This is a genomic window from Fructilactobacillus ixorae, assembly GCF_024029915.1.
In the GTDB taxonomy this organism is placed as follows: Bacteria; Bacillota; Bacilli; order Lactobacillales; family Lactobacillaceae; genus Fructilactobacillus; species Fructilactobacillus ixorae.
The window spans coordinates 1-48045 of record NZ_CP097479.1 but is presented as its reverse complement, the minus strand read 5'-3'; the positions used below and the strand labels follow the sequence as shown (position 1 = coordinate 48045).

Annotated in this window: 71 protein-coding genes and 1 pseudogene; 6 read left to right on the top strand and 66 right to left on the bottom strand. The window is 35.8% G+C overall.

The genetic code is table 11. The annotated features are described in order from the left end of the window. Window positions 1-16: 16 nt before the first annotated feature. The 34 genes and pseudogenes from M8332_RS07240 to M8332_RS07015 all read right to left on the bottom strand — a co-directional run bounded on the left by M8332_RS07240 (window position 17) and on the right by M8332_RS07015 (window position 17882). Window positions 17-274: a hypothetical protein gene (locus M8332_RS07240; protein WP_353937865.1), complete on the bottom strand. Its 258-nt coding sequence runs from the start codon at window positions 272-274 to the stop codon at window positions 17-19. Beyond that, a complete protein-coding gene (locus M8332_RS07175; RefSeq protein ID WP_252780881.1) occupies window positions 180-824 on the bottom strand; it encodes an HNH endonuclease signature motif containing protein in 645 nt (214 codons plus the stop codon). The genes M8332_RS07240 and M8332_RS07175 overlap by 95 nt, the downstream gene beginning before the upstream one ends. Window positions 825-921: 97 nt before the next feature. Beyond that, window positions 922-2433 (bottom strand): PBSX family phage terminase large subunit, encoded by a 1512-nt coding sequence (locus M8332_RS07170; RefSeq protein ID WP_252780880.1) that lies wholly within the window; start codon window positions 2431-2433, stop codon window positions 922-924. After that, window positions 2417-3268, bottom strand: coding sequence for a terminase small subunit (locus M8332_RS07165; protein WP_252780879.1), 852 nt, complete (start codon window positions 3266-3268; stop codon window positions 2417-2419). Before M8332_RS07165 ends, M8332_RS07170 begins: the two co-directional genes overlap by 17 nt. Window positions 3269-3310: 42 nt before the next feature. Beyond that, window positions 3311-3649 (bottom strand): annotated as a pseudogene (locus M8332_RS07160) (phage terminase large subunit); the annotation flags it as partial. Beyond that, window positions 3630-4142, bottom strand: a complete 513-nt coding sequence (locus M8332_RS07155) for a terminase small subunit (RefSeq protein ID WP_252780878.1) — start codon at window positions 4140-4142, stop codon at window positions 3630-3632. The pseudogene M8332_RS07160 and the gene M8332_RS07155, both read right to left, overlap by 20 nt. A 59-nt stretch (window positions 4143-4201) precedes the next feature. After that, on the bottom strand, window positions 4202-4750 hold the full coding sequence (locus M8332_RS07150) for a hypothetical protein (protein ID WP_252780877.1): 549 nt from the start codon (window positions 4748-4750) through the stop codon (window positions 4202-4204). A gap of 161 nt (window positions 4751-4911) precedes the next feature. Next, entirely contained in the window at window positions 4912-5523 is a 612-nt protein-coding gene (locus tag M8332_RS07145; RefSeq protein ID WP_252780876.1) for a hypothetical protein, read from the bottom strand. Window positions 5524-5576: 53 nt separating this feature from the next. Continuing rightward, on the bottom strand, window positions 5577-6410 hold the full coding sequence (locus M8332_RS07140; RefSeq protein WP_252780913.1) for a DNA adenine methylase: 834 nt from the start codon (window positions 6408-6410) through the stop codon (window positions 5577-5579). Window positions 6411-6654: 244 nt separating this feature from the next. Next, window positions 6655-7074, bottom strand: a complete 420-nt coding sequence (locus tag M8332_RS07135) for an ArpU family phage packaging/lysis transcriptional regulator (RefSeq protein WP_252780875.1) — start codon at window positions 7072-7074, stop codon at window positions 6655-6657. A gap of 152 nt (window positions 7075-7226) precedes the next feature. After that, on the bottom strand, window positions 7227-7418 hold the full coding sequence (locus M8332_RS07130) for a hypothetical protein (RefSeq protein WP_252780874.1): 192 nt from the start codon (window positions 7416-7418) through the stop codon (window positions 7227-7229). Next, the gene (locus tag M8332_RS07125; protein WP_252780873.1) at window positions 7411-7779 is read right to left on the bottom strand and encodes a hypothetical protein; all 369 of its coding nucleotides are present in this window, start codon (window positions 7777-7779) and stop codon (window positions 7411-7413) included. Before M8332_RS07125 ends, M8332_RS07130 begins: the two co-directional genes overlap by 8 nt. After that, window positions 7772-7972, bottom strand: coding sequence for a hypothetical protein (locus M8332_RS07120; protein ID WP_252780872.1), 201 nt, complete (start codon window positions 7970-7972; stop codon window positions 7772-7774). Before M8332_RS07120 ends, M8332_RS07125 begins: the two co-directional genes overlap by 8 nt. Beyond that, on the bottom strand, window positions 7965-8183 hold the full coding sequence (locus tag M8332_RS07115) for a DUF3310 domain-containing protein (protein ID WP_252780871.1): 219 nt from the start codon (window positions 8181-8183) through the stop codon (window positions 7965-7967). The genes M8332_RS07120 and M8332_RS07115 overlap by 8 nt, the downstream gene beginning before the upstream one ends. A gap of 149 nt (window positions 8184-8332) precedes the next feature. After that, window positions 8333-9121 carry an HNH endonuclease gene (locus tag M8332_RS07110; RefSeq protein WP_252780870.1) on the bottom strand — a complete coding sequence of 263 codons (789 nt, stop codon included), beginning with the start codon at window positions 9119-9121 and terminating at the stop codon, window positions 8333-8335. Continuing rightward, the gene (locus tag M8332_RS07105) at window positions 9078-9791 is read right to left on the bottom strand and encodes a putative HNHc nuclease (RefSeq protein ID WP_252780869.1); all 714 of its coding nucleotides are present in this window, start codon (window positions 9789-9791) and stop codon (window positions 9078-9080) included. Before M8332_RS07105 ends, M8332_RS07110 begins: the two co-directional genes overlap by 44 nt. Window positions 9792-9793: 2 nt before the next feature. Further along, window positions 9794-9994, bottom strand: coding sequence for a hypothetical protein (locus M8332_RS07100; RefSeq protein ID WP_252780868.1), 201 nt, complete (start codon window positions 9992-9994; stop codon window positions 9794-9796). Window positions 9995-10226: 232 nt separating this feature from the next. Continuing rightward, a complete protein-coding gene (locus M8332_RS07095; RefSeq protein ID WP_252780866.1) occupies window positions 10227-10475 on the bottom strand; it encodes a hypothetical protein in 249 nt (82 codons plus the stop codon). A 2-nt stretch (window positions 10476-10477) separates the two neighbouring features. Next, entirely contained in the window at window positions 10478-10906 is a 429-nt protein-coding gene (locus M8332_RS07090) for a DUF1064 domain-containing protein (protein WP_252780864.1), read from the bottom strand. Then, a complete protein-coding gene (locus M8332_RS07085; RefSeq protein ID WP_252780863.1) occupies window positions 10899-11300 on the bottom strand; it encodes a hypothetical protein in 402 nt (133 codons plus the stop codon). The genes M8332_RS07090 and M8332_RS07085 overlap by 8 nt, the downstream gene beginning before the upstream one ends. Then, a complete protein-coding gene (locus M8332_RS07080; protein ID WP_252780862.1) occupies window positions 11293-11763 on the bottom strand; it encodes a hypothetical protein in 471 nt (156 codons plus the stop codon). Before M8332_RS07080 ends, M8332_RS07085 begins: the two co-directional genes overlap by 8 nt. Further along, window positions 11756-12010, bottom strand: coding sequence for a hypothetical protein (locus tag M8332_RS07075; RefSeq protein ID WP_252780861.1), 255 nt, complete (start codon window positions 12008-12010; stop codon window positions 11756-11758). The genes M8332_RS07080 and M8332_RS07075 overlap by 8 nt, the downstream gene beginning before the upstream one ends. 211 nt (window positions 12011-12221) lie before the next feature. Beyond that, window positions 12222-13055, bottom strand: a complete 834-nt coding sequence (locus M8332_RS07070; protein ID WP_252780860.1) for an ATP-binding protein — start codon at window positions 13053-13055, stop codon at window positions 12222-12224. Further along, a complete protein-coding gene (locus M8332_RS07065; RefSeq protein ID WP_252780859.1) occupies window positions 13042-13794 on the bottom strand; it encodes a conserved phage C-terminal domain-containing protein in 753 nt (250 codons plus the stop codon). Before M8332_RS07065 ends, M8332_RS07070 begins: the two co-directional genes overlap by 14 nt. A 2-nt stretch (window positions 13795-13796) precedes the next feature. Continuing rightward, window positions 13797-14084, bottom strand: a complete 288-nt coding sequence (locus tag M8332_RS07060) for a helix-turn-helix domain-containing protein (RefSeq protein WP_252780858.1) — start codon at window positions 14082-14084, stop codon at window positions 13797-13799. Window positions 14085-14101: 17 nt separating this feature from the next. Then, window positions 14102-14515, bottom strand: a complete 414-nt coding sequence (gene ssb, locus M8332_RS07055; protein ID WP_252780856.1) for a single-stranded DNA-binding protein — start codon at window positions 14513-14515, stop codon at window positions 14102-14104. Continuing rightward, a complete protein-coding gene (locus M8332_RS07050) occupies window positions 14508-15269 on the bottom strand; it encodes an ERF family protein (protein WP_252780854.1) in 762 nt (253 codons plus the stop codon). Before M8332_RS07050 ends, ssb begins: the two co-directional genes overlap by 8 nt. Before the next feature lie 2 nt (window positions 15270-15271). Continuing rightward, on the bottom strand, window positions 15272-16120 hold the full coding sequence (locus tag M8332_RS07045; protein WP_252780852.1) for a DUF1351 domain-containing protein: 849 nt from the start codon (window positions 16118-16120) through the stop codon (window positions 15272-15274). A gap of 2 nt (window positions 16121-16122) precedes the next feature. Then, entirely contained in the window at window positions 16123-16401 is a 279-nt protein-coding gene (locus tag M8332_RS07040; protein ID WP_252780851.1) for a hypothetical protein, read from the bottom strand. A 2-nt stretch (window positions 16402-16403) separates the two neighbouring features. Next, window positions 16404-16580 (bottom strand): hypothetical protein, encoded by a 177-nt coding sequence (locus M8332_RS07035; protein ID WP_252780850.1) that lies wholly within the window; start codon window positions 16578-16580, stop codon window positions 16404-16406. Window positions 16581-16701: 121 nt separating this feature from the next. After that, window positions 16702-16977 carry a hypothetical protein gene (locus M8332_RS07030; protein WP_252780849.1) on the bottom strand — a complete coding sequence of 92 codons (276 nt, stop codon included), beginning with the start codon at window positions 16975-16977 and terminating at the stop codon, window positions 16702-16704. After that, on the bottom strand, window positions 16970-17239 hold the full coding sequence (locus M8332_RS07025; protein ID WP_252780848.1) for a hypothetical protein: 270 nt from the start codon (window positions 17237-17239) through the stop codon (window positions 16970-16972). Before M8332_RS07025 ends, M8332_RS07030 begins: the two co-directional genes overlap by 8 nt. Next, on the bottom strand, window positions 17232-17435 hold the full coding sequence (locus M8332_RS07020) for a hypothetical protein (RefSeq protein ID WP_252780847.1): 204 nt from the start codon (window positions 17433-17435) through the stop codon (window positions 17232-17234). Before M8332_RS07020 ends, M8332_RS07025 begins: the two co-directional genes overlap by 8 nt. Window positions 17436-17582: 147 nt before the next feature. Next, window positions 17583-17882 (bottom strand): hypothetical protein, encoded by a 300-nt coding sequence (locus M8332_RS07015; RefSeq protein WP_252780846.1) that lies wholly within the window; start codon window positions 17880-17882, stop codon window positions 17583-17585. Window positions 17883-17945: 63 nt separating this feature from the next. On the opposite strand from M8332_RS07015, the gene M8332_RS07205 reads away from it, so the two are divergent. Then, window positions 17946-18074, top strand: a complete 129-nt coding sequence (locus M8332_RS07205; protein WP_289847042.1) for a hypothetical protein — start codon at window positions 17946-17948, stop codon at window positions 18072-18074. A 26-nt stretch (window positions 18075-18100) separates the two neighbouring features. Here the strand turns inward: M8332_RS07205 and M8332_RS07010 are convergent, their stop codons facing one another. Further along, complete coding sequence (locus M8332_RS07010) at window positions 18101-18427, bottom strand: hypothetical protein (RefSeq protein WP_252780845.1); 327 nt, start codon at window positions 18425-18427, stop codon at window positions 18101-18103. Between the two features lies 1 nt (window position 18428). Further along, window positions 18429-19154 (bottom strand): phage regulatory protein/antirepressor Ant, encoded by a 726-nt coding sequence (locus M8332_RS07005; RefSeq protein ID WP_252780844.1) that lies wholly within the window; start codon window positions 19152-19154, stop codon window positions 18429-18431. Between the two features lie 52 nt (window positions 19155-19206). On the opposite strand from M8332_RS07005, the gene M8332_RS07000 reads away from it, so the two are divergent. Then, window positions 19207-19419, top strand: a complete 213-nt coding sequence (locus tag M8332_RS07000) for a hypothetical protein (protein WP_252780843.1) — start codon at window positions 19207-19209, stop codon at window positions 19417-19419. Between the two features lie 309 nt (window positions 19420-19728). On the opposite strand, the gene M8332_RS06995 is transcribed toward M8332_RS07000, so the two are convergent. Then, window positions 19729-19983, bottom strand: coding sequence for a helix-turn-helix domain-containing protein (locus tag M8332_RS06995; protein WP_252780842.1), 255 nt, complete (start codon window positions 19981-19983; stop codon window positions 19729-19731). A 136-nt stretch (window positions 19984-20119) separates the two neighbouring features. On the opposite strand from M8332_RS06995, the gene M8332_RS06990 reads away from it, so the two are divergent. From M8332_RS06990 to M8332_RS06975, 4 genes are all read left to right on the top strand, one after another. Beyond that, on the top strand, window positions 20120-20764 hold the full coding sequence (locus M8332_RS06990) for a helix-turn-helix domain-containing protein (RefSeq protein ID WP_252780841.1): 645 nt from the start codon (window positions 20120-20122) through the stop codon (window positions 20762-20764). A gap of 135 nt (window positions 20765-20899) precedes the next feature. Beyond that, window positions 20900-21475: an Ltp family lipoprotein gene (locus M8332_RS06985; protein ID WP_252780840.1), complete on the top strand. Its 576-nt coding sequence runs from the start codon at window positions 20900-20902 to the stop codon at window positions 21473-21475. Between the two features lie 497 nt (window positions 21476-21972). Beyond that, window positions 21973-22512, top strand: a complete 540-nt coding sequence (locus M8332_RS06980) for a DUF5067 domain-containing protein (protein WP_252780838.1) — start codon at window positions 21973-21975, stop codon at window positions 22510-22512. A 285-nt stretch (window positions 22513-22797) separates the two neighbouring features. Further along, window positions 22798-23949, top strand: coding sequence for a tyrosine-type recombinase/integrase (locus M8332_RS06975; protein ID WP_252780836.1), 1152 nt, complete (start codon window positions 22798-22800; stop codon window positions 23947-23949). 275 nt (window positions 23950-24224) lie between these two features. Here M8332_RS06975 and M8332_RS06970 read toward each other — a convergent pair whose 3' ends face one another. The 29 genes from M8332_RS06970 to M8332_RS06835 form a co-directional block, all read right to left on the bottom strand. Further along, window positions 24225-25775, bottom strand: coding sequence for an aldehyde dehydrogenase family protein (locus M8332_RS06970; protein ID WP_252780912.1), 1551 nt, complete (start codon window positions 25773-25775; stop codon window positions 24225-24227). Window positions 25776-26294: 519 nt separating this feature from the next. Then, window positions 26295-27062: a DUF3800 domain-containing protein gene (locus tag M8332_RS06965; protein ID WP_252780911.1), complete on the bottom strand. Its 768-nt coding sequence runs from the start codon at window positions 27060-27062 to the stop codon at window positions 26295-26297. A 223-nt stretch (window positions 27063-27285) separates the two neighbouring features. Continuing rightward, window positions 27286-28173 carry a GH25 family lysozyme gene (locus M8332_RS06960; protein ID WP_252780910.1) on the bottom strand — a complete coding sequence of 296 codons (888 nt, stop codon included), beginning with the start codon at window positions 28171-28173 and terminating at the stop codon, window positions 27286-27288. Beyond that, complete coding sequence (locus M8332_RS06955) at window positions 28173-28598, bottom strand: phage holin, LLH family (RefSeq protein ID WP_252780909.1); 426 nt, start codon at window positions 28596-28598, stop codon at window positions 28173-28175. The genes M8332_RS06960 and M8332_RS06955 overlap by 1 nt, the downstream gene beginning before the upstream one ends. 1 nt (window position 28599) lies before the next feature. After that, on the bottom strand, window positions 28600-28917 hold the full coding sequence (locus M8332_RS06950; RefSeq protein ID WP_252780908.1) for a hypothetical protein: 318 nt from the start codon (window positions 28915-28917) through the stop codon (window positions 28600-28602). After that, the gene (locus M8332_RS06945) at window positions 28918-29301 is read right to left on the bottom strand and encodes a hypothetical protein (RefSeq protein ID WP_252780907.1); all 384 of its coding nucleotides are present in this window, start codon (window positions 29299-29301) and stop codon (window positions 28918-28920) included. Window positions 29302-29349: 48 nt separating this feature from the next. Then, window positions 29350-29895 carry a pyocin knob domain-containing protein gene (locus M8332_RS06940; RefSeq protein WP_252780906.1) on the bottom strand — a complete coding sequence of 182 codons (546 nt, stop codon included), beginning with the start codon at window positions 29893-29895 and terminating at the stop codon, window positions 29350-29352. After that, entirely contained in the window at window positions 29882-30061 is a 180-nt protein-coding gene (locus tag M8332_RS06935; RefSeq protein WP_252780905.1) for an XkdX family protein, read from the bottom strand. The genes M8332_RS06940 and M8332_RS06935 overlap by 14 nt, the downstream gene beginning before the upstream one ends. A gap of 2 nt (window positions 30062-30063) precedes the next feature. Beyond that, window positions 30064-30474, bottom strand: coding sequence for a hypothetical protein (locus M8332_RS06930; protein ID WP_252780904.1), 411 nt, complete (start codon window positions 30472-30474; stop codon window positions 30064-30066). 14 nt (window positions 30475-30488) lie between these two features. Beyond that, complete coding sequence (locus tag M8332_RS06925) at window positions 30489-31001, bottom strand: hypothetical protein (protein WP_252780903.1); 513 nt, start codon at window positions 30999-31001, stop codon at window positions 30489-30491. Further along, the gene (locus tag M8332_RS06920; protein WP_252780902.1) at window positions 31001-31543 is read right to left on the bottom strand and encodes a hypothetical protein; all 543 of its coding nucleotides are present in this window, start codon (window positions 31541-31543) and stop codon (window positions 31001-31003) included. Before M8332_RS06920 ends, M8332_RS06925 begins: the two co-directional genes overlap by 1 nt. Window positions 31544-31557: 14 nt before the next feature. After that, entirely contained in the window at window positions 31558-33378 is a 1821-nt protein-coding gene (locus tag M8332_RS06915; protein WP_252780900.1) for a phage tail protein, read from the bottom strand. Beyond that, window positions 33371-34276, bottom strand: coding sequence for a family 43 glycosylhydrolase (locus M8332_RS06910; protein WP_252780899.1), 906 nt, complete (start codon window positions 34274-34276; stop codon window positions 33371-33373). Before M8332_RS06910 ends, M8332_RS06915 begins: the two co-directional genes overlap by 8 nt. 12 nt (window positions 34277-34288) lie before the next feature. Beyond that, window positions 34289-35101 carry a phage tail domain-containing protein gene (locus M8332_RS06905; protein ID WP_252780897.1) on the bottom strand — a complete coding sequence of 271 codons (813 nt, stop codon included), beginning with the start codon at window positions 35099-35101 and terminating at the stop codon, window positions 34289-34291. A 38-nt stretch (window positions 35102-35139) separates the two neighbouring features. Next, window positions 35140-39891 carry a tape measure protein gene (locus M8332_RS06900; protein ID WP_252780896.1) on the bottom strand — a complete coding sequence of 1584 codons (4752 nt, stop codon included), beginning with the start codon at window positions 39889-39891 and terminating at the stop codon, window positions 35140-35142. Between the two features lie 30 nt (window positions 39892-39921). Next, window positions 39922-40062 (bottom strand): hypothetical protein, encoded by a 141-nt coding sequence (locus M8332_RS06895; protein WP_252780894.1) that lies wholly within the window; start codon window positions 40060-40062, stop codon window positions 39922-39924. A gap of 97 nt (window positions 40063-40159) precedes the next feature. Then, complete coding sequence (locus tag M8332_RS06890; protein ID WP_252780892.1) at window positions 40160-40759, bottom strand: hypothetical protein; 600 nt, start codon at window positions 40757-40759, stop codon at window positions 40160-40162. An 83-nt stretch (window positions 40760-40842) separates the two neighbouring features. Further along, window positions 40843-41106 carry a MucBP domain-containing protein gene (locus tag M8332_RS07235; RefSeq protein ID WP_353937866.1) on the bottom strand — a complete coding sequence of 88 codons (264 nt, stop codon included), beginning with the start codon at window positions 41104-41106 and terminating at the stop codon, window positions 40843-40845. After that, window positions 41051-41617 (bottom strand): tail tube family protein, encoded by a 567-nt coding sequence (locus tag M8332_RS06885; protein ID WP_252780891.1) that lies wholly within the window; start codon window positions 41615-41617, stop codon window positions 41051-41053. The genes M8332_RS07235 and M8332_RS06885 overlap by 56 nt, the downstream gene beginning before the upstream one ends. A gap of 2 nt (window positions 41618-41619) precedes the next feature. Then, window positions 41620-42018: a phage neck terminator protein gene (locus M8332_RS06880; protein WP_252780890.1), complete on the bottom strand. Its 399-nt coding sequence runs from the start codon at window positions 42016-42018 to the stop codon at window positions 41620-41622. A 49-nt stretch (window positions 42019-42067) separates the two neighbouring features. Next, the gene (locus tag M8332_RS06875) at window positions 42068-42382 is read right to left on the bottom strand and encodes a hypothetical protein (protein ID WP_252780889.1); all 315 of its coding nucleotides are present in this window, start codon (window positions 42380-42382) and stop codon (window positions 42068-42070) included. Window positions 42383-42421: 39 nt separating this feature from the next. Next, complete coding sequence (locus M8332_RS06870; protein ID WP_252780888.1) at window positions 42422-43012, bottom strand: hypothetical protein; 591 nt, start codon at window positions 43010-43012, stop codon at window positions 42422-42424. Further along, window positions 43009-43356: a hypothetical protein gene (locus M8332_RS06865; protein WP_252780887.1), complete on the bottom strand. Its 348-nt coding sequence runs from the start codon at window positions 43354-43356 to the stop codon at window positions 43009-43011. Before M8332_RS06865 ends, M8332_RS06870 begins: the two co-directional genes overlap by 4 nt. A gap of 1 nt (window position 43357) precedes the next feature. Then, entirely contained in the window at window positions 43358-43507 is a 150-nt protein-coding gene (locus M8332_RS06860) for a HeH/LEM domain-containing protein (RefSeq protein WP_435370808.1), read from the bottom strand. Between the two features lie 46 nt (window positions 43508-43553). Beyond that, window positions 43554-44603: a major capsid protein gene (locus M8332_RS06855; RefSeq protein WP_252780886.1), complete on the bottom strand. Its 1050-nt coding sequence runs from the start codon at window positions 44601-44603 to the stop codon at window positions 43554-43556. Between the two features lie 12 nt (window positions 44604-44615). Continuing rightward, window positions 44616-44978, bottom strand: coding sequence for a hypothetical protein (locus tag M8332_RS06850; RefSeq protein ID WP_252780885.1), 363 nt, complete (start codon window positions 44976-44978; stop codon window positions 44616-44618). Continuing rightward, window positions 44978-45622 carry a DUF4355 domain-containing protein gene (locus M8332_RS06845; RefSeq protein ID WP_252780884.1) on the bottom strand — a complete coding sequence of 215 codons (645 nt, stop codon included), beginning with the start codon at window positions 45620-45622 and terminating at the stop codon, window positions 44978-44980. The genes M8332_RS06850 and M8332_RS06845 overlap by 1 nt, the downstream gene beginning before the upstream one ends. 78 nt (window positions 45623-45700) lie before the next feature. Next, window positions 45701-46636: a hypothetical protein gene (locus M8332_RS06840; RefSeq protein WP_252780883.1), complete on the bottom strand. Its 936-nt coding sequence runs from the start codon at window positions 46634-46636 to the stop codon at window positions 45701-45703. Then, window positions 46636-48045 (bottom strand): phage portal protein, encoded by a 1410-nt coding sequence (locus M8332_RS06835; RefSeq protein WP_252780882.1) that lies wholly within the window; start codon window positions 48043-48045, stop codon window positions 46636-46638. Before M8332_RS06835 ends, M8332_RS06840 begins: the two co-directional genes overlap by 1 nt.

The window sequence follows — 48045 nt, the reverse complement described above, 5'->3', positions numbered from 1 at the left end:
ATTTTGTCCTCCTCTCTCACAACTTGAAAAATTGTGGTTTGCTTAACTCTTCTTGTTGACGACCAAAGACTGCATACCTCAATGCATCTAAACAATTATGAACAATAAAACCACCATTAACCGCAAAGTTATGGTGGTTTTCAACTTCCATATTATAAGTATCTTCTGTTCCTAAATATTTAACTTTTTTTACTTTGACGCCACAATAATGCCGAGTGGCTTCTACAACAACATTTGACTTTTGAGTACTTATTAACTCTGAATTTTTTTCCACAATATAAACACTCTCTTTCTACGTCATCTAATCCATACTTTCTTCTATAAGCAGATTTACATTTGTTAGAACAATAAGCGCTTCCGTAATGACCAGTGAAGGACTTTCCACACATCTTGCATTTAAAAGTAAATGTTTTGTAAAGATCTTTTTGCATTTTCTCCCAATGTTTTCTATGCCACTGACTTCCTTCTTTACTTCTATGCCACTTTGGTGCTACTGCAATTCCAGCATTATGCCAATTGTCAATTAACTCATAATGATTTTGCATTCTATCATGTGCGTGAAGATGTTCATGGTCATGCTCCGAAAGAAGAATTAAATTACTAATATCATTATTATCTTTATTGTGGTCTTTATGATGAACATGGAATCCATTTGGAATATTGTTACCAGTTTCTAATTCATAAACATATCTATGAAGTCTAGGACGTTTACCGTCAATTAATCTTGAACTTAAATAATATCCTGTTTTTAGATCTCGATTAAAACAAATCCCGTTATATTCAACACGATTCTTGTTCAATCTAATTAGTGTATACTTATTCATGTAATCAATCCTTTCATTGATTGCCACGGTCTAGGGAGTGCCAGCTCCGCTAGGCTTTTTTGTTATAACTACATACTAATTATACCATTAAATAGACTTAAAACGTTGATATGACAGCATCCTTTGGAGTTAGTTCTCCTAACGCTTTGTATCCATTTTCAGTCAAAATCAAATGGTCATAAGTAGCTTTAATCTTCTTACCATTTTCTAATTCCAATTCATATACAGGAACATTACTTCTTGTCTTTCTGACGTTGCTAAATTTATCAATACTTGTTTTCCAATTATTAGTATCAAATGAATGTACATATCCATTCTTACCTACCAACTCATCAATTCTAAAATCGCCGTTAGTTGTTTCAACCATCGTATCTCCTGTTAAACAATGGTCATGGTCTTTGATGGTTTCATCCTGTCCGTCTTTCCAAACATACTGATAGATTTCATCTAGGAAGTTATCCTGCAACTCATCGCCTGCGGATTCTTTAGCAGACAGCACGTTCTCATCTTTGCTAACTAGTAGCTTGCGAGTTTTAAACGCTTTAGCCACTGATTCAATACCATCAATCCGTGACTTATCAGCGTACACTGCATTAATTCCCTCACGGATGAATCGCTGGACATGTTCATCACGAGCCGAGTCGCAATAGAACGTCATGTGATCATTGTAGCGACGTTGAACATCCTTAGCTACATCTACCCAGTAATCAATCTCTTGAAGCCGTCTGGTGTGTTCTTCGATGAAATACGTGGTGTCTGTTGTGCTATCGTAGCAAAGTACCACAATCGAACCAAAGTGGTTATATCCCCAGTCGACGCCAGCAAAATAAGTTAGGTTACTTGGAATGACGGATGCTGGAATCATGTTCTTATCTTTATCAAAGTCCGAATAAACCACACCATCACCAGCGACCCAGAGTCCTAAAATAGCCCGGTCATAAAACATGCCAGATGGTGTGGTTTCTTTGATAGTTTTAATGTACTTTTCGCTTAGGTTTTGAGCGTTGTCCATTAACGTAAAGTGGTTGACGACAATCTCATCACTTTGTGCGGCCTTGTCAATGTAATTACGTTTCAGCCAATGGTTTGGGCCACCCGGGTTGGTATCACAGATAACTCGGGCGCCCTCTTCCGAACAACGGTTCCGGATTTCGGTAAACACTGATTCATCTGCAAGCGTTGCTTCGTTTATGTAGGCACCAAAACTATCCATACCACGAATAGCGTCAACACCTCTTTTATTTCCCGTGTAGGCTTGCACTACCTTAACGGCCGGCAAGTTAGGGAACTTAATTTTGAATCCATTGTGCTGGTCAAATTTAAACTTAACGCCGAAAGTGTTAGCAATGGAAGTTAGCACGTTATGGTCAATTGTTGTGGAACTGTGACCGGCTAGAATATACTGCGGAATCTCAATATATTTCTTTTTTGCAATCGCAGCGGCACGTCTAATCTCAAACATGAATACAAAGTTATTAACGAAAGTCTTTCCTGAACGGATAGCACCTTCATTAATCATCAGCGTCCAATCATGATTACTAACCTCTTGCTCAATTACCTGCATTTGCTTGGGAGTAAATAACTTATTTAGTTTAACTTGAACTGCCATCGTCGTTAGCCCCTTTCACAATTGTCCCAAGCAATTTGGCAACCATATCCATTTGACCACCATCTTTATCCTTTTGACTAAGTAAGTATTTATACAAACGTTCCTTAGCTTTGTCTGCTGACTTAAGCTTAATCTTAGCTCCGTCCTTACCTTTGCTTACTTCTTCAATAACAGATGTATCGACGTCCTCCTGGTCTTTAAACTGTGCCCAGGATTGGTGGGCTATAACCGGATTATCATTTGTATCTAAGTAAGGCATATCCTTTTCATTAGTAACGAGTTCCTCGTAATGACCAAACTTCATGTAGTCACCAATGTCAGCAAAGGCTTGCTTTGCATCGTCTTTGACTAAATCAATGAGTTCAATCATCGCTTCTTCCGCTACTTGTGACTTTAACTCCTTAATTTGAGCCTTAATCTTAGTTTTTCTGAGTAGTGATGAGCCGTTAACCATCGCCGTTGATTTTTTACACTCATAAGCCTTTAAATAAGCAGTTGTCGTATTGAAGCTTTGTAAATAATAAATGCAGAAAAGTTTCTGCTTATCATTCAGCTCGTCGTTTTCGATTAATTGTTGCGTTGCAACGTGTTGCACTTTTGTTGCGTTATTCTGTTGCGTTATGCTTCTTTTGTTGCACCTCGTTGCACTACTTACTTTATCTTGTTTAAAACGCTTTTTAGTTTTTACAGTTTTTGGGTCATCAAAATCATCATCCCATTTGTAACGAGATTTCCATGACCTGACTGTTGCAGTGCTGACACCAAACTTCTCTGCAATCTGTTTATACGATCTACCAGCAAGGTATTCTAATCTTGCATCATCTCTCTTACTCATCTACATTCACCTACACCTCCTGTTTAGTTAAATTTATGTATAAAAAACAGCCCCGTTAGGTAGCTGTATCTCATAGTTAGATCTATTCACTTTGCAGTAAGGCAGTAAACCCAGGTCACCCAAACCACTCTGCACATCGGCAAAGATTGATTCTTTAACCGTGGCCCCGACCTTACGAAGCCAAAGAATTTTACGAGGACAGCTCCAGGTATGACACGCTTTTAGAATAACCTTTTGTACCACGCCGTGTGACTTTCCAGATGATGCCCCGCCATAGTAAACCTCGGTGAAGTTACTATAATCATTAAGCGAATCCAAGAACTGCTGATTAAACACCCGCTCCGGATGAGGAAACTCCAAGTTAATCGCCATCAGAATCATCACCGATCACAATGTTAATGTTGGAGCTGGTAATATCAACCGCGTCTTTAAACAGCGAGTAACGCTTACCAAGCAACTCGGCCGCCTTGTTCGCATCGCTAACACGAGTAGGCATTGGGACCACCGAAGGCTCTTCCTTTTCAATCGTAACTTTCTTAAGTTGCTTCTTGCCATCGTGCTTAACAGGGTTCCACTTCTCTTCCCGGGTCTTTAGAGTGACAACCTGATTCTCATTTTCTTCCCGGCGCATAACTCGAGTTAAATATTCCATAACTTCCTGTTGCGAAGCCACCTTTTCGCTCTGCAATTTTTCCATTCGCTTAGTTATATAATCTTTCACGTTAGGTTTTGTTAGCAGTTTACTAGCATTTACACGAATGGAATCACCCGCGGCCTTATATCCAGCCTTACGATAAGCATCGGCCGCATTCCCGCTAATAATATACTCATCAGCAAATTTACGCTGTTTAATCGTTAAATCAATAATAACCACCTCCTTTTAGGAAAGTAAAATATAATTAAATAATATTAATAGAACTTTTTCTGGCGCAACTATTTACCATTATTTAATATAAAATTGGATAAATGCTTAATGGATTTAATTAACGATTCCCTTGAATTCCATAATTCATCAATATAATCCGAATCATATTCAACAGTAAAATTATTTCCATTTTTAAAAATACTTTTTATCTTGGTTTCGTCAGATAATTTTGAAAATTCATTCAATTTATCGTCTAATGATTCTAAAAGACTATCAATTTCGCAAGAATTTTCTATTCCATACGAAGTGTTTAAAAATTCAAATCTATTTTTAACTTCATATTCTAAATTTTTTACCAATTTATAAAATGGATCATAAATAAATTTATTATTATCTTCAACAATTGTTTCTAACCTATTAGGAACTTTAAGCATAACTTTATTAACTTTAGAAGCTAACGAAAAATAATCATCAAACTTTTTAAAATTGATTTGATTTTTAATATCTTCTCTAGATTGTTTATTAATCTGCCACCAAATACCTAAAATCCCCAAAACAGCTCCCAAAATAGACGCTAAAGACTGTACTACATCGCCTAAAGTTATTTCCCAACTCATATAATTACCTCCCAATATTTTTGAAGTAATTATACGCATAAAATAATATACAAAAAAGACACCTCACAAGAGATGTCTTTTCTAATTTTTTCAACAATAACATTATTACACTATACAATTTCGCTATGTGACCGCTTTTACTCCGCTAAGTGTCCGCTTTTTCATAACCCAAACCACCAATAATCATACTTATCAAAGAAAATCTTAACTCCATCAATTCTCAGATTATCAAAATAGTCTTGATAGTGCTTACCATTTTTTTGATTATTACCATTTAGCCACCAACCAGAATTAAATAATGCTGAAAATTCAACGGTTGTTTTAGGTTCTCCACCTTGCTCAGAATTAAAGTTGTTTTGATATAATCTTCTCTTATTAACAAAGCCAAAAATTTTTTCATCAACCGAGCCAGGACCATTCTGCCATTTCTTTTCGACTATAAAAACTGTATTATTTTCAAAATTAAAAAACACTTCGTCTGGCTTCCAACGCTTATGGTTAACATTTTCTAATCCATAATGCTCCCATAAAATATTGTAAAACTGATATTGCTTAGTAATAATCCCTATTAACTTATGGTTGTCTTTTCTATATACATCAAAAACTGGAGAGTTCGACTTCATTTTAGGTTTTTCAGTTTCAGGATAAATATGTTTCTTCAGCTCATATTTATATGATAAATCACAATTAATGGCTGCTGCTAAATCTGTATCATTTTCAAACTTTAGACCTGACTTATTTGTATTTGCTCCTCCAATACCATTCTTTTTCAAATAAACACCCCCTCAATCCAATATTATACTAGATTTATTAGAGGGTATTATTATTAATAGTTGGTAATAATTACTTCCCCAACTTTTCCTCTTTTAGAGCTATTAGAGTTTAAAACTCTAGTTGCCTTAACTTCATGAAATTTAAACTTTGAATCTTTATATAAGTCATGAACTAACGGAACGTCGGAATTAGATAGCATTATCTTAACGCCCTTATTATTTAAATTAATAATCGTATCTCTTAATTCTTCTTGTTGAACAAGCCCAAAACCATCCTTGGTGTATTGAGTAAATGCTGATGTAATATTAACTGGGACGTAAGGTGGGTCAAAGTATACAAAATCATTTTCCCCCGCATTTTTTACTATTTTTTTATAATCAGCAGATATCAATTCAATATTATTAGAAATTAGATATTCCGAAATAGAATCCAATGAATTTGAAATCAGATTCAATTTCTTATGAGCGCCATATGGTACATTGTTTTGCCCGTTAGAATTAACACGCCATAAACCATTATATCCAGCCTTATTTATATATATAAACCTTGCAGCTCTTTCAACATTATTCATTTTGACAATTCTGCCATCGCGGTCCACGCTTCTAATATCTAAATAGAATTCTTTGCTGTCATTATTCTCATAGACTTTCAAAATTTTTTTCAATTCGCTTAAGTTATCTCTAATAACTTGCCAGGTATTAATAAGTTCCTCATTTAAATCACTAATAACAGCATTGTTAGGGGACAATCTCAAAAATAATGCTCCACCACCTAAAAAAGGTTCAAAATAATTTTTATATCCATTTTTAGGTAAAAAATTAACAAGTTTTGGTAATAATTGTCTTTTACCTCCAACCCATTTTATAAAAGGCGCTTTAACTCTCATAGAAAGAGCATCTTTTAAGTCTGCTTTAGACATGTTCAAAGAATTAGAAATAATATCTATATAAGATTCGTCCCACTTTTCAAATGGTCGCTTTCCAATAGATAAGAGAGTTGTATATTTTATTTTTGTTAAATTGGATAACTCTTTCATAGTCAATCCATTAAATCTAACTAACGTTTTTAATTCAGTCATTTTTACTCCCTTTGTACTTTATGTCTTAATTATATCAAATAATACATTTGAATCACACTCTAAATTCAATTAAATTAACACCATAAACTTCGATAGCCGTGGCAAATTCTAACAATGCTTTGTTTTTCAACTCAGCAAACCGAGTATTGCCAAAATTCAATCGCTGGCTAACTTGCCAGTTGCTTAGACCATCAAGATAGCAAGAACGAAGAATGAACTTAGATATGCTAGACGTTGAGTTAATGGCTCGTATAACGTCTTTAACTTCATCTTGACGTTCTAACATGCGTAACCACTTACGTTCGTTAGAGTTACCATAAGGGGCTGATGATGGCATGTCTGAAATTGTCGGACTTTGTAAATCAATTGATGATAATCCGGACTGCATTCTTATTTTAGGGAATGTAACTGTTAGGAATTTCTTGGTTCTATAAAGTGTTCGTTTCTCATCCACATCATCGAATAACTTCATTTAACACCCTCCCGCTCGTGTTATAATACAAATGGATTGAATTAATAACGAGAGAGCTCTTTACGATGATGTAAAGAGCTTTTTTTATTGCGCTAAACATAGAACTACATCAATAATCACAAGTGTGATCACGAATGCAACTAGGCCAATGCCTATGAAGTCCCTAAATTCCATTCACTTCGCTTCCTCCCACAAATGGGACAATAATTAAATCCAGTCATAGAAGCTTGTCCTTTCTCTTCGTACTGAATTCTGTTGACAAAAACAAACATTCTTGTATCAGTATCAACAAATAAAGGCATATTAGCCTGACAATAAGAGCAGGCCACTTGCTTTTTATTCATCCATTTTCTCCAATCTCTTAATTTGATCAGCGCTTAGGTTTGATGCTTCCACGAATAATTCTCCATTTTTATCTCTTAATTTCACGTCTGCATCATTTGGAAATTTATTTACGCACATTTCCATTGAAATCAGGTTTGACGGATTTTTTAAAATTTTGATTAATTGCTTAACGATTCCAGAACTAACCACATTAGGAGAAGTTTGTTTATTGTAAATAACAACTGTCCCCTTATGAACAAATGTCACAGTATCATCTTTAGTACTATTTACTTGTTTTTCAAACCGATCTAGCCACTTTCTATACTTAGCTTGATCAAGGAATTCAAGAAATAAATCTTTTTCAATTACATTACTAGCCATTGTTTAACTCCTTCCCACACATGGGACAATAATTAATTTCTATCTCCATCACTCCTGCTGTACTTGGGCACCAGAAAAAAATAATTGGATTAGGATTAAACCCAAGTCTAAAAAAATTTTTTATATCTTCTGTGTCACGAGCTTTTGAAAAAGGCTCATGACAATACTTACATTCAACCGATTCTTTAGTCATTGTTCTCCGCCTTCCTCCAATCAATTAAACGTTCCAGGTAATCCTTGGCTTTTTCTAGGTCTTGAACTGGGGTCCCCTTATCCTCAAAACGAACTACATACTTAATTACGTTACCGGCCATAAAACCAATGAACCAATTTCGTGGGAAAATATCAGAAAGATGATGGATTAGATCATACTTTCCATGTTTATAGCGATTTTGGGGTTGCATGTTTTGCTCTCCTTTTATTAATTTCTCGTAAATGATTGTTGTGATAAGATTTATTAATCCCATCAAATTGATAATTACAAACTGTGCAAAAATGCAATGACTTAACATTGCTATGGCAACGCGGGCAATACCTGACGTCTTTCATGAAATCACCTACTTACTTGATCTAATTTGACTTCTTTTAATGAATCAAAATTAAATTTAAGATAAGACCATTTCAAACCACGTGAACTTTTACTCCACCCATGCATATTATTTCTAATACCATTGTCTGCATTTTTAAGAATAGATACTTTAGTTCCATTAATTCCAATAACTGGTTTGCATCGTTTCCAAGCTATCTTTTGTCTAACCGTTCCATAATTGGCGTTATATTTTTGGGTACACCATTCTAAATTATCAGCATTATTGTTAAAAATATTTTCATCTTTATGGTTGACTACGTTGTAATTATTAGGATTAGGACAAAAAGCTTTGGCAACTAAACGATGAACAAATTCTCTATTGTTACCTTGATGAATCATCAAATACCTACCATTAGTAGAAACGTTGATAATTTTATATTTAATCTTAGCCATACTTTGAGCATCGTAGAATTGACCTTTAGTTCTAAGTCGACCTTTATTAGAAACTTCTACATTAGGAAATTCAGTCTGCTTCCATTTTTCATTCGGAAGATTATCAAATTTTTTATTTCTATCGAATAGATCAGCAACTAATCTATTAGCTTTATATTGTCTAACTTTCCCATTCATACATAAGGAAACAACTAAAGACCCGTACTTTCTTTGCAATGGTTTTAAGAAATGAGATTCTCCATTAAATCTTCCGCTAGCATCACATTGAAAAGATAGTACCTCACCGTTTTCGTTAATCCAATATTTCCCATCATAATCAGGAATTTCTTTGAAATTTTTTAAAATCTCCATGTTTGGCATATTCGTCAACTCTTTCGTTACTTTCTAACCCAAGTTTCTTAATATCATCCGCTGTAAGTTTAATTGGCAAAATCTGGTTCTGCTGGAAAAAACTAATGGAACCCATCTCATGAAATCGTTGGTGGCACGTTCTACAAAGTGGTAAAACACGTCTACCAATATGATTAATTTTGCGACGATCAAAGCCACGTCCAACTGTATCGACATGATGAATATCTGCGTGCGGTTTACCGCAAACTACACAAATACGTTTCAAAACACAGTCATGCACCAACCCATAATCATTTTGGATAATATCAATCACTTTGGTCTTAAATGGAATATCGTTTTTAATACAGAAATCAATGATGAATGTTAGGAACTCGTTAGCTAACGACTCTGAACAGTCGGCCATGCTAAACCACTCTGGCCTATCCATCGTTTGGATGAACTGATACTTCATGATTTCCTCAACTTCTCGTGGGAAATAGCCAAGATAGTCAGACATATCTCCAAACATGGCAAATATTTTCTTGCGTTGATCTGGCGTGATACGACGACCATCAGCTACAATCAATTCCACAGTTGGCTGTTTTCCATCTGAGAAGCGTTTTAACTGATTAACGTCTATTTCCCCATCTAAGTCTAAAACAACGCGAGAGCCGTTAATTTGAGCTAATTTTGCATACATAATTAATCATCCTTGTTATTAGTTCTAAACAAGAAATAGAAAAATAAAACAATAATCACTAGTGGAATCCAAACCCATGCATAACTAATCAATAGGCTTACTAAGACCAAAAATACAATCAATGATAGGCAACCGCTACAACCGTTACGAAAAGATTCAAACAGTGCAATTCCTAACAAAATCATTAAAATTCCTGCAATCATTTAACTTCTCCTTAACGTTTCCTGTACCTAATTAATCGATAAAATACATAAGTAATTGATGCAATTAGTAAAATTGGAAACCAAATATATGAGTATCCAACTAAAAAACTGAACGATATTAATAAAATTACTAGTAGAAAACACATAATTGAACCATCGTCATAAAATTCTAGGACTGACAGAACAAAAAGTAACAATATGATCCCTAGTACCATTACAAAATTACTTTTGTTCATAGATTTTTGCCTACCTTGAGTTTTACAATGAATTTTCTTGGTACAAATGCTGGACTAGTAACAATTGGATTAATTGACGCTTTGATAACCTCATATCCATCACCAATAAAATTATGAATTGCATCAGCTAGATAATCTGATGCTTCTTTAGGGCTTGCAAAACTAGTTTTATAGCTAATCACCTTTTTCAGCATAGTTGGATAATTTTCTACTTCTGTTTGTTCAAGATTATTTCTAATTACCATTTTCAAAATTCCTCTTCTTCGAACATATTGGTTTTGTAATTAAATCTAGCAACTGTTACTGGCATCCCTAGCTTGTATTCAAGTAAATTCATACGAAAACTAGCGTCTGCGGTTATTTTTCGTCCCTTTACATCAATTACCTTAACTAGATTTCTATTGCTGTCATACAAGCAAAAATCAGGTTTATAGATACGTCGTCGTTTTGTTCTTTTACCTAACTTGAATCGTGGAACTAATTCAAATGGTTCCTGCCTTTTCCAATGTTCATGCTTACCATCAATATGTCTGATAAAGTACTCCATTTCTGCTTTGCTATCGAACACCATATCTTTATAAATTGATTTCTTAGCATGATACTTATTCCAAGTTGCTCTCAACGTATTATCTCGTGTTTTAAAGTTAATAATTGGTTTTCTAGATTGTCTAATCATCGTTAATTTCCACTGCAAACTTTTTGAATATGAATAATCCCGGATCATGATTAATTTCTTTCATAGTTATTAAGGCTTCTTCCAAATTTGTAGTACATTTATATTGTCCAGTCCAAGTACGAGTTAAATACCAAGGGGTTCCGCCTTTATCTGTATACGGAAACTGAATTGCATACTTTTTACCGTCAAATTCAAATCCAACTGTATACATTCTTGCTAAAAGATAAGCTAAATAATCAGATCCACTATTCTCAATTTCGGGAGTTTTCTCATAAACATAAAGATCTGGATCTAAGATATCTTTTGTTGAGAAAGAACCCTCTCTATGAACCCACTGAAAAGCCTTACCTAATTCATCGCTTACTATTGGTACATCTACTTCTTTTTTATTCATTATCTACACCTACAAACTGAAAATCTGAGCAATCATCTACTACGTACTGATCCAGTGTATAGGCTAGCTGAATTGCCTTTATATGCTTGTCAATGTATCGTTTTTGAGAACTATCTTTGGCATTCGCGTATAAGTTTTTGATAAAGCAACTAACGTGCGGTTCGCCAGCTTTTTTATGCATTTTCAACTGGGGTTCAACCCAGGTTGGAATGATGGGCAATTCAACAAAACTAATCTGCTTATCACTGGTGTATTCCCCTGTGGTTTCATTCCAATATAGATTAGCAGTATTCAATAAGTCATCAGCTGCATCAATTCTTGAAAGTGCTTTAGATAGCAATATGCGTTGCTTGTTGTTTTCTCGCTTAGCGATTCTATCGTTTTCATGTGCTTTTTTAAGCGATAACCGAAGAGATCTAATTTCATCTTGCTGTTCTTGAATTTTCTTATTATTTTCAATCATTGCTATCTAGCTCCCTCTTGATGTATAAAGCGGTTCCTTTAGTAACACCAACCCACTCTTTATCTCCACTCATAAATCTTTCAATTTTCTCTACCCAAATTGATTCATTATTATGATCAGTGTCGGTTGTTGTTTTAATTAGTCCGGGATGCAAAACTAAAATGTTTGCTTCACCATACTTTAAAGCTAAGTTATTCATCATTTTTTGTGCTGTATTTGCGTCTTCTCGCGATTCTACATACTTCATTGCTTCACCTCATCAAACTTTCGTTGCAAATCCTTACCAAAATTCATCCCATGTTCCTTAAACGTAGTATCTAACTCAGCAAACTCTTTTTGCACTCTATTACGTTCTGTACATAGCCGACAGGTTACGATTGCTGAGTATCCAGGCCCATACTTAAATGGAATTGCTTCTAGCCCTTTGCCGTGACACACAGGGCATTCTTTATAGAATTTCAAAATAGATTATCCTTTCGTCTTTGATCGGGTGTCTTTTCAGTAAACTTAATTACATGCCCATTTAGATTTTTAAATAAGCGGGAAACGATTTTAGGGTTATAAATGCTTCCCATCTGTGAACTACTTAAGTTAGTGGTAATAATCGTACTTTTGTCTTGTCGTCGTTGCATGATGTTAAAAAGTAATCGCTGTGAAAAGTTAGTCGCTTCTTCATCCTTTTGTTTAAAAGTAGCTTCGCTACCTAAATCATCAATTACTAAAAAATCAGCATTACCACATAATCTAGTCATATTGTCTTCCGAGTACTTATTGGCTTCTCGATAGTTGAATGATGCCTTGATTCTTTGCAACATTTCAGCAATATCAACGTATAAACAGGAAACTGGTTCCTTAGCATGTTTGTTGATGTATTTAAGCATTGATAAAGATAGATGAGATTTACCACGACCGGCAACACCGCTAAGAACCGTATTGAATGGACTATCTAGCTTGCTATACTGGATGGCCAACCGTTTTGCTTTGTCTAAATTTTCAGTTGCTTCTTGGCTAACCGAGGCATCGTAATTATCAAAACTAGCGTTTAGCAAGGCTTGGTCTTCAATGATTGAATCCCTTTTTAGAACTTCAGTGGTAAAACGTTTACGCTTCGATTTCTGATAATCATTGATGATTTTAGAATCCTTTTCCTTGATACTTTTGAGCTGGCAGTACTGGCAAAATGGTTCTTTATCTCCAACTTGAATCAACTGATTACCACATCGACTACATTTATCTGGAAGTTTATGAACTTTATTAAGCAATGGAAATTCAATTGCTTTAAAAGAGCCCATCTACATCACTCCCTCTTCGTTCAACAGTTCGTTCGTTTAAATACCCTTCAAATTTAGAAGCATTAAATAAAGTTGCTGGTCTTAAATACTTCTGCATTTTAGGATCATTGCCCCACTGGCTTACTTTGTTATCAATAACAACAATGAAATCTGATAACACAAAACCATCTTTAATTCTCGCTTTGATTAATCGTAAGTTAGCGTTTGTATTTCTGTAATGCCGACTAGTTTTTTGATTTAAATAATCAATCACCTTTTGAGCCGTACGGTCGTGTTCGTCAGAACTCGACATAGTGGTTTTGTTAGTCTCTGTTGTAATCTCTGTGTAGTCTCTGGTATTGGTCTGGTCATTTTGTCCGGATGGATGTGGACAATCTGTCCGTTTGATATGGCCATTTTGTCCACATGGACTATCCACTAATTGTTCTAGTTTTTCGTAATCAATCGAATACCATTTCGTTTTGTCATAACCCTTTTTATTAAAGTTCCCAGTTATTACCAAACCTTGCTTAATTAAGCTAGTAAAAGTTCTGCGAACAGTTCTTGAACTCCACCATTTGAACTGCTTTTGCCAATCATCATAGGTATTAAAAGCCCATTTCCGCCCGTTGAATGTGTTATTAGACTTTTTTAGCCAGTAATGAAGTTGCTGTAAAACAATAGCCTCATTTAATCCGATCAATTTAGCTAGATCTGGATTTACAACTAAAGGTGATGTTGGATATAATAAATTTCCCATAATCAATTATCCATTTCATAAATATTTGTATGGTCAAAAGGATCATCATTTTTAATTGTTGAAATCAGCTTTACGTTTAATAAAGACTTTACCGATCTTTTAACCGTATTAACGCTAAGCCCAGTATTTTCTGCTAATTTTTCATAAGATATTTTTAATTGTTTATGTGTATTGAAATAAGTAAAGAAGAAAGCGAAAACTAATCTAGCAGACGCTGATAATTGGCTATTTTCCAATACATCTGTTGGAATTGCAGATATTAAAGGCAAAAACTTTTTTGGATTTGGCATTTAAATTCTTCCCTTCCTTAGAATGGTAAGTCATCATCAGATACATTTACTTGTTCTCCAGAACCAGCAAATGGATCATTATTATTTTGATATGGTTGTTGAGATTGCTGTTGTCGGGGTTCAAGTAAAGTAAATTGATTAACAACAACCTCTGTTACATAAACCTTTTGACCTTGCTTGTTTTCATAGTTCCGCGTTTGCAGTCGTCCTTCTACTCCGATCAATGAACCTTTATGCACGAAGTTAGCTAGATTTTCGGCTGATTTACGCCAAATAACACAATTAACGAAATCAGCTTCGATATCGCCGTTGTTGTTCTTGAAGTTACGATTTACTGCGAGATTAAATGAGCCAACCGCTGCTCCACTTTGTGTATAACGTAAATCAATATCTCGTGTAAGACGACCAGTTAAAACCACTGTATTAATCAACTGCATTCTCCTTTCCATCGAATGGATTGTCTTGAGTTTCACTATCTTTTAACCGTTTCTTTTCTTTCTTCAAGTAAGTTTCAGCTTGGCTATAAATTAACCTTGCCTGTGCAATCGTCATCTTCTGTGGATTGACAGAGTTAGTTGTAAGTAACATGTCTAGCATGGTGCTTTCCTCTGTATTAGTTAGCTTGGCATATTCGGCAATTACCTTTTTAATGGCATTCTTCATAACGTCAGTAGCTGGTGCATTAGGATTATCTTGTTTATTGGCATTACTTTGGCTGTTTTGCGCTGGTCTACGTCTTTGCTGTTGACGTTGTCTTTGATTGCCGTTGCTTTGCTGGTTACGACCACTTGCCAAATTGCCATCATCATCTGCATCGGCAGCGATTCCAAAAATTGCCGACAAGGTATAACGACGTAAATAAGTTAGTAGACTTCCAACGTCCTGGGGATTAGTGGATTTGGGAGGGAGTTTAAAAACTCCCATGTCTTCACTATCTTCCCCATCAAAGATGATGGTTTGAATACCAACCATGAGATGCCCATTTTCGTCGTATTCAGTAACTGGTACTTGACGATAGAACAGTCCAACTGAATCAAGCGGGACCTTTAAACTTTCGATAATTTCGTTCAAGTCAGCATATTTGCTCTTAGTAAATGGATTAACAGCGTTCTTGGTTGGCTGTTTATAAATTTTATTGAACTGAATTAATTTATTTTGGATAGTAGATACCTTGGTGTCAGTCATGATTAGTCCATCCTTTCAAGTTCGTAGTCAATTCCGTTAATTTCCATGAAGTTTTTTAGTGCATTTAGCTTTTTCTTAGTTCCTTTAACCATTAACGAGAAAGTTAGGACATTCTCAACTTCACCGGTTGTAGTATCAACAATCTTGTTTTTAACTACTTTCTTATTAACCTTTTCAGAAGCAACCTGTGCCTTCTTTTTTTCAATGTCTTGCTTCATAAACTGTTCAACTTCAATTAACGATGTCCCACGTATTAATAAGTTCAGGTAAGGAAGCGGATCAACATTAATACTTTCCGCAAACATGTTTAGTTGCTGTTCATCCTGCTCGCGCCGTTGGTTTTCTGCTTGTGCTAGTTCTAATTGGGAAACGATAGTTTCTTGCCAACGCTTCTTAGAAACAGTTTTGTTGGTTAATTTATCGTCAATACGAACCGTTGCTGGATCAACACCATAATTAGGAGCAACTTCTTGGATAAACTGCTCAATTTCACGACGCTTGTTTTCCTTAGCTTGTAAGTCATAGTGCTTTAATTGATTGTCAATTCCAGAAACTGTATCTTTCAAAGTTTCAATTAACGGCTTCATAGTTTCATCAAATACAGCAAGTGGTTTGCTGTATTCTCTCTTTACTTGTAGACGGTAGTTATCCAATGAGTTTTTTAGTTTATTGAGTTCTTGCTTTTTCTTTTTGTCTGACTTATAACTTTCATCAGTTACAACAAGATTGTTATAACGTTCAGCAGCTGCTTTAACTTTTGCTTTTAAATCGTCTAAACCGTTAATCGTGATTGTGTTTGGTTGGTAAGAAATGTTGGTATTTTCGTCAACTACAACTACTTTGTTTTCCATGGTTAATCCTCCTTGTTTTCTTTTTTATAATCAGCAATACCATTGCGTGCATGTTCAATTTCTTTGGGGGTAATTTTTAATTCATTGACAAGGTGTTCAATTACTCCTTCTCTTATTTTTGGGTCTCTACAACAAATGTGATCAAGTAAAATCGCTACTGAACCAACAACTACATCCATTTCTTTAAGGGAATGAACACGTAGTTCAGCTTTAAGTCTTGATTTAGTTTCAGAGTTTGATGGAATGTTGAGCTCTAATAAGTTTCTTTTTTTGTTAAACATTTCTAAAATCCTTTCAGTGCGATATGCTTAGTTGCTTCGTGAAGTTTCCGTTTTATTTCATCTAGTTCTCTAATGTTTTTGCTTAGCGTTCTTAAATTAGAGATTGAAGTGTTATTGATCAATTCAGTTAATTCAAAAGCTTTGTGACGAAGTCTGTTAATTTCATTTGTATCAACCATAATCACAGCGCTTCCTTTCGTTGAATGAGTTGACCGCAACTGTTAGAATTGGTATAGAAAATACTTGATGTAAGTAATTTTTCTTTTAGACTGTTCGCGGTGCGACGCGAGCGGTCTTTTTTTATGCGTTTAAATAATTTTGGCATGCGGTATCCTCCATCTCAGAAGCTATATTTGAAAAAGGTACAAATATACTTTTTTCATTGTCTAAATTGATGTAAAAGCCCCGTTTAAATCCGTATATTGCATTAATAATTGGGCCCGACTCTATGGCTGAAAGTATTTGCTTACCTACTTCTAAATAATCAGTGGAAACATTAGATCTTGTCTCACCAAATTCATCTGAGTCTTTAAATGGATAGATAACAGGCTTAATCGTCTGGATTGCTTTAATCATATTTTTCCTCCGTATATGCAATTACATTTCTGCCATCCACGTTTATGACACTTTTGTTTGCCAAAATAACAGCATAAAAGTTAGAACGAGGATTGTATTCAATGCCAGTAATAAGTGGTCCTACTGTCCCACCTTTAGCCATTTTCTTTCCGGCTTCTAAATACCAAGTTTTAGCAAAGAAAAAATCTTCTTGATTGTGCGGATCGTTTGGATAAACAATCGGCATTTTTGTTTGAATCGCGGTTAGTATCTTTCTACTCATCGTTTTGTTCCTCCATAATCTCTGTAACAATATCCAGATTGTCTTGCACTCGTTCAGCTAACTCACAATTTGGCACTTCTTCTAAAACGTCTAAAGCTAAATCAGGACGTTCTAGAATAGCCTTGGCAATTTCCTTATAGTTGTCGGAAGCAAACTTCCTGAAATCAAAATAATCCCAGTACTTTTTATTAATCATTTTCTCGTCCTTTCTATTCAAAAAAATCACTTGGATGTTTCAAAAAGTGGATAACCCCTGGCCGTGAAACGAAACCAAGAATTAAACCTGCTACGAATAAAAAAGCTCCTTCTGCTGTAACTGTTGCCATATCTTCATCTCCTTTCATTAATCGAAAATACGTTTAAGTGCCTTTCTTACTGTTGGGTAGAAATCATCCGCATAGTAGTAAATGCTCCGACCAACAATTCCGTTCTTACCTAATTTGTGATGTTCGATTGACCTCATTTCTGGAGTTTTAGCAATCTCCTGCCATCCTTGAACCGATTGGCAAGTTAACTCGCGTGCCGTCTTGGTATCGATCACCACGTATTTACGGCGAATTTCGTTAGCTATTGGTTCGATAACTTTGAAAGCAACTTGTCTAGCGGCTTCTTTATGAAGCTCAACAATGCTCGTGTCGTTCATAATCTCCACCTCCTTTAATGAATTTGGTTTGTTATAATTACCCCAAGAAAGGAGGTGATTATATTGGCTGAACCAGAACATAGGCATTTTCCAGCAAATCCTCATAAACCAGGTCCAAAAACAGTTCCTGTTAAACCGTCAAAAAAACAACATGGTTATAAAAGGACTCCGCCACGTAAGGCTCCAAAATAGTTAACAGTTAAAAATCCTTATGCTATTTAATTAGTATTTGGATTTTTTTCTTTAAAATTATCAGTAATAACTTGATATAAAGAATTAGCTAATGGGTTAACTACTTGCTCATCATTACAAATATCTGTACAGCTGCTTTCCCATAAAATTGCATGAACAACTTCATGAATTAGAGTTTGCTTGGTGTGCTGTCTATCTAGCGAACTATCAACAAGAATTAACGATTTTTCGTAAATTGTTTTGCCCCAAATACGATTACCATCTTCATCAGTTAAATCATTTAAAAAATTAATTGAATATAAAATTCCATTAATTTTTATATACTTAGGTAATTTCGTTTTTAGCCACCTCAAATCATTCAGCTACAAAGTTTCTAGATAGAAACTTGTTAACGAAGTAAACTTGGCCCTTTCCAGTTACTTTGGTCGTTTTGTTTATTGTCGTATGTCCGTCTGCATGAGATACACTAGTTTCTTTAATTTTGAATAGACCCATATTCATTGCTCGCTGCGTTGGCGTATTGTAATTCATACCAACCTGCTTAATTAGATAACCGTTATCTCTCATCCACTGGAACAGACGATTAGCTCCAATGTCTATGCCGTTTTGCTTTAGGATTTTGGCAAGCTGACCAACTAAGATATCTGTCTTGCTAGTTTCGACTGCATCCGCAAACAATGCTTTAGGTCTCATCTGTTCCAATTCTTTAGCTTGGTTAGCTGCGAGTTGCAAAGCGTCAGCCATATTATTTGGAACATCGAAGCCACCGTATTGCTTGATATGCTGTTCCATTTGGTTGAATGCTTCGATGTACTTGAGTTTGAATTCCATTGCCTTTTGGCCCGTGAAACCAACTACTAATAGCGTGAAGCCATCACGGTTCATGTAATACATAGGTTGCTGATGTCCTTGTTTGTTTAAATATGTTGATTGAACAAACATTTTTTCGACTGCACGATTTTGTGCAGTCAATTCTCGAATCTTCAACATCACGCTTCTATGTGCTTTTCCGAAAGTTTCTGCTACTTGAAGACTTGTTGTGACTGCTTGACGATCTTTCATGATTACTAAATTATTCATTCGATTACCTTCTTTCTTCTGTATAATCTCCCTTAGGAAGGAGGTGAATTTTATGAAAGCTCTTATCAACTTTAAGGATGAACATAGGCCAGTTATTGTAGAAAACTTAAAATCAATTGAAACTTATACGTTTCAAAATAAATTACTAAAATTTGAAAAAATTGATGATTTTTCACTCAATAAAGCTAATTCAGAAATTAAATTCATAGGTTCTGTAACTTTCTTAGTTCGTCCGGAAGATGTTTTTTCAATTACTATTAGTTAATAAAGTTAAATAGGTTTAGTAACGGCTGCATCCGTTGCTAGGCCTTTTTATTTTTTTGAGTAAAAATCCGCATGGACTGTGATGTGATCGCCCGATTGAATTAGATTTCTAACAACTTTCAAACGATATTCCAGCTCTTTTTTAGAAGATGCTTGGATATGAAAATCTAAATACATAAGTTTTTTCCTTTCTTTACTCGTGTGTTCAAATTCTGCGAATTGATAACCACTTGCCTCTGCTCATTTCATCGCAAAGTTGCGAGTATGATTCATATCGCTTCGCTGTTCAGTTTTCAAAAAACGATGTTTATTACTTCAGTGCTTCTTTAGTTTTTGGTTTACTTTTGCAACCATCATCTGCAAAAAAAATATCATCAATCTTAACGCCCAAACCATCAGCCATCTTTTTTGCAAAAGGTGGATATGGACTTTGTACTCCTTTTATAACCCTCGATGTATATGCAGGACTAGAGTTGATTTTTTTTGAAAATGATCTAATCGAAAATCCATTCATAGATAACATTTTTTGTAACTCTTTAGGATTTTTCGCTTTTAGACTTAACATTGATTTCACCTCCTTCGATATATTCATACTAACACTTTGGTTTATTTTTGCAACCGTTTTGTTTATTTTTTCGTCAATTTTGTAATACATTTAGTAACGTTTTGATATACTTAATTGCTAGAAAGGCTGTTATTTAATGGATAATAAAGCGTTTGGAAATGAACTGAGAAATATTAGAAAAGAAAAAAATTTCACTATAAGGCAAGTGGCTTTACAAGCAGGAATGAATCACTCGTTTATTTCTCAAGTAGAAAATGGAAAACGTAATATTCCTAAACCTAATACACTAAGAAAAATTGCAAAAGGTTTAAGAATTTCAGAAAATGAAATATTTCATCTTGCTGGTTTAGATGTTGTTCCGGACAATATGCAACCAATTGATGAAAGTAAAATGACAACAATACCTATTCTCGGAGAGATTGCGTGTGGTGACCCTATTCTAGCTGTTGAAAATATCGTTGGTTCTTTAGATGTTCCGACATCAGATTTAAAAAATGGATATAAATATTTCGCTCTACAAACTGTTGGAGATAGCATGTTGCCGACTATCCCCCGTAACAGCATCGTAACCATTAGAATGCAACCTGATGCTGAGGATGGGCAAATTGTGGCAGCATTGCTTGAGGACGATAACTCGGCTACTATTAAACGTCTTAAAAAGACTAATGGGAAAGTAATTCTAAAGCCCGATAATGAATCATACTCCCCTATTGTTCTTAGCGAAGATAGACCTGGTAGAATTTTGGGTATTGTCATCAGCGCCACGCAAAAATTTAATTAATTTTATTTAGTCGTATTTTATACGACTATTATTTTAAACAATCGTCTTAATGAATTTTTAATATATTGAGCAAAAAAATAACGACCAAACACTGATCGTCGTTAAAAGCTGAAAATATTTAAGGAGGGCATTATTATGCCAAAAGATAACAAAACAAAGAAGAAATTCTACAAAAGATGGTGGTTCTGGGTATTGGTTGTAATTGCAGTTATTGTAATTATTTCAGCATCTAATTCATCTAATGGTGGAAATGATTCTAGCTCGAGTAAGGATAAAACTTCTAAAACGGCTAAATCAAATAATGATTCTGGAAATAATAATTCTGGAAAAAAAGTTTCTACCGAATATAACAATGCATACGAAACAGCTAAAACTTACATGAGTACTCAAGGAATGAGTAAAAAAGGACTTTATGATCAACTTACAGCTGATACTGGTGAAAAGTTTAAACCAGAAGCAGCTACTTACGCAGTAAACAAATTTAGCGAAGACGATTACAAGAAGGCTGCTGTTAAGTCAGCTAAAACTTACTCAAAAGATATGCACTTATCAGCTAGTGATGTTTATAGTCAATTAACTTCAGATTCAGGCGAAAAATACACTCCTGATGAAGCTAAATATGCTATCAATAAACTTCACTTAGGTAATGTTGATACAAGTAATTCAGATAATCAGGCTGATACTAACGATACTGACACATCAGGTAATTAATTAAATCACCCTACTCGGTAGCTAAAAGCCGGTTCGACTCCGGCCTGGGGCTTTAGGTGTTTTTACCTAAAATAAATAGTATAAGGGAAATCAAATTTCATGAGCAAACAAAAATATTCAGGAAATACACCGCTTCTAACTGGATCTATAATACTAGGTATTATTTCAATATTAGGTATTACAAAATGGTCTTACACGTATGGAGATCCAAAATTCGATAGGAAATAAAAACATCATCCATGCAGTAACATATGCTAGAAAGTAAATAAAAACATGTATAATGCTATATAACTAAAAATAATAGGAGGTTTGTATGAAATTTTTAGGTGAATTAATCATTTTAACCATCAAATGGTCTTTCGCGATGGTTATGTTTATAATTGCCGCACTTATTGGATCGTTCACTTTTCTTATATATACCTTCATGAAAAATAGAAACAGTAAAAATCAAAAAGTTTTTGATGGAGTTTATAGAGAAAACGTAAAGGAGAATTAATATGAAAAAAATCATTCTTAGTACTGTTATTTTAGCAAGTTCAATTGCGCTTGTTGGTTGTTCTTCTTCTAACAAAGATTCAAAGAGCAGTTCAAAATCGCAAATAGTAAGTGTGCCTAAAAAAAATAACTACTACTTTAAAAACAACGTGGCTAAGCTTCATGATGAAAAAATTGAAATAACTAAAACTAAAGTTATAAACCCTGGGGAAGAAGGTAACCAATATGGTGATAAACCAATAATTGCTTTCTGGTATAAAACAACTAATTATACAGATAAAAAAATAGACCCAATCAGTGCTTGGGAATCAGTCTTTGAGGCATATCAGGACAATAATAAAAATCAAGAAAATAAATTAAATGTTGGTATGCTTCCGGATGAAAAATACTTAGATTCACAAACACAAGCTATAAAGAAAAACGGAACTGTTGAAAACGCTATTTCTTACGAGCTAAGCGATACCACTACCCCAGTGCAATTAAAAGCAAGTAAAGGAATAGATGGAAAAGCTCTTGGAGACCAAACTTATAAACTAAAATAATAAACGGCCTGTTTTTGGCAGGCTTTTTATTTTTAACCAGATAAAAAAAGACCCTGAAAATATAATTCAGAGTCTTAAACATAAACTAAATAAAGATAACCCTAGGAACAAAGGAATTCTCAGCTAAAAGCCTACTCCCATTCGGGAACCCAGTATTAACCCCTCACAAGTTATCTATAACGTAATTATAACGTTTTTGTAATTAAATTACAGCATTTTGAATAAAAATATCACTAAAAATGTTATTTTGTATAACTTGCGTTCTTCAATTATTGAGGCATAAAAATGTACAAACTAAAATACTCAAAACGTCATGATGGTGTATTTCAATATAAGACTAACAAAGGAATCAAATGGGGTTATCGTCTCCCCTACTATGATAGTTTTCATAAACGAAAAGAGTCGCAAAAACGTGGATTTAATAGTGAGATGGATGCTTACCGCGCGAGATTAAACGAAGAGTCAAAAGTATTTAATTATCAATCAGAACTAGTTGAAAATAGAAATATCACGTTAAAACAATATGCAGAAATGTTTCTAGAGACTAGAACCAATTCAATAAAAATATCATCCCTTAGAATTTATAAAAAAGACTTTCAAAAATTAGTTAGCTTAATTGGTGATCGTAAGTTATCTAAATTAAATAAAACCATATACGTAAAAGAAGTAATTAATGAGTTAGTTAGCGAAGGATATAAAAAGAATTCAATTAAGAGCTTCCACAATCGTATGATGACATTAGTAAATTCAGCGGTTGATGATGGTATTATCGATCGTAATCGCCTTTCTGGTATTAAGATTCCAGAAACTGGTAAAAGAGAAAAGCGAATTATGACTAAAGATGAGTTACGACAATTTAACCAACAGCTGTCTAAAGAGAAAATACGTGACCAGGTATGTATGACTGCTCTTGAAGAAACTGGAATGCGCCAGGGTGAACTATGCGGATTAAAGTGGGAAGACGTTGATTTTAAAACGCTCAAAATTAACGTTAGACGAACGAGAGACAGTCTAGGACCAAGAACACCTAAAACACCATCAAGCAAGCGAGAGATATCAATTTCTGTTAAATTAGCTAGCTTACTAAAAAGTTATCGCCTAGAAACATCACAAAAATTTTTGAAGCATGGAAAAAAGTTTAACGATCAAACTTATATTTTACAAAGCAATTTGTTGAACCCAATTCAGACCTATGTAATTTCAACTACTTTAAGTAAAATTCTAAAACATGCAAAACTAGATTATTTAGTCGGCCACTTTACGCCTCACACATTTAGACATCAATTTGCCAGCTATTTACTTAATTCTGGAGTTCCTCTAACGGAGATATCTAAAACGTTAGGACATTCTAATCCATCAATTACACTGTCAATTTATTCTGAAGCAGCACCAGATAAAAATGACAATTTAGCACAAAAATTTAACGAATTGTGGTAGTTTTTGTGGTAACTATTTATAAATATCGTTGTAAATAGCTTGAAATAGCGCTTTTTTAGTTGTCATATGTAAACGATTGTCACGATTGTCATCCAGTTAACGGTTTTCGATAGATGTTTATATACTGACGTAAAAGCATTTTATTAATAAGATGTTCCAATAAATTCCACTTAATTACTTCAAACTGTGGTAACTTTTGTGGAAAATAAAAAGCTCGTAAGCAAATAAAATTATTGCTAACGAGCCCCCATGCCACATATGTTTTAATATAATTTTTAATCGTAAGAGCGAGTTACAGATTGTAATTCTAAGAATTGCTGTACATAATTAGTAGTTCCTGTCTTACAATCTGTCCCTGACATATTAAAACCACCAAAAGGATGTTGATAAACAACTGCACCTGTAGTTTTACGATTAAAGTATAAATTACCTACGTAAAATTTATCGATAGCCTCTTGAATATGGGATTCATTATTAGAATAAACCGCTCCAGTCAATCCGTAGATAGTATCATTTGCTAACGATAAAGCCTTTTCATAAGTATCGACTTTAAGTGCCCCTAAAACTGGGCCAAAAATTTCTTCATGAAAAATCTTTGACTTCTCAGTTACTTCGAAAAGTGTTGGTTCAATGAACCATCCTGTAGATTCGTCATAATTTCCGCCTTCCAGCAAAGTATTATTTTGCGAATCATTTTTTCCATAATCAATATAACTCTTAATTTTATCGAAAGCTCGTTGCGCGATTACAGGTCCAATGTCACCATTTTCATAAGCAGGTTTATTACTTAACTTTTTCATCTTAGCCTTAATCTTGTCGATTAATTTATCATAAACAGAATTTAAAACAATTAATCTTGAGCCTGCGGAACATTTTTGTCCTTGCATCAAAAAAGCAGATTGAACAATCCCCGTGGCCGCTTTATCCAAATCAGCATCACTATCAACAATAATGGCATTTTTACCACCCATTTCTGTTACGACCCGTTTGATCCACTTCTGTCCTAGTTGAGTAACAGCTGCTAGTTGATTAATATGAAGACCAACTGACATAGAACCGGTGAAATTAATAAATCGAATTTGTGGATGCGATACCACATAGTCTCCGATTTCTTCATTCTCACCAGTTACAAAGTTGATCAATCCGTCAGGAAACCCAGCGGATTCCATTAATTCAAAAAGTTTATATCCAACAACCCCAGTATCATTAGAAGGTTTCATAAGCATCGCATTACCAGCTAATACTGGGCCCATTACCATACCACCAAGGATGGAGGCAGGAAAATTCCAAGGCGCAATTGCAACTCCAACACCTAATGGTAAGTAACGAGCTTCACGATCCTCAACTGATGAAGGAATCAGATAATCCAAACCTGATTTCAATTCATCCGCTCCGATCATATAGGAATGAATAAAATCTACTAATTCTGATATTTCTCCATCAGCTTCTGAAATATTTTTACCGCTTTCTGTAACAATCCAGGCAATTAATTCATAACGATTTTGTTGAATTAATTTAACTAAGTTTTCAGCAATTTCATTACGTTTTGAAACTGAAACAAATTTCCAGTCTGCAAATGCCTGCTGACAGCTTTTAATTGCTTGGTCAATATCAGATTGAGTTGCCAAAGATAGCTTACCAACAACTTCTTTTTTATCAGCTGGATTAACACTATCTTTAGTTTCATCTTTGTAAATTTTCTTTCCGTTTATTACAAAGGGAATTTTTTGGCCCATTTCTAAAGAGACTCTTTTAAAAGCCTGTGATAAATTATGTTTAACCTCTTCATTGGTTAGATCTAATTCAACATCATTTTTAAATTCCAATTGATCCTCCTATACATTGTTTAAACCATCAAATTTTAAAAACCACTACAACTATTACCCTAATTCAATACAAGACTCATTTCAACATTTAATTTGCATTTGATTTTCGTTTGATAATCGTCAAATCCGTTGGTAGAGTAAGCTAAATATGTTTGATTTATGTTTGATTTATGTACGATTTATTTTTAATTTTATCTACATTTACTATAAATTCGTTTCTTTTGAAACGTAAAATGAAACAAAAAAAGTACATTGAAATTAATTTCAATGTACTTTCCTCTTCTATGTAACCTCCACAATCGGAGGCCAGCAGAGTCGACGTACTTAACGAGTACGCTTAATATCCCTATCGAAACCTCTGTTGTAGTAGCTCTTAGGCTACAAATTAATTTTAACTGTTTACTATTTGCATGTCAATTTTTTGATATAAAATGCCTATATATCAACATTTAAAGCATGTTTTTGTCCATCAATTAGTCCATATAATTGTCAATGATTATAATATATTTAATTTAAAAACTAATAAAGTGGCCACTTAACCCATTGGTGATTTGGTATCTCTAATAATTTATACTTACCACATTTATCAGGTTTATTCTCACCATTATATATTCTGTTAGCTAATATATCGCAGGCTTGAATCATAGGACTTTGATCTGACTGCTTAAAATTAACTTTAACATCCCCATTTTGATTAAAAATTGGTTTGAAAAATTTACCAGTGCTATTGTTCATACCGACAAATAGTTCTTCTTTAATGCTACCCTCTAAATTATATACTCCATTTGTGGATACGGCCTGTTCATCTAAAAATACACTAATCTTAGTAAATAAATTAGGATCAATTTTTCCTTCTTTAATTAATGCTTCTATTTTTCTTTTAACTAAAATTTTCAGCAAAAAATCCTTAAATCGATGTGTCGAAAGTTTATCGTTAATAATTTTATTATTTACACAAGATATTTCTGTAATAATAGAACAACTGTCTGCCTTTTTAAAAACGTTAAATAATTTATTTCTATACTTAAAAGGATAAACATTTTCAGCAATTTCTCTTGGAATGCCACTGGCACCACCAAATTCAATTTTCCCAAGGCGTGATGCTTTTAGTTCACCAGATACGTTTAAAGATTTCTTCAATGAACTTAATACATTAATGTATTTACGAACATAATCTGAAATTTCATTATTATCCTGAAAACAATATCCAGCATATAGAAAGTATTTCTGCCAGCTTTTATTAGTTAAAACTCCTGCATCATCAAAATAAAAATATAGTTGCTGCATTAATATATCCCTTCAGTTTATTTATATTTTAAATTATACAACAAAAATATTTTCTATTCATTTAATTAATAAAATGATACATAATAAAAAAGACCCAACCATCTAAATCATAGATAGTTGAGTCTTTTTTATATACTATTAAATTTTAAATTACTTACCGCATTTCTTTCCGCCTTTTCCTTTACCTTTAGCCAAGTCTATCACCTCCTTTAGAACATACTGATTAATTAAATGTCCCCCAAGCTGGTCCGCCTTGCTTACGGCAAACGCAGAACCGGTCTTGACCGCTAGCATTTTTGTAAGCAATCCATACAAAGCCTTCATTTAAAACGTAGCCATAGTAAACAATCCCATCATCTGGTTCTAATTGACCAGTAACTGGAGCTGAGGTTGTAGGCGCCATCCGAACGTTGATAGTCTGGTTAGCAATGAAGCCTCCATTCTCTGGTGTGATTGCATAATCTGGCTGCGTTGCTGGTTGTGGTTGCGCAGTTTCCTCAGTAGATGCACTTGGTGTTCCAGTTAGATTACCGAAGAAGTCATAGGAACAATCTACGTTAAAGAAATTGTCGGTAAATTGCCAAACGGAAGTGTTATCAACACCAGGTTGATTAACTCCGTAATTGGCAACCCAAAGGAATTTACAGTGTAAAGCGTCGTAGTTGATTCTCCCACTGGTGAACCAACTGGCCATTGAATAAACACCTACGTTACGAACTCCAGCATTGAAAACGGCATCCGTCCAAGTGTTAACGTCATCTGTTGCTGGGTTTGGATTATTTGAATTATCCTCTTCATCCAGGAACGCAAAATCATTATTTGGGTCAAAACCGAGTGCACGGAATTCTTCCATAAAGTTATCAACTTCAGTCAGTGTGTCGTCATGACCATAAGCGTATGAATAATGATAAGCATGAACTCGTAATCCTGCTGTACGTGCATTAGCTACTTGTTCAGCTCGTTTAGGATTCTTAGAATACGGATGCCCTTTTGAGCCAGCGGTGAGCTGTACAATAACAGCCTGTACTCCCTGTGACTTTAAATTTTGAAAGAAGTCCAAAGAACTATCTTGAAATTTTGCAATATCTACAACCAGTGGAAAATCTGCCATTAGTTGTTACCTCCTTGTTTTTGTTGAATTTGAAATTTAAATTTTGGATCAATATTAGGCAGATTGTCTTGATCATTTTGAGAAGCTGGAGTTTGTTCCTTAATATCGATTAAACTACCATTTTTTAAATGCTGATAAGCATATTCAATAGTAGCGGCCATTCTATCTTGATTTAGCTTTACACCATGATCACTAGCCCATTGCGTTAATTGCTTTTCAGCTAGTTCTCGTTTTTGGTCATTATCCAGTCCCGTTTGCTTAGCTGAATAAGTAACAGCTACTTTAGCAGCGTTCATAATATTAGTTGCTTTTTGATCCAAATGTTTAGCTCGTAAATAAGGCCCTACCATCTTTAAAGCTAAACCACCTAGGACAATAAAAATTGTTGGATCAATAAGTTCTACATAATCAATTAATGTTTTCAATCTATCTTCCCTCCTGTTTATTCAAAAACTGGTCTAATTTGTTTTTCAATTCTGCAATCGTTTCTCCCTGTTCTTTAATTAATGAAGATTGCTCAGAAACCTTAGCTCTTAATTCAATAACTTCATCACTCAGTTTGTCTCGGTCTCGCCTAGTATTTTCTAAAGTTTCTAGAAGCTCTGGCATATGCTGTGCATAGGCTAATTCCTGGTCAACCTTATTCTTATGCATGTCACTTTTTTCTTTAAGTGATGCTGTAATAAAACTACCGACGAAAGCACTGGCAAAACTAAGTAACGCAATAATCACGTTCTCGCTCACCTAATCTCCCCCTAACCATTCAAACAATAAATTAATGATTAGAAAGACAATCAAGATACTAGAAAGATGAATTGGGATTCCTGGTGCATGTAAATCATGCCAAGCGAAGATAACTAAATAAGCAGTCCAAATCCCAACAATTGAAGCTAATGCCAATCTATACGCGAAGAATTTTTTGATATTAAAGATAGCAACGATAAATCCAAATAGGCCAATACCAATTAACACAAAGGCAAAAATAGGGTCCTGCGCGTGCGTTAGATACTGACCTAGATAATCTTGTTCGTCGAAAAAAACGTTGCTCATGAGCAACAAATACAAACCTAAAGATGCAGTTTCCAAACCTGTTAAAGCTAGAAATCGATTTTTTCTAAACGCTCTCATTTTGATTCCCCTTTCCAAAATAAAAAAGCCACTAAAAATTAGTAGCTTCTAGCTAACATATGCCCATGCAAACCATTTTAGAGAAGTTTCAATGTCGGCTACTCTTGAGTACTCGTATTTGGGTAAATCAAAACTTACCCAACGTTGATAGATTAGCGTTGGTGTTGGTATAACAATTAGAACTCCGTTTTTATTGATCGTTCCGTAAGGCGGAATGTTCTTAACATTTTCGTTTTGCGTTTTGACATGAAAACCAAACTTGGTCAGGTCATTAGCATCTGTGCCATCATCCATCTTAGTTACATCAATCGTTTTAATGTGTTTAATGAGCTCATCAGCATAATCTTTTGCATCTGTCTTAGCCTGCTCGACTTCTTGTTTAGTAGCAAATTTAGCTAAGTCGGCTTTAGTCACTAAATCAGCATTACTTCTAATACCTTTACCAGTTATGGCTTTTATTGATTTGTTCACACCATCAACAAACTGGGACAAGCCCCTAACTGCCTTGATGTCAGTGATAGGAAATACTTGCTCGCGCTCATTGGTATTGTCAGCTTTAGGTCGGGTCACTGGAACAATGTTAAGCTTGGTCATCCTTATCATCCTTTTCAAATTCGTTGTAATCTTCTCCGGTGATCGTTTTAAAATCATCCTGGTTGATGTATTCATATTGAACAACTTTTGCAACTTCGTGCTTGCTATACAGATTTTCGTCGTACAGCCATTTAATTTGCTTCACCCAATCTGCATGTGTAACCATAATTATTTAGTTCCTCCTTTATTTTCTAAAGCTGATAAGCGATTCTTTAAATCAGCAATCACTTGATCATTTTCCACTTTGAACGCAGAAAGTCGTTTACCTAAATCCATGACAGTTGAAATTGTAAACTTAAAACTATCTTTTAATGAGCTAAGGTCATCAGCATTTAAAATGCCATGCTCATTTAAATCATCCAACTTTTTCTGCATGATTTTTTTATCTAATTCAACCGGGTCAATTGGAATAGCAACAGACATCGGCTCCCCGGCAATAATCTGAAAATCTGAGTAATATTCCAAAAAGAAATCTTTATAACGTTCCGGAACTTGAGCTTTCGTAAATCCATTAGTATCCTTATCTGTTGCACTATCAATAATTCCAGTATCTTTATTAATTTCTACATAAAAAATCATTTGAAATATCCTTTCTAGAACCCTACTACACGTCCACTAAGCTCAATGCTAACTCGATCGGGCAAATCATTAGGATTAACTTTTGAACCACTTTCAACCCCTTCGAAGTAAATCATATTTCCTTTTTCTCCGAAAACGCGGAAGTTAAGACCCAGTGTGCTTGCATCTCCAGCAATCCGACCAACTAAAGGCTGAAATTGAAGTGGGTTACTAGTCATGCCTTCTGGAAGGTCCATAAGTTTCTTTTCTGGAACTCCCCAATCAGCTGTCAACATTTTTTTGTTAACAGTAAATGATGCAGCCATAAATAAAAAGTTGGTGCCGTCGATAGTCAATAAATATGTTTGGGACCAATAGCATTCAATAACACTCAGGCCAAGTGACGTAATTTGAACCGTTTTGAGGGTTACATCATCATTAGTTAGTAATTTATCGGTTCCCGAAACATCTTTTAAATCAGTAGCCAAACTAATGCGGTCTCCTGTATCTTTATCGTATATAATGCGATGGCTTACTCCATTTGCCATTAGTTGTTATCCTCCTTTTGTACATGTGTTCCTATGTCTTTTGCATTAATGACTTCAATGCCAATCGGAACAATTTCATCCGTTTCATCGTGATCTATTTCTTTCGTAATGAACTCACACGCAGGATCGTTAAAATTCTGAACGTACAACGCGGTCTGCCCAACATCAACTGTTCCGACATCTAGTGAAACATCACCATGATCTATTTCCAAAGCTTTAATGCGTTCACCTAATGTGTCAAAAACTTCACCATTCCAACTAACACGAGCCTGCTTAACCTCTGCATCTTTATTCATTCCAGAGACAGATTCATCCAACTGTGCTTGTAGTTGATCAGTTCTGTGCTCACTACGATGTAATGTTGCGTTGTAAAGATTTAGTTGAACACCGATTGATTCAAAACCACGTGCGATATATTCTCGCACATCAATTCCATAAGCAGCACTACGAATGCCATTAACAGAATCAATTAGTGGAGTCCAAATTCTTGAAGTATCATTTGGATCTGGAACACGTAAATGAGTGTAATTATAGTTACTCATGGTTACCCCCCTTTTTAGTAGTAAACGTTGTTGATAAATCCAACAATTCGTTCGGTCATTTCGTCATACCCATATCCATTTGGATGAAGATGATCGCTCGAAAGGCCTTTATTATCTGAAAAAATGACGGGATTATCATTCCACCAATCTAAATACTGGATATTTAATTTTTGGTAAGCATCCTTAATGCAGTTCAACAGCGCTCCAAATGAGTATGCACCGTTGGACTGTTCCCAAATTGTCCCTGAATAATCATGTCGCGGCGGTGGAAGAATACCATAGATGCGGATATTAGGATTTTCCTTTCTCATTTTGTTGACCATGTAATTAATAGAATCCGCAATTTTGTTTCCCCACGATGAAATGTGAAAATCGTTAGTTCCGTAGGCAATGGTTGCAAAATCGTAGTTAGCGAAGTTGTGGCTATCAACCACCTTTTTACTTTCTAAATCAGATCCCCCATCTTCGGAAAAAGTTCCACCACCAACGCCTGCATTATCAACTGATGCAACTTGCAACAATCGACTAGCTTTGTATGGATAATCGATGTTAGGCCCATGCTGATCTGGAGAATAACCCTGGGTAATGGAATCGCCCAAGGTAATCCATCGTTTGCCAAATGGAACGTGAGGATTAGCTCGTTTGGCATCATCCTGGGCCATTTTAACTTCGTCTTGGGTGTCCTTAATCTGCTGGTGGGTATCATCCAGCTTAGTTTGCAAACTCCCCACATCTCCATTCAGCTTATCCGTGAGCTTGTTTAAATCTAAGTAGGCCTTAGATCTCAATGAGCGATTGTAGTCAAAAATTGTTTTGGCGTTGTCGTTTAGCGTGTTTTGGTTCACCTGTTGGCTGTCCCATGGATACCAAGTGTAGTTAACTAACTCAACGTCCAAATCAATCCGATCATCAGGAACCTGGCATTTCACGATGTCACACGGGATTGGCTGCCGGTTCTCTGTGGTAGTAACTTCAATTACTAACGTCGGTTCCGGATTCAAACTGCTGATTGCGTAATTTTTCATCGATGCTTGATCGGTAAACCGGTCATCACTAATCACAGGTGCTTCGTGAGGATAACCATGGGTCCATTTACGGATGCTTTCATCTAATTTAACTAAAAATGGGTCAAAAAAATATTCTGTTGGTGTATTATCAGTTGACCCTTCAGGCTTATCTTTGGCTTTGCCAATACACCAAACTTGATTGGTTATATTAGTACTGTCAAAGCTAAATTTAAATTCAGCACTGTTGTACATATAGCCCAATCGATTACCATGTTTTTTTGCAAATTCATCATGTTGATAAATAACAATATGTCGATTATCTGGATAAATAATAGTATCAGGCCATTTTTCAACAATCTTTTTAAGTGCATCCTGACCGTTAATGTTTCCGAGATTTTCAATCTGCTGACCATCAAAATCACCCTTAACTTCCCAAGTAAATCCATTTTGATTGCCATCGAATACATAACTCATGATGTCAGAAGGGCGATAAGTTAATACACCAGGTTTAGTATCTCGTTTAACAATAAACTGACATTCTGAATAAACATGAGTAGCTACAATTGTTTTAGTGTTGAATCCAGAAGCATAATCAACAGTTGGCTGTTTAACAATGAATTCTTGATTCTGAAACCAAATGCTAGCTTGTGCAGTTAACAGATTATAAGCCAGGGATCCATCATCGATTGCAACAAACTGTAATTGCCATACCCCGTTTTTTTCCCACTGTATATAAAAAGAGCTACGCTGAACGCAGCTCTGTGATAGTTTAGCTTTAAAATTTGCTTCCTTGTAATTACCCTGGACGATTAATTCTATGTTAGCCATAACGTACCTTCGTTCCTAACGACGAATTTTTAACAATCACGTCCGGAAAGTAGTCTACTTGTTCCGGAGCCTTGCCTTTAAAAAGAAATGAACCATGACGCATAATGGTTCGTCCAAAGTCGCAACTAACTGGTTTAGCGTACGACCAATTAGTCATCCCACCATCAGCCGACTGACGAACTACAATTGACTGGTCCCAGTAACTTTTGGGGTCAGAATGAAGCTGATCAGTGAATAGCAAAGGTCGTCCATTAGTTAGAACGACTTCTGGTCCCTCTTCGTAACCTTGAGTATCACTGTACGAATATGGAATATTAGTGTACGTCCTAGTATATGGACCGAGATAATTTTCTGCTACGTAGATTGTATTGTGACTCATAAAGCAGTAGTAATTACCATTGAAAAATTGAATGCTAGCATCAATATCAGCTTCACAGTTGATATTGGCTAGTTGCCAATTACGAGTAAATTCACCAGTTTCTAAGTCTACATCAAAAACGTACATACGACGTTTCCCGTATGTCATGCTGCTACCTTTTAACTTAGCAGTAAGTACAATATGGTAATTACCGTTGGCATCCTGAAAAAAATCAGGGGCCCAAACACAATCAAACACGTTGTCATTCTGGTTGAACGGATGATCTAGGGTCTCAAAGTTGTCAAAATCTTTTGTACGATAAAAACCAGTGGTACCTACGATGTAGTAATAATCACCATAGCGTGTGGTACTGTGGTCGCGTAAATTACCTAATTCAGGCAACTTGGCAACTGTTTGCCAATTAAAGGCATCATCACTTGTACAAACGATTGATTCGGCCCCCCATACATTTTTAGTTGTATCAGGAGTGAATCCCACGTAAACAAAGACGGAATTATTAATTTTGTCAATAGTTCTCATGTTCATCCCTCCTCATACATAAATAAATGGGAACTTAAAACTGATGTCAAAATGCTTACATCCCGAAACCTGGATTTTATTAAATCCAGGTTCTAATTTGATATTGCCAAAATCGGAATTGTAGCTTACCTGCTGACCATTAAAGAATGTTTCACATCCGTCTAGTACAACTGGCATGTTCATATTTCCCTGACCTCGATACTCATAAGATGAACCGTTGGACTTATTGACAATCGTAATTCGGTTACCAATCCATTTCATGAAAATTTTTAAATCATGATGTTCACCATAAGGATCAATTGGAATCCCACTTGGATTAAGTAACTGAAATGCCCATTGATCAGTGAAGTGAAAATCTTCAGCTGTAATGATTGGTACATTCCACCCAAGTGGATAATCATCCCATAAATCAGATTGATTTAATGAATCATAACGAGAAAACTTATATCCAGTTGGGTTTTCAAATGGAATGTTTATATCACAATCTAATCCGGCTCGTTGAAATGGATTAATATCAAAGCCAACTGGTCTTACGAATACTACATGATTAGCATCTTCAGGAAACCTCAATCTGAAAATTTTCTTTTGCATAAACAGATTATATATTTCATCACGTTTGGCTTGATAATCATAATAATTCTTTACGTGTAGTTTGAAATGCACGTTCATGACGTTTTGACCGAATTGAGAAGAAGTAAATATACTTCCATCGTTTCCTTGGAAGTTTTGATAATTATTGGTTAGCACAGGTGAACTCTCTGTACCTAGATACTGTAATTGCTTGATTTGTTTACAGACATTAAATTCTGGTTCTCCATCAATCATTACAAATAAATCGTGAATAAAAATCTACCTCCTCTCATCTAATTAAGCCCCTGATAATTACTAATGGAAAACGAGTTCCCTTGCTCTCTATTGATGTCATTAATGCTTAGCTTAGATTTTTTGATGGCATCAACTTGTGCTGCACTTAATCCCGTCAATTGAATCAAAGTATCAAGCATTTGCTTTTTGATCTCATTAGACTTCTTCAATTCATTAATCTCATCGCTTCTAGAATTACTAGTAGCTTTATCATTTTTAGAATCATTAGAAGGACTAAAGAAAGAATCATCAAAACGTTGACTATTGTTTCCAACAGCTTGACGTTTTTCATTTTCGTTTGGCTTCATAATTCCAAAAATTTGGCGTAGAACTTCAAAAGCCCTTGAACGTTTAGTCAATGGAACAACTGCCTCTAGACGATTTCCTTCTGCAATTTCAATCATTTGGTTAGAATCAATAAAGCCACCGTTTTCCATTCGACGGTGACCGCTTGGGCTCCATCCACCATGTGGACCAATATCGTTCGCCCAATTAGAATCATTGAACAAAGCTAGTAACTGGTCGTAAGCATTGAAGATGTTGTTGTGCCCAGAAACAGCATAATTAGCAAATGTTGATGGTACGAATTGAAGTAACCCACGAGCCAAAGTCGCTGAACTACCAGAGTTTACATCTGTATAACCATGTTGTACTACTCCAGCATTTCCACCTGATTCACCTTGAATTAAAGCCTGAATAACCTTTAACATATGATCACTTAAATTAACGTGCATTTGGTCAGCAGCCTTACGAATCTGTTCTGGATTGTAATGGCCAACTGCACCCATTTTCACATCACCACCAGATTCATCTTTAAGCTTATTAATTAATCCCTTAATCCAATTAACTCCTGATTTAGCAACTGTTGATGGGAAATTTGTAATTATATCGCTAGCTAGACTAATGTTTGAACTTGTTCCGCTAAGAAACTTAGTAAAAACAGTTTCTAAAAAGTTAATTGGATTTTTTAGAATCTTATCTGCCATTTCAACCAAGTCTGAGCCTTTGTCCCAAATGCCCTTAAATGTACCTGAGACAGCTTTTCCAACGTTCCCGAAGAACTTACCAATACCATTTTCGTAAGCTGGTATACCCATCATCTGAGCTAATTTAGCGGACTTTTCTCCATCAAGGACACTAGTTCCTTTTGGAAGGTTAACCATTAAATTACGCTTATCCGGAAATAGTCCAACCTCTCCGTTAGGTAATTGATACATCTCTCGGAAATTTGAACCAATCCCATCATTTACCTTAGCTAATCCACCAGGATGAGATTGAGTGTCTGGTGTACCAGTAGCATAGCTAGGCATTGCAATTTCCCACTTTGCGGAAATCTTTCCTGCTCCAACTTTATCTAGAACCCAGTTAATACCATCTTTCAAGCCTTTTAACATGGTATTAACAGGTTTAATGACACCACGAGCAATACTAACCATGTGATGATGTACAGAATCAATTGCTCCCTTAACACGGTCAATAATTGCACCGAATGTGTTATCCCAAACACTCTTTAATAAATCAGTGAAAGAATGCCACATATCCTGGATTTTTCCAATCCCATCTCTAAAGAATGTTTTAACTTTATCCCAGGCACTTACTGCAACATCAACAATTTCCTTCAAAAGTGAATGACGCCATACTTCCTTGAGATACGTTAGGAACCCATTCCATAAATTATTAATCCAATCAGTCGTTGATTTCCACATGGATTTAATTCCATTCCAAAAATCAACAAAGATTTTGATTGTCTTACTAATCCATCCACCTGTTGCATCGTCTAAAATTTTAAAGGTATCTTTAAGAAGCTTCGTTACACCGTTCCAAAGTTCACTCCAAATTTTAGATACATCTTTTCCAATTCTATTGAAATTGCCATGAAAAATATCTGAAATTAATTGAACAGAACTCTTAATAATCTTGGTTGCTAATCCAATTTCATCACCAAGGAACTTGAATAAATCGCCTAAAACTTTAAAGGCAGTTTTCAAGTATACTAATAGACTCTTTCCGATGATTTTTAGTACTTGTAACCCTAACCAACCAATTGCCGCTGCAACAGCTCCAATTAGTTGTAGAACTGGTTTCATTACGATTCCAATAACTTTAAATACAGCTGAGAATATAATGGCCCAGCCTTTAACTTCAGCTGAAATGAATTTACCAACTACTTTAAGAGCAGGCATAAATAGCTTAGATAATAAATTAACTAAGCCACTGACCTGTTTAGCGAACCCATTAAACTTATTTCCAATATCTTTGAAAGCTGGGCCAATCGCTTTAGTAATTGATGAAAAATCAATTTTCTTAAAAATGGATTGGAATAATTTGCCAAAACCACTAAACATCTTACTAATACCACTAAAGGCATTTCCAATAATCGATTTAACAGTACTAACAAAATTGGAAACTTGACCTATAAAGTATTGAAACTGCTTACTCATGTACTTAAATTCGTCAGAACTAGTTAAAGGTTTTAACCATCCTGATAGGGTCTTTTTAGCTGAGTTAACAAATCCACTGATTAGCTTAGTGATTCCACTAAAAATACTTCCCAAGAATTTACTCATACCAGTAAAAGGGGCAATAATTAAAGTTCCTACTGTTTTCCAATTACTTTTGAAGAAGTCAATTATTCCGCCAAAAACGTTAGTAAATGTTTTGCCTAATCCCTTTAGAGGAGAAACTAGTTTACCAATCCAATCAATAATTGGTTTGAATATACTATTAACAAAATCTCTAAAAGGTTTACAAGTAGCATAAAGGGTTACTAATAGAGGCATAATTATAGTTAAGACTTTAATTACTGATCCAATAGGATTGGCGCTCATCGCTGTATTAAGTCCCTTTTGCACAGATGTAAATTCCTTATTTGCTTCTGTTGCGGCTTTTTGCTTTTGAGTAAATTGATTTATCCAACCAGCTACTTCTTTAGCAGCTCTCATACCACGATAAGCAGCGCTAACCGTTCTAATTGCTTTACCTGCTGCAAGCCCACTAATTGCAATAGCAGCAAATAGCTTAGGATGCTTTTCAGCAGAACCAGCGGTAAGTCGGAGCAATGGCTCAATATCTTTAAGCACTTGAATAAAAACTTTAAAGCTACCAACCGAACCTTCTTTGATAACTTCGAAGAAACCTTTGATAGTATCTTTATTTTTAATAATTCCTGTGGCTAGGTTAGTAACCCCTTGATTGAGCATTGCAACAATATGATCTAAACCACCGGTAACATTCATGTTTTTAACATTTAGTGCATCAGTAACTCGTTGAATTTGCTTGGCAATGTTGTCACCTAAAGATTTAAACTCGTTCTCAGTCCTTTTGTCTTTGACCCATTCTGAAACTTGTTCAAACAACGGGTTTCGCATTTTAGCAAAAGGTGAATAGATGTCATTCATTAGGGCTGGAATTTGTGACTTAATTGCCCGTGTCATACCAGGCATGGTTTTCATCAAGTTTTCTGATGCTTTTTGATATTTGTCACCCAACTCATTCATGACATCTTCGGCATCCTTGGCAGAAATCTTACCGGCTGACATTTGCTTTTGCAGTTCTTGCATAGTCAGGTTTGAATTATTTTGGATACGTTTTTGCTGTTCGAGGAGCTTCTCTCCAAACATCGGAAGTTGATCAGTGATGTGGTTAAAATCACCCATCTGCATCTTTCCAGACGTCATCATGTGAGTGAAATTTTCGCCCAATCGCTGAACGTTTGCATCAGACATGCCTAAGGTATCACCTAATGTCAGAACTGATTTAGTCAGTTGTTCTGTTTGCTCTTTATTATTAAAGACATGGTAGAACTTCTGATTCAGTTCATCGACAACCTCAATGTTTTGTCCGTAAGCTTTGGAAAGTTGATTACCTACATCAACCATGGCTTTACCTTTTTCAGCATTACCAGTTAAGGTATCCCATGTAGCAGACATGACTTGTTGCTTGTTGTTGTATTCAACTATTGCTTCCTTTGCCTCGTTAACATGCATTTGAATTGACATGAAGGCATTAGTAATCCCGTTAGCTACTAAATGAGCACCTAACATTGAACCAAAGATATGTGAAGTTTTGTCGGCCGTTTCTTGAACTCCACCTAATTTACTTCTAAATTTTTCAGTGGCATCTGCGTTTTCGGTTAAAATCGGCTTCATTTTAACCTTTTGGCTGACCTTGCTAACATTCTCTCGGAGTTTATCTGATTGTTCTGATGAACTCCTGATTGCACTCGTAAACTCATTTTGACTACGTTTTATTTCATCAATAGACACTCTTGATTGTCCTAATTGAACATTAGTAGTCTTAATCTCTTCGGTCTGATGATGCTGTGCTTCGACTACCTTTTTTATGTCACCTGACATATCGGAAAGAATGCCAATTGCTTTTTTAAACTGCTCATTGCTTTGTGATGAATTTTCACCTAGTTTTTTAGTATTTCCACTTGCTTCTTTAACTTTGTTATCGAAAGCAGAAACACTTTCATTAGCACTACCAAACCTAGAAGCTACATTATTAACATCACTATGAACCTTGTTTAAAAGCTCATTAGTCGAACCCAACTTGCTATTTAGTTCATTAATCTGATTTTCTGCCTTGTTACCAAAATCTAGTTTTAGATCAAGGCTTCCAAACCCTTCTTTTAATTTCGGAACTTGGGATAAAAGTGAATTAACCTGATTATGAACTTTTTCCAGGCCTTCAAGATTAGTAATTGTAACGGGAATATCAATACCAGCTCGTTGGGCTGTTTCTGCCATCAGTATCACCTCCTAACGTTAAATATTTAATTAATCATCATCACTAAATACTTTAGAAATAGCCGTTGCCATCTCATCAATCTTTAGCTTCTGAACAAATTTAGCTTCATAGATTAACCTGGTAAATTCATCGTGAGTTTTTGAAAGAACCTCTTCACGCTTTAAATTCAATTCGTAACAAATAAAAATGACGTCCTGGTTATCACGGACATCATCTTGTATTTTCTGTTCATCTATGTCACCAAAATCATCTAAATAACGACTTTCACTAGTCTTTTTCTGCCAGAAACGTGTAAGCCTTTAACAATGTCGGTAGTACACCATCGTAAGAAGCAATGTCATTAAGAAATGGAGTTGCTTGCTTCATGACTTCATCACCTAAACCATCTCCAGGTTGTCCTGGATCAAAGAAATCAGGTTCTACTTTATTACCTTCTGTGGTACGAACCATATTAGTAATTACTGACTCCATAAAACCAGACATGTTGTAAGCTCCGGAAATTGGGGAGGTAATCATTAATAAAGTATTCAATGCCAAACGATAGCCCGGGAAAACTAGTTTAACTTTCTTCGTTTGACCCTCTACGTCAACTGCTACTTCTTTTTCACGTAATTTCTTTGGAAGTTTCTTATCAAGAATTGAATAAGTCCATTGTGGCTGTACCAGGACTTCATTCATTAAAATTTCAAAAATCCGGCCAAAATTAGCTTTTTGATCACCAACATTCATCAAGTCTTTAAGTTTCAAATCAGTTAAATAACCTGGTTTCTTAACTGAAATGTTACGAGTATGTTTTTCTCCATCAACTTCATAATCAACCTTTTGGTTAAATTGATTACTCATCATTTTATCTAAAGCTGTTGCCATAAATCATTCTCCTTTTATTTTTATTGCTCACTAAATTCGTGAGCTATGTATTAAAAATCCCCGCAAAATATGCAGGTGATTTATTATTTATTCTTGCTATAAATTACTAAAGCAGATTGACTTGAGGTGAATACACCTTTCAAAGGTAGTGTACTCTTTAGATATCCATATCCACTGACTGGCGGAGTTTTGATTGAATAACTACTACCAGGGCTACCTGTTAAAGTGACATCAGAAAGTTGGTTATCAATTTTTTCCAGTGGTTCTCCGTCGTCTGATTGATAATGAATTTTAATTACCGGACTTGTTACTACTCGGCGTGGAATCTGGTAAAGCGCCACCACCATTTGCACTAGTGCTATCACTCCAAGGAAAATCGTTGTCATTTGGCTTTTGAGAAATTGTAGTCATTTTACCAGCCAGCAATGACCAAGCCATCGAGTGATCTGCATCATTCATATCCTGGTTAGGTTCGTTTGCAATCAAACAATCAGTTAACGTCGTAACTTTATGTTTATCCTTTTGTTCAATTTTCAAATCAAAAGTTGAAACTAAGTTGTTGCTATCATCGAACTGATCATTGTAGAGCGCTTGGAGGATGTTATCAGTTTCTGAACCATCCTTAACGTTAATAGTAACCTTTGCGCTATCGTCTCCTGATTCGTAGTAATACGGCTCACCATAAAACCCGGCGACTGCAGTAACCTTTGCTGTGGTTCTTTGTGCTTGAACAGCATTTCCTTTTGCAAGTCCTGAATTAAGAATCTTATCTTTACCGTTATAAATCAAATGAAGCACTTCATTTCGTGCAGCATTAACCGTAACAGTACCACGTCCGCCGTTTTGTAAATTAGGCATTGTTATTCCTCCTCTGTTTTATCTTTAAAGTTATCTTGTACTTGGAGCCGATAATCAGCCCCACTTTGAAATTCCCAATCAGCATTTAAATACTGATTAACATTTGGCAACACTCCTGGACGTTGAGCAACAATTGAATGTTTCATTAAGTCATCCGTGGCTCCCTTAGTAAGCAGAACCTTGCGTAACCATGCACCAAGATTTTTAACCTGGTTCTGATTATCTCCATATGCTTTTAAGTAAATCCCAACATCAAGAATTTCATCATCAATATCACTAAAAGTAGTAGATTCACCATCATCGTACATGTAGTAAGTGATATAAGGAAATGGAGGTAAATCTCCTTGGCGTAACTCATTAACAATCGGCAATCCATTAGGGTAGTCCTTTGTCTTAGGCATGTACTTTCTAATCGTTGAACAAACGCTCTCTTCGATTTGATCATACATGTTAGTATTCGCCAATATCCTCACCTCCATTTTTCGTGGTTAAAATTTCTAATTGGTAATAAAAAAGACCAGCAATTAAATCCTGGCCACTAGTCATTACCTTATAAGTTGTTCCTGACTCAGTTTTAACTTCTGTTTGTCTAGGGACATTAATCAACCTACTAATCCAAATCATTGTACCTGTTCCTAGCTGTCCTCCAGCTTGATTAACAAAAGTTAGGTTTGGATCGGAATTGTTAATTAATGGTTCAACCACCTTTTCTGTATTTCCATCGTTATATTTAATTTGCAGAGGTTGCTTGAGTTTATTAAACATGTAATTAAACTGTGGCAATGGTTTCATAATTGATCACCTCTACTTTTCTGCAACGTAAAATACAGAATTCATCATCTTACCAGTATCAATTAACGGGTTGTTTGCTCCCTTTAGTTCCTGCGTAAGTTTTGAGTTAGGAGGACGGTCAAACTGTTTAATCGTCCTTTTCATTTCCTTAACGGCTCTTTTACCAATCGTATCAATGGATTGGTTAGCATTTGATTCACCAACTAATATTTTTTGAACCTCTGTTTGTACAACGCCTGACCACTCCTGTGCATACTTGGTCATGGTTGTTCTCAGAAATGGGCGCGGTGGGATTGTTACTGACTTCTTCAAAATGAACATTACTTTAATCCCACCCGACTTATTAGCAAGTGCGAGAACGTTCTTCCCTTTCGGTCTAAACAATCCTTTAACATCTTTGGGAGATTTACCAACCATATCTTTATTAGCCGGAATACAAAGAAATTGTCCCTTTTTAGGACGAATCGTAGCACCAACCTCATTAACCATTGCAATCATAGTTAAATGCTTATCATCCCAAGGAATACCAACATAAATGTTAGTTCCATTTAGTTTTTTTAGCTCTTCAATTGCTGGTCCCAAATTATCGAAGTTCTCACTCATAGAAAAAGACCTTTCCATTGGCCACTATTACCAAAGTCACTTGAAATTTGATTATATTCATCTAAGAATGGATCACTCTTAGTTAAATCAACGTTCTGAAAACTCTGACCTAATGTAGTAGCACTAGTAATTCCGCCGTTTGAAGCGAAGTAAGTAACCAATAGTAAATGTCGAGCATAAGCACTAACAGCTGTGTTAAGGGCATCTTTATCAACGCCATCTTTAATTGCTTTCATTCGCGCAATTCTAATTTTTTCATCGATAGTTTCATTATCAAAATCTTTAAAAATATCAATGTTACGGATAATATCTTGTGGCGTCGGATGATTTTTTGTTTCGTCCATGCTAATCACCTACTAACTTCAGTAAGTCAGCTTTCTTAGCATTAGAATCATAATCAATACCCTGGGAATTTAAATACTCTTTGATTTCAGTTAGTGTATTGGCATCAGTTGGCTTTTCGCTATCAGTAGATTCATCATCTGGCTTCTTCATGAATACTTTTTCCTGGTCAGCTTTGGTATTTAAACTATCGCTGGTCTTAGGAGTTACTGGGAAATGCCTTTAATACATAAACGCCGTCAATCATTTCAAAAGTCGGCGTGAATTGCTGCGATACTTTGGTTCGTTTCGTTACTGGATCGTTCAGAACGGTATTTGAAATAGCAACGCCAGTATCAACAATTGAAACATCAGCATTGGAGCTGGCCATTAAGTCAGTTTCTTCTGGCGTAGGACTAAATACGGTCTTACCTAAATCACCATCTGGAATAAGAATAACCTCACCATCTGGAATAAACTTCTTCATCGTGCCATCTACATCACGGTAAGTTTTGTCATAAACTTGGAAGGTCAATCCATATTCAGAAGCCATATATCCAGTTACAACTGAACGAGGAACAGCCGCTGCTGACGTATTAGCATTGTTAGCAAGGATAGTAGCCTTCACTTCCTCATTCCGAACTAAAACATTGAAAGTATTCCGATTCAAAAGTACCCGAGTTGGCGTAATTCCAGAATCATTAGTAATGGTCGAAATAGCATTATCAAAATCATCAAGTGGAGAGCCATCGTCTTTCCATGACTTAGTAGCAGACTTAATATGACTTGGATTCATTTCAAAGTCTTCTTTGTAGTCTTGACCATTGCTCTTAATTTCAAACTTACCCGTTCGAAGCACCTGCATTCTCGTGATTTCACGAATTAATGAAGCTCCACGAAGCAAGTTAGTAGTATCGTCAAACACGTGTTGCAAAATGGCATCACGTTGAGCTGGAATCGGAGAGTTTTGAACAGTTAGTAACTGTTGGCGCAATTGCTCATCAATCTTTTGTCCTTCTTTGAAGAACTTAGTTCTAGTTACACGTTCTGAGAATCCCTGCCGATCACGATCAACCGTCTGAGCATTGTAACCGCTGGCTTTTAACGGCGAAGCAGCTGCAGTTTCTCCTTTGTACCAAGTTACGTCACGAGAACCTTGTTTAACTGAAGGGAATAATGTTTCTCCGATGAATGGAGCTTCGTTTTGAGTTAATGTAGTCCAATACGAAGCAATGTTTGCAGTGGTAATATCACTGAAAATATCTTGCATGTTTAATCCTCCTTATCGATTAATAAATGTAATTTTGTTTTTTAGTGCCTTTTTAATGTCATCAGACACATTTACTCTTGAATCTAAGTAACGTTCGTTAATGTATCCAGAAACCATAACAGTTCCATTACCGTTACCATTAGTAACATCAACATCGTTGTACAGAACTCCTTGTACGTTGTCAGCAGTAGCCGCACCTAATACCGTTTGGTCTTTGACAGTGAAATCATCTCCACCAACCGGAGTTCCGGCTTTAACAATCTTTCGACCATTTTCTGTAACACCTAGATCAGAACTAATAATGCCACCCAGCGCAGTTGCTTTTTCAGGAAAAACAACTACCGCATTAGGTGTATAAAATTCTTTCTTTTCCATTAGTTTTCACCTTCCTTAAAATATGGGTTTGAGCGCTTTGACTCACCCTGTTTTGCTAATTGTTCCCCTAGTGAACCTTTTGGCTGTTTGCCATTGTTACCTGGCAACGGCTTACCTTTTTTCAATTCTTCCAACATGGAATCTTTAATCCGTGCTTCAAAACCTTTCAACCATTCATAGTTCTTTTTAGTTGTTTCGGCATCCGCTGACACAATGTGATCTAAATCATCTACGCTCAAAGTAACTTCATCAGCAACTGCGTTCTTCATTACCTCATCACGCATTTGGTAACGAGCTAATTGTGCTTCTGCTTCTTTGGCTTTCTTCTGTGCTTGCTGAGCATCGTATTCCGCCTTTTCCTGTGCTGTCATGTGCTCATAACGCTTTGCCTGATTCTGCCCATCTTGGAACTTCTTCAAGGCCTCCTCAACTGCTTTATCAATGTCAGCTTGCGTAAACGTAGCAGACTGACTTTGGCTTGCAGAAGCGCTAGAACTTTGGCTAGCTGATGTTGAGGCAGATGTAGATACAGAGCCGCTAGTACTTAACATTGTTGATCCAGAATTTGAAACTGAAGTGCTTGTACTCTGACTTTCTGCAAAAAATTGTAAATTCAACGGAAGTCGTTTCCCTAATGTTTTCATGTGCATCCTCCTTTAATTCAGCTTTTATGGTCTTCAGTGTTTGGACCAAACAAAAAGCACTAATCAAATGACTAGTGCTTAATCGTCGTCTTCTTCGTCTGTATCATCATAGCTGTGGGTACGAATTGGAATAATCGTACAACGACAGTACGGATGGCTATCAAGTCCTGGAATTGGAGCTGATATCTTATCGTATGGATTGCTTCGCTGAATGCTGGCGCATAGTTTACAACAACCTGGCTCGGTAATCCATTTAACTTGTTTAATCTCTGGCTTGTACTTGTAAGCTTTGGTCTTGCGTCGATTAATCTGAATCGATGAGTAGGTTCGTACATAACCTTTAGCAGAATTAACTAGCTGGCCAATCCGATCAGCAATAGACTTGTTCGGTCGCTTCTCTTTGTTGGAAAAGTGAACTGCCAGCAAGGTTCCAAGTGCAATCTGGGTTAATCCGGCACGTAAACTGTTGTTAAAAGTAATCTCAACATTGTTTCTTATACCATCAGAAGCCAGCCAAAAATTGTCTTGCCAGTCGTCACCATCGTCTAAGTTTCGAAGTATAGCAACCTGGGCAGATGTTAAATTAAGCTCTTGACGTAAATCTTCAATGGCTTCGTCATTGTCAGAGTTTAGCCGACTTCCAATGGTGGTTATTTGCTGATTGGTAAGGTTCAACAATCCTAACCCAATAATGGCATTGATTAGATTAGTCTTATTAATACCTGCCTGTGCAGATAGTACCTTGGCTCGGTCTTGTGCTTCCTGTTCCCAGCTGGTAATGTTCATCCGTTTGAGAACGTCCCTCCATTGCTGAATGTCCCACTGGTTAACTTGTTGAGACGTCTGGGAAACAGATAAGCCATTGTCATCAGCATAACGCTGATAGAAAGCCATTAAATGGTAACGGATGAAATCCATTGTTACTTCAAACTGGTTATCAATTGTACTGTCTGTCTGCTTATCTTGATTAATCAAATTGTTGATACGTGCCTGAGCTCGTGCTTCACTATCCATTACTCATCACCGCTTTGGCTGTCATCTCGGGGTTCCATCAGTCCTTGAACTGCCTGCTGTCCTTCTTGTTGCTCGTCCTTGAAGTCTTTAACAGCCTGTTCTGGATCATCAATAAACGGAATCTGGCGGTACAGAACATCAAGTGGCAACTTGCCAAAGCCAGCATTCAACAAGCTAATCACATCTTGCGTGTTCGTTGGAACGTTCTGAGTGAACTGGAACGACAACTGCGACCAGGCATCAGAACTAACGCTTGGATTCAAAGCGAACACACATTGGAACACTTGCCGAAGTGAGGCCGTGAACTTCAGCGACTTGGCTTTAGCCATGTTCTGCATTGGCTTAAACTTCATCTGCAACGCCACACCGGTAACGTTACCGGAGAAGCTACTGTCGTTCATATTAGTGATTCCAGCAATATTGTAAATAGATGAAACTAACCGGTCAATCAAGTGTTCTTGCGTTTCATCGGCGCTCGGCTTTTGTAAGAACCCAACGTCTGGTTGGCCGTTAGCTTGATTACCTTTAACGTTAATCAAACGACTATCTCGAAGTTTTTCTAATGATTTCTCATCAAGGTTAACGTTAATCATTTTCATATAGGCATCAGCAAAATAGTCTACGTCGTTAGCTTTCTCACTCATCGCTTTATCAAGAGCATCAATCAAGCTGAGAATGTCAGCACATAAAGCTAACCTATCTGAGTTCTCTAGAAATTCAATGACAGGAATGGTCTGATATGGATTAAGAATTGAGGAATCTAATCGCAAGCCGTTCAATCCGGTACCATCCTGAACAAATGTTCTAATGTAGGTATCATCGTACAATGTAATGATTTCCTGACCTTGATTGTTATACGAAAACTGAACTGCATACTTGGGTTTGCGAGACTGCGTGTTTTCGTAGATTAAGAACGTATTAATCGGATCGCAATTGGTAACGCATGTATTACCATCAATATCTTGATAAACCAATAAATAAGAGTGCCCAAATTCTGAGCACTCTTTTGATACTTCTAATAAAATGTCTTCAAAGTTGTTTTGCTGCGTCCACTCAGAAATAAGCTGGTCAACGTTATCTTCTGGACTATCAATCTTAACTCGGTTACCGATAAAGAAACCGTTGAAATCAATAACAGCCTTGCGGGGGAAGTTAACGATAATTCGGTTATCAGGCTTGTAAGCGTCCTTTGCAGGTTTGTCTAGGATTGCTTTGTGATAACCACGATAGTAACTTTTCATATTGCTGTAATTGTTTTGCTGATTGTTTTCGTAATGGCTAACAATCGAAAGCAAGTCAGGTTCATTAATTTCTTGATCGTAAGGATATAGAAACTGTCCTGTGTCAGTAATAGTAAAGTTACCAAGGTTCGTAATCTGTCCGATTGGAGCTTCAACTTCAATTGGCAT

Coding starts and splice junctions, on each gene's coding strand:
- M8332_RS07115 (WP_252780871.1), bottom strand. CDS start 8,183: ATGCAACCCCAAAATCGCTATAAACATGGAAAGTATGATCTAATCCAT.
- M8332_RS06835 (WP_252780882.1), bottom strand. CDS start 48,045: ATGCCAATTGAAGTTGAAGCTCCAATCGGACAGATTACGAACCTTGGT.
- M8332_RS06985 (WP_252780840.1), top strand. CDS start 20,900: ATGCCAAAAGATAACAAAACAAAGAAGAAATTCTACAAAAGATGGTGG.
- M8332_RS07175 (WP_252780881.1), bottom strand. CDS start 824: ATGAATAAGTATACACTAATTAGATTGAACAAGAATCGTGTTGAATAT.
- M8332_RS06875 (WP_252780889.1), bottom strand. CDS start 42,382: ATGTTTAATAAACTCAAGCAACCTCTGCAAATTAAATATAACGATGGA.
- M8332_RS06960 (WP_252780910.1), bottom strand. CDS start 28,173: ATGGCAGATTTTCCACTGGTTGTAGATATTGCAAAATTTCAAGATAGT.
- M8332_RS06940 (WP_252780906.1), bottom strand. CDS start 29,895: ATGACCAAGCTTAACATTGTTCCAGTGACCCGACCTAAAGCTGACAAT.
- M8332_RS07100 (WP_252780868.1), bottom strand. CDS start 9,994: ATGATTGCAGGAATTTTAATGATTTTGTTAGGAATTGCACTGTTTGAA.
- M8332_RS07005 (WP_252780844.1), bottom strand. CDS start 19,154: ATGAATAATTTAGTAATCATGAAAGATCGTCAAGCAGTCACAACAAGT.
- M8332_RS07095 (WP_252780866.1), bottom strand. CDS start 10,475: ATGGTAATTAGAAATAATCTTGAACAAACAGAAGTAGAAAATTATCCA.
- M8332_RS07130 (WP_252780874.1), bottom strand. CDS start 7,418: ATGAATAAAAAGCAAGTGGCCTGCTCTTATTGTCAGGCTAATATGCCT.
- M8332_RS07165 (WP_252780879.1), bottom strand. CDS start 3,268: ATGAGTAAGAGAGATGATGCAAGATTAGAATACCTTGCTGGTAGATCG.
- M8332_RS06840 (WP_252780883.1), bottom strand. CDS start 46,636: ATGGATAGTGAAGCACGAGCTCAGGCACGTATCAACAATTTGATTAAT.
- M8332_RS06905 (WP_252780897.1), bottom strand. CDS start 35,101: ATGATTGATGGAGAACCAGAATTTAATGTCTGTAAACAAATCAAGCAA.
- M8332_RS06855 (WP_252780886.1), bottom strand. CDS start 44,603: ATGCAAGATATTTTCAGTGATATTACCACTGCAAACATTGCTTCGTAT.
- M8332_RS06995 (WP_252780842.1), bottom strand. CDS start 19,983: ATGTTAAGTCTAAAAGCGAAAAATCCTAAAGAGTTACAAAAAATGTTA.
- M8332_RS07125 (WP_252780873.1), bottom strand. CDS start 7,779: ATGGCTAGTAATGTAATTGAAAAAGATTTATTTCTTGAATTCCTTGAT.
- M8332_RS06965 (WP_252780911.1), bottom strand. CDS start 27,062: ATGCAGCAACTATATTTTTATTTTGATGATGCAGGAGTTTTAACTAAT.
- M8332_RS07000 (WP_252780843.1), top strand. CDS start 19,207: ATGAAAGCTCTTATCAACTTTAAGGATGAACATAGGCCAGTTATTGTA.
- M8332_RS06880 (WP_252780890.1), bottom strand. CDS start 42,018: ATGCCTAAGACAAAGGACTACCCTAATGGATTGCCGATTGTTAATGAG.
- M8332_RS06865 (WP_252780887.1), bottom strand. CDS start 43,356: ATGGACGAAACAAAAAATCATCCGACGCCACAAGATATTATCCGTAAC.
- M8332_RS07040 (WP_252780851.1), bottom strand. CDS start 16,401: ATGTTTAACAAAAAAAGAAACTTATTAGAGCTCAACATTCCATCAAAC.
- M8332_RS07060 (WP_252780858.1), bottom strand. CDS start 14,084: ATGCCAAATCCAAAAAAGTTTTTGCCTTTAATATCTGCAATTCCAACA.
- M8332_RS07045 (WP_252780852.1), bottom strand. CDS start 16,120: ATGGAAAACAAAGTAGTTGTAGTTGACGAAAATACCAACATTTCTTAC.
- M8332_RS07065 (WP_252780859.1), bottom strand. CDS start 13,794: ATGGGAAATTTATTATATCCAACATCACCTTTAGTTGTAAATCCAGAT.
- M8332_RS06845 (WP_252780884.1), bottom strand. CDS start 45,622: ATGAAAACATTAGGGAAACGACTTCCGTTGAATTTACAATTTTTTGCA.
- M8332_RS06900 (WP_252780896.1), bottom strand. CDS start 39,891: ATGGCAGAAACAGCCCAACGAGCTGGTATTGATATTCCCGTTACAATT.
- M8332_RS07075 (WP_252780861.1), bottom strand. CDS start 12,010: ATGAAGTATGTAGAATCGCGAGAAGACGCAAATACAGCACAAAAAATG.
- M8332_RS07025 (WP_252780848.1), bottom strand. CDS start 17,239: ATGAGTAGAAAGATACTAACCGCGATTCAAACAAAAATGCCGATTGTT.
- M8332_RS06975 (WP_252780836.1), top strand. CDS start 22,798: ATGTACAAACTAAAATACTCAAAACGTCATGATGGTGTATTTCAATAT.
- M8332_RS06980 (WP_252780838.1), top strand. CDS start 21,973: ATGAAAAAAATCATTCTTAGTACTGTTATTTTAGCAAGTTCAATTGCG.
- M8332_RS06910 (WP_252780899.1), bottom strand. CDS start 34,276: ATGAGAACTATTGACAAAATTAATAATTCCGTCTTTGTTTACGTGGGA.
- M8332_RS06925 (WP_252780903.1), bottom strand. CDS start 31,001: ATGGCAAATGGAGTAAGCCATCGCATTATATACGATAAAGATACAGGA.
- M8332_RS06885 (WP_252780891.1), bottom strand. CDS start 41,617: ATGCCTAATTTACAAAACGGCGGACGTGGTACTGTTACGGTTAATGCT.
- M8332_RS06945 (WP_252780907.1), bottom strand. CDS start 29,301: ATGAGAGCGTTTAGAAAAAATCGATTTCTAGCTTTAACAGGTTTGGAA.
- M8332_RS07050 (WP_252780854.1), bottom strand. CDS start 15,269: ATGACTGACACCAAGGTATCTACTATCCAAAATAAATTAATTCAGTTC.
- M8332_RS07105 (WP_252780869.1), bottom strand. CDS start 9,791: ATGTATGCAAAATTAGCTCAAATTAACGGCTCTCGCGTTGTTTTAGAC.
- M8332_RS07070 (WP_252780860.1), bottom strand. CDS start 13,055: ATGGGCTCTTTTAAAGCAATTGAATTTCCATTGCTTAATAAAGTTCAT.
- M8332_RS07090 (WP_252780864.1), bottom strand. CDS start 10,906: ATGATTAGACAATCTAGAAAACCAATTATTAACTTTAAAACACGAGAT.
- M8332_RS07120 (WP_252780872.1), bottom strand. CDS start 7,972: ATGACTAAAGAATCGGTTGAATGTAAGTATTGTCATGAGCCTTTTTCA.
- M8332_RS07030 (WP_252780849.1), bottom strand. CDS start 16,977: ATGATTAAAGCAATCCAGACGATTAAGCCTGTTATCTATCCATTTAAA.
- M8332_RS06920 (WP_252780902.1), bottom strand. CDS start 31,543: ATGAGTAACTATAATTACACTCATTTACGTGTTCCAGATCCAAATGAT.
- M8332_RS06930 (WP_252780904.1), bottom strand. CDS start 30,474: ATGATTTTTTATGTAGAAATTAATAAAGATACTGGAATTATTGATAGT.
- M8332_RS07080 (WP_252780862.1), bottom strand. CDS start 11,763: ATGATTGAAAATAATAAGAAAATTCAAGAACAGCAAGATGAAATTAGA.
- M8332_RS06870 (WP_252780888.1), bottom strand. CDS start 43,012: ATGAGTGAGAACTTCGATAATTTGGGACCAGCAATTGAAGAGCTAAAA.
- M8332_RS06850 (WP_252780885.1), bottom strand. CDS start 44,978: ATGGAAAAGAAAGAATTTTATACACCTAATGCGGTAGTTGTTTTTCCT.
- M8332_RS07110 (WP_252780870.1), bottom strand. CDS start 9,121: ATGCCAAACATGGAGATTTTAAAAAATTTCAAAGAAATTCCTGATTAT.
- M8332_RS06990 (WP_252780841.1), top strand. CDS start 20,120: ATGGATAATAAAGCGTTTGGAAATGAACTGAGAAATATTAGAAAAGAA.
- M8332_RS07085 (WP_252780863.1), bottom strand. CDS start 11,300: ATGAATAAAAAAGAAGTAGATGTACCAATAGTAAGCGATGAATTAGGT.
- M8332_RS06935 (WP_252780905.1), bottom strand. CDS start 30,061: ATGGTTACACATGCAGATTGGGTGAAGCAAATTAAATGGCTGTACGAC.
- M8332_RS06890 (WP_252780892.1), bottom strand. CDS start 40,759: ATGGCAACAGCTTTAGATAAAATGATGAGTAATCAATTTAACCAAAAG.
- M8332_RS07140 (WP_252780913.1), bottom strand. CDS start 6,410: ATGAGAGTTAAAGCGCCTTTTATAAAATGGGTTGGAGGTAAAAGACAA.
- M8332_RS07035 (WP_252780850.1), bottom strand. CDS start 16,580: ATGGTTGATACAAATGAAATTAACAGACTTCGTCACAAAGCTTTTGAA.
- M8332_RS07170 (WP_252780880.1), bottom strand. CDS start 2,433: ATGGCAGTTCAAGTTAAACTAAATAAGTTATTTACTCCCAAGCAAATG.
- M8332_RS07150 (WP_252780877.1), bottom strand. CDS start 4,750: ATGAGTTGGGAAATAACTTTAGGCGATGTAGTACAGTCTTTAGCGTCT.
- M8332_RS07020 (WP_252780847.1), bottom strand. CDS start 17,435: ATGATTAATAAAAAGTACTGGGATTATTTTGATTTCAGGAAGTTTGCT.
- M8332_RS07235 (WP_353937866.1), bottom strand. CDS start 41,106: ATGGTGGTGGCGCTTTACCAGATTCCACGCCGAGTAGTAACAAGTCCG.
- M8332_RS07135 (WP_252780875.1), bottom strand. CDS start 7,074: ATGAAGTTATTCGATGATGTGGATGAGAAACGAACACTTTATAGAACC.
- M8332_RS07015 (WP_252780846.1), bottom strand. CDS start 17,882: ATGAACGACACGAGCATTGTTGAGCTTCATAAAGAAGCCGCTAGACAA.
- M8332_RS06915 (WP_252780900.1), bottom strand. CDS start 33,378: ATGGCTAACATAGAATTAATCGTCCAGGGTAATTACAAGGAAGCAAAT.
- M8332_RS06860 (WP_435370808.1), bottom strand. CDS start 43,507: ATGAAGAAGCCAGATGATGAATCTACTGATAGCGAAAAGCCAACTGAT.